Consider the following 47,911-nt stretch of genomic DNA (forward strand, 5'->3'; position numbering starts at 1 on the left):
TTATTAAGCAGGAAGCGCTTATAGGCAGTAGGTACTAGTGGTTCATCGCTGAAGCATTATAATAGAATATCATGATGTAATTGAAAATATTCAGTCGGTATACTACGCACTATCAATACTCTCTTTGAGCCTATTCAATTATCTCTGTTCTTGAAGTTATATACAGCTGAACTATGCTTTTTGCATCAGACCAATGCCAACCCTAGGTATTTCAAATGAGTCAGATATATTTTGCTCGCCGACCTGAAGGTGGGATCCATGGCAATACCTTATGACAAAATGCGCAACCTTGTGGGTTTGCTCAAACTTTCAGATCCATTAGCTTATGATCGACTCTCTCTTGAATTGCGTGGCCATAGTAATGCGCTCCCCGTTGGCGGCACTATGGGGGACAGTTCATCGGCTTTGGAATACAGTATGTACGAGGGATGTGTCATTGCTGCTAACGCCTTGCAACAGATGAAATCGATAGCCAGACCAGCCATTTCCAAAATAGCTGAGCAATTGAGGGCATCTAACCGCATCGCCCTGATTGGTGAGGTCGTAGCAGCCATCTGTGCAGCAGGGCTCATCACCGCTATTTGGGGGGCACCGCCTAAAGATTCAGTGGGCCATATTACTTCAATTATACTGGCGGCCCTAACCCTGACAGGGACCCTTTCTACGCTGTATGCACGGTATTTGCGTCGCGATATCAGCGGCGCTGACGGTGTGCTCTCTGGCTCCTATCGCAAGCTGGTCGATGGGGTATGGGAAGCCGGAATTTTGGGAACTAAATTAGAGCTGCTAATTACCAAGGGAGAGGACGCCGCAGGAACAAAAGAAGCTGCGGCGTTGATCGAGCGTGCTGAAAAACTTGCCGCTGACATTTATCGTACTGTGAATGATGCTGGTGTTCCAGTTGGAACGACTGCATAGGTTCCTACCCGCTCTGCTCGCAGGGCTGCTTCTGGCCACTTGTCTGAGCGATGTCGCAGGCGCTGCCGGGATTGGACGTCCAGCTAGGCCGCCACATCCCGTCGACTCTATACGCATAGAAACTGTATTCGACACTAATAACAGACAGCTAACTCCCAAAGAACGTGAAGAGGCGACCATTCACGCACTCCAGAATCGGCCAAACAATCCGCTATTCTATTCTGGCCCTTTAGCTGTTGCAGCATACAAAAGCGGTCATTTTTCCAAGGATTCAGCAAGGAAAATAGGTCAAAACAAGTACATCTATGCCGAATGGGAGAAGCAGGAACGGGAGAGTGACAAACCTCTAGGCGTTGAGGAATGGAAACAGATCATTAAGAACGGACTTGCACGTTCATCCGCAGCGAGCGAGCACAAGCACGCACTGGAAATTGAAACTCTCAGAGCCCAGGCCAAAGAGTTTGCCGAACGAACTGACAAATTACCACCGCAGGCAATCTCTGCCCTCCAACAGGCCAGTAAGGGGAGGACAGCAGCTCTGAATGAGGAAATGCCTGGCGTTGTGGTCAAGTTAGCTGATGACCCTATATATGACAGACTAATTATTGAACACATCTGGGCACGCCATGCTGTGGCTCTCAGTACAAAAGTCAGCAAATCACATCTGAATCTCATTAATTTATTTCCAGACCCGGTAGGGGACTCGATCTTCAGCAAAATACAGAATGCCTTAGGCTCCAAAAGCAGTAAAACTGTACGTACATCGAAGATTCTGGCGGATATACTCACCGGCAAACAGCCATTCGAGCGGGAGAGACTACTGAGAGAGCTGGCGCAAGTACAGGGTCAGACATTTTATGTCGTTTCACACATCCCTGAACAGCAATCTGGCCAGGGAAAGCTCGAATTCGATGACGGAAACAAGCCAGTCACCACCAGTATCGCCAGCCTACAGGCCATATTCCAGGCAGCGAAGGTTAATTTGTTTATCGTAGGTTGTTCGAGTTCTAAGCACGCGGCAATTGGTCTGAGCAAAGACATCAACAATGTAGATGCTCTGACTAAGTTCCAGGAAGCAATCATTTCTGAGCAACCGAAAAACTTGTTCGAATGGTACGCCGCGTTTGCTGCAGATGCACTGGTTGTAATCGACCCTCTTGCCTCTAAAGTATTCGGCCAGGATGCCGCCCAGCACCCGCTCAGTGAAATAACCTTAATAACCGGCAACAAGCCGATCTCCTATGGGTATGCGGGGACCTACGCTCTGCCTCCTGCAACCCCACAGATTGGTACTCCTCCCTCAGTAGCAATGGCAGTTGCTGCCAAAAAACTGATTCCACCATCAGCCTGTTCATTCAACCCTTCTCCTTCCCAGATTGAGGCGGCAAAACGGTTTGCTCCAGCAGGTATCTCGTTGTTGGTGTTGGCGATGGCAATGTCTATTTTTTTGACATTAAAAGAGGAAATAAAAAAGAAAGGCACCGAGTACCTTGGCGCCACAATGATGCCCATCATTATTGGAGCCCCTATTCTGATAAGCATATACGCTTGGCTGAATAAGTACGCTACTTTCGCTCCAGGACCCTGGCTTGGTATATGGTGTCTTGTTTATGGTGCTCTGTTCACCCGACATGGAATAACCCAAATTTTCAAAATCAGGCCTAGGAAACTAAATGCTTCGATCGTTCTTGCTGGGATTCTACTGACATGTTCGCTGCTCTTCAGTTTGTCATATTTCGGATTCTCAGCAAATTCATCTATCCACACATTCTGTACTGCTTTTTCGTCTATGTAATGAATAAACCAGACTGGTTGAGCTCAACCTAAAGTCATAGTTTTAAATCTGTTGAACTTTGAACCTAATAGGTGCTGCCTCAGTAACCCTGCATCAAAATAAATTCAGCTAATTACCATGGCACTTCAAATTGAATCACCCGCAGAGCGGTTCAATAAGTGTGTTGCATCCATCGGTTGAACTCTCAGTTCATAGCAGCAGAGCAGCTATTTTTCTTAACATAGCGATCATCTGATGAAATGTAATCGCTATGAAAAACGACTTCTAAAGATGGATGGTCTGATCCTGCTGAATACTTATCATTGGGCCATATGCTTTAGTAAATTTTTTCCACCTTTCTACAAGGGAACCATGATTAATTTTGTATGCAACGTTCAACCTTTTCCCATGATATCTAGTATATTCTTTATCTCTGATCTGGGGAGCAAAGTAAATAACGAACGATTCCGGGTCGATAGCAAATAGATCAAGATCGTACAGAGTGTGCATGTCACAACGCAATAGCAACCCATTGCTTACATGGTTGTGTGTATCGTTTTTGTACGCAGTGATGTGTGCGGCTTCGAGGATATCAACGATTTCACAATTACTAACTGCGCATTTAGCAGATTGAGCTATCAAACTGTCACGAAATGCTTTTTGCCCGCGTCGTTGCTTAATCTGACGCATAACTGCTTTTCTCTGATCTTCTGCATCGAGGATAGTATCGTCACTATCCGCTTCGGTAGGTGCCAATTGAATGATGTTGCTCAACAGATTGCTTGCCCATTCGAAGTTAATTTCTTGAATTGAACTCTGAACGTTGTAGCGTAGAGTGTTAGATATTAAATCTGTCATGGCCACCGAATTAATGGAATTGTAGTTTTTTTTATATTCAGCTTTAAATGATAATGCGGAAGTGTCTTCCGTTTTAGGGTGATCGAATTCATGTCCGTTGCTGCAGCGCCACTCTGGTTTTTTAAATTTCCGATGAATTAACTTTGCTGGTGTGCAATTATCATTTGGACACCGGTTACGAATCTTTGTATATGGAATTGAGGATAAATTATCTATAACTGATATCCCTAGGACATTTTTTCTATCCGTTATTATGACAATATCACCTTTTTTTACCTGCTTATGGTTTGGGACAAAATTGTCATATCTGTAAAAGCTAGTTGAGTCATCTTGATAACCATTATTCCCAAAGTACCGGAGATCATCCTGACCTACTGCTTTAAAAGACCATGCTTTCCGATTCATCCATTTGATTCCATAGTAAAAGTAGCAATTGAATCATATAGCAATAAAACGAAAAGTGAAATGGCTGGGCTTCGGTAGTCAGCTATAGCGACCATAAATATTCTTGATCATAGCAGACAGTCGTGTGCAAAGAGGAAAGCAATTGGCTTCATTCCCTATACTGCTTTGATCAGCTCCGGTCCTTGATTTTTCACATTACCAACTGCACAGGTTACTGCGTGCCAGATGAACATTTTTCCAGGTATTGAACCGTCGGCAACAATTTCTTCTGCTCCTTTCCCTCCAATATCCTGCCGCATCCACTCCCGAGCTGCTTCCGGTGATAAAACCAGCGGCCGGCGATCATGAATATCTATCAGTCCTTTATCCGCAGTAGTCGTCACAATCAGAAAACCTTCTGCCTCATCGCCGCGTTCGAAGGGTGCGCTTCCGATTGCCGCCATGAATATTGGCTGTCCATCAGCTCGGTGAATGAAGTAGGGTTGTTTCTTATCACCTTCCTTTTTCCATTCAAACCATCCGTCCGCAAAACAGATTGCCCGGCCATGTTGCCAAAGGGGTTTAAACATTCTGCTGGTGGCAGCCGTTTCAATGCGCGCGTTAATCAGTGGCGGTTTATCCCACCATCCTGGGGCGTATCCCCAGAACACAGGATCGAGATGCAATTGTTCGTCACGTTCGCTCAGCAACAGGACTTTGGTGCCTGGCGCAACGTTGAATCGTCCTATAGGTTCTGGATCGTATGGGATGTCGCGTTCGGCTTCTTCTGAGAGTAAGGCGAGATAGTCTTCACGCGTCATTGACTGTGAAAATCGACCGCACATAGAAACCTCCAGCCAGATGTCAGACTAAAAGTATAGGGGCAAATTCAGGGGCAAAATTTATTAAAAAGGACAAAAAAGGGGCATGAAAAGTGTAAAAGGGCGGTGGTTGGTGTAGCTATATAGGGTTGGTAACTAATTGAATTATTAAGAAAACATATAAAAATCAGAGATGTATTAATGACGGTGCATTACCTTCAGGTTGTATTGTTCTTTCTTTGTAACTTCTTGATTATCTTGCATTGTTTACTGTCTCAGGCACCAAAAGGGTGGGCGCATTATCATGCCCATCTGGCTAGTGATAAATGACGGGTTAGCTCCGGCTGGCAAAAGCCAACAGGTAAAAGTATGCCGCGTATGGTACGGATTACGGCGACGAATGTCAGCACGTTTTATAGCAACGTTCTCTCTTGCCTCAGGGCGATTTTGCGCCTTGTACGGCTTTTGCTCTTTCCTGCGTTTGGCTGTGTTCTTAGCGCGTCGAAAATGCTGATAACGGGTAATTTTAATATTTATTGATTAATCACACTTTTTTTCTGTAAGCAGACTATTTTTACGATTCAGGAAAGCCATAAAAAATCTCCCAAAACCGGAAAGCCATTATGCGAGCAACGCTGGTCTCCTTACTTTGTGGTTTAGTGTTTTTTATTGTCGGTGTGACGGCGCTGAACTGGCAACTCTGGCGCGCGGCATACACAGACAGAGTACAGGAAGCAAAACTGTCGGTATCCCTTGCAGACAGCATGGTGGATGAAGCCATAAAAGCGGTTAGCATTGTTCGCCCGCTGACCGCCGGTTCCTGCACTCCTGATGCGCAGCGGGTATTAAATCGCGAAGCGGCAATGGGGCCACATTTACGTTATGTGGTTCTGATCCGAAATCACGAAGTATGGTGTTCTTCTCTGCTGGGAAGTCAGACACGAAAAATTCAAGAAGATAAATCGACGGCGACCAGTCTTACACTTTATCCCGGTGATGAAATCACCGGAGGAACACCAGTGCTCTTTTATCTGGCGCCGGGTATTTCGGGTTATGTGGGGGCGAGTATTGGGTTCGTACATCTCAACACCGCGCTCAAGACCGCGTCCAACCGAATACAGCTTACCCTCGTGGTAGGTAATAAAATGTTAGATTACAACGATGTTGTCAGATCTTTCTCGTCAGTCCGGCAGGATAAGGCGCATCAGCAATCGTTGCGTTATCCTTTCAGAATTGAATATGACCCACCGCCTTTTTTTAGTCTGACACGGTTGATCTCTCAGGGCGGCTTTCTTACCGCTATCCTTGCGATCATGTCGCTGGTAACCGGATGGATACTCCACCGTTATCTGAGTAAATATACGACCCCTGAAGAGAATTTACGCCGGGCGATAGAAAAGGGAGAGATCATTCCCTTTTATCAGCCCGTGGTAAATGGGGCGAGTGGCAAAATTGACGGTTTCGAAATACTGGCACGCTGGAAACATCCTGAAGCGGGCTTTATCCCTCCAGATGTTTTTATTCCGGTTGCAGAAAAAACCGGTCTGATTATCGAACTGACGCATAAGCTGATGATGCGGGTCATCGATGATCTTACCCCGGTGCTGCCTCACTTACCGGAAGGTCTGCATATTGGTATCAACATCAGTGCGGCGCACGGGCAAAGCGAAGAACTGGAGTATGATTGCCTGCATCTGCTGGATGTCTTGTCCGCGAAAAAAATCACGCTGGTACTGGAAGTGACAGAACGGGAACCTTTAGCCTTAACACCGAAAAGCCTGTCGATGTTTGCCCGTTTGCGAAGTCATGGCGTGCTGGTGGCGCTGGATGATTTTGGTACCGGCTATTCCGGTATTTCTTATCTCAACGAATTTCCGGTTGATTTCATTAAAATTGATAAAAGCTTTGTGCGACGGATTAGCAATACCCCGGATTCAACCCTGCTGGTTGACTGCGTTATTGATATGGCGAAAAAGATGTCGTTGAAAATCATCGCAGAAGGCGTAGAGACGCAGCATCAGGCTGATTACCTGAACGCCAAAGGGATTCATTATTTACAGGGGTATTTTTTCTGGCGTCCGGTGCCTTTTTATCGGCTGGCACCTGCATTGTTATTTGGTTTTCATCGGATTTCGTTATAAAAAAACCACCTAAAAGCCCGCAACGGCGTTGCGGGCGGCACTGTTTAGCGAACAACCAGCACGGAACACTCCGCGTGACGTACCACGGCAGCGGCGTTGGAGCCCAGCAGATAGGTGGTGATATCTGGGCGATGCGAGGCAATAATCACCATCTCGGCCGGTAACTTTTTCGCCATTTCCAGAATCTTATCTTTTGGAGAGCCTTCCTCAACATGCAGATGGACTCTGTCTCTGGGGATAGTGAACTTCCTGGTAATTTCTTCCAGTTGAGATTTTGCTTCGGCTTTCAGATCGTCCATCGCGGGTAATTCAGCCGAATACGCCAGACCTAATGAGGCGTAATAGGGCAGTGACGGGATCACGGTCAAAAAATGGACCTGTGCGTCGTCAATTTTTGCCTCCGCTTCGACATGGGCAATCACACGTTGAGTTAATTCTGAATCGGAAATATCGATAGGGACAAGAATCATTCTGCTCATAAAACCTCCTGTTTAAGTATCCACCTAAATTCTATCTCGTGATAGCACTTTATGTATAATGACGGACGTCACATTTTGTGTCATTTCAGTTCCCGTTCCGCAAATTTTCCCTTAATTACGCCGTCATAAAATCGCCCTTTGGAGACAACGTTGAGAAAATTATTAAATATACGGGCGGGAACATCCTGATATTGCAAAACAGTATCAGGGTGATGAAAGCGAATTTCCAGCGTGCGGGATGACTCATCATAGCCGACGGATGCGATCCGCGATGATTTTACAGGATGGTGGAGCATGGCAGGTGTCCGTTATGACTGGTTCTTATGCAAGTCATCATCTATCAAACGGAGATTTTTACGCAACAGATATTGTTTTAGCAGAAATAGAATAATGTCGTGATGGACGGGGGGAAGGGAGAATAGCCCGCTGTTGCCAGCGGGCCGGTAGACTTAGAACTGGTAAATCAGACCCAGTGCTACGATGTCGTCAGTGGCGATGCCGTTGTCAGCATAGAAGCTGTCGTCTTCGTCCAGCAGGTTGATTTTGTAATCAACAAAGGTGGACATGTTTTTGTTGAAGTAGTAAGTCAGGCCGATTTCAGCATAGTTCACCAGATCCTGGTCGCCGTCGGTGCCCAGATCCTTGCCTTTAGACATCAGGTAAGAAATGTTCGGACGCAGACCGAAGTCGAACTGGTACTGAGCAGTCACTTCAAAGTTCTGTGTTTTGTCGGCGATGGTGTTGTAGCTGTCACCATACGGGGTCATGTTACGGGTTTCGGAGTACATTGCAGCGAAATAGATGTTGTTCGCATCGTATTTACCACCGACAGTCCATGCGTCAGCTTTGTCGCCGCCAGCAGTAGAGAATTCAACCTGCTCGTTAGTACGGTCAGAAGAGGTATACGCCGCACCCAGCGTTACGCCCATACCGAAGTCGTAAGAGGTGGAGATACCGAAACCGTCACCGTTGGAGTTTTTGATGTTACGTTTGTCGTTACCGTTACCAGTACCTTCCTGGATTTCCTGGCCATTTTCGTCAGTAACCTGGTTCTCGTTAGCACCCTGGAACTGCAACGCGAAGCTCAGGCCGTCAACCATACCGAACATGTTGTTGTTACGGTAAGTCGCAACGCCGTTGGCACGGCCGGTCATGAAGTTATCCGCTTTGGTGTAAGAGTCGCCACCGAATTCTGGCAGCATATCCACCCAGCCTTCTACGTCGTACATTACGCCGTAGTTACGACCGTAGTCGAATGAACCGTAGTCACCGAATTTCAGACCCGCGAAACCCAGACGGGTGAAGCTGTTGCCGTGGTCGCTTTCAGTGGTGTTGGTGTTAACCTGGTATTCCCACTGACCGAAGCCGATCAGTTCGTCATTGATCTGAGTTTCGCCTTTGAAACCCATACGCATATAAGACTGGTCGCCATCAGCGCCAGCGTCGTCAGACATGTAGTGCAGACCGACTACTTTACCGTAAAGATCTAATTTGTTGCCGTTGCTGTTATAAATTTCAGCGGCGTGGGTAGCACCTGCGGCTAACATAGCAGGAATAACGAGAGCCAATACTTTTCTTTTCATCGAAATAATCCTTTAGTTTTTTTTAATTACCTGTGACTACCCGTATGAGGGAGTGAAAGCATGCTAAATGAGAAGTTCCGTAAATCGATAAATATGAATTGTTACGCGTTAAGTAAAATCTTAAATAAATAATTCCGCTGAAATAGTGATAATTTTCATGAATGATTTGGCGTGAAATATATAAAATAAAAATTATACAAGCGAAATTTGTTGCGATATTCTGCGCGGGTTATATGCCTTTATTGTCACTTTTTGCTTTTTTCGTTGGCCATTGCGATGGGGTTTTATTTCCCAGCGAATAAATTGACAAGCCCGAACCATTGTTCGGGCTTTTTTTTATCTGAACGCTAATTTTTTACTTTCAGGTTCACTCCGCATCACTCTTTTCCGCTTTACCGGCTAATTGCGCAAGGAAGTCATAGCGTTTTTGCAGATCCGCCGTAGCGTCTTTCCACAATTGCTCGGCCACTTCTGGTTGTTGGCTATTCAGGCGACGGAACCGCTGCTCGTTGAGCAACGTCTCAGCCAGCGCGTCTGACGGTGGGCGAGAATCCAGCGCCAGCGGTCGTTTGCCTTCATCGGCCCGACGTGGGTCAAAGCGATACAGAGGCCAGAAGCCGGTTGCGGTTAACTGACGCATCTGATCGTGACTTAACGCCAGGTCGTAGCCATGCTCTTCGCAGGGGCTGTAGGCGATGATCAGCGACGGCCCCGGATACGATTCAGCTTCCTGAATCGCCTTCACTGTCTGGTTCAGTTGCGCCCCCAATGAGATCTGTGCGACATAAACATGACCGTACATCATCATACTGACGCCCAAATCTTTACGCGCCTTCCGTTTCCCGTGTTCGCCAAATTTCGTCACGGCACCCAGCGGCGTCGCTTTTGATGCTTGCCCACCGGTGTTGGAGTAACACTGGGTATCCAGTACCAGAATATTGACGTTTTCGGTCAGACTTAATACATGGTCAAGACCGCCAAAGCCAATATCATAGGCCCATCCGTCACCGCCAATCAGCCAGATTGATTTTTCGACCAGCGCATCGGCATCGGTTAACAGTTCACGCGCAGCGTCAACATCTTTAAGATGCAGGCGCAATGCGGCGACCTGTTCGCGGCGCACTTCAGGCGTGGCATCGGCATGCAGCGCAGCATTTAATTCTGCGGGGATCAGATCTGAGAACTGTTCCAGCAGGCGCATAACACGTACCCGGTGTTGATCCACCGTCAGACGGAAGCCCAGGCCAAACTCGGCGTTGTCTTCAAACAATGAGTTTGCCCACGCGGGCCCGCGACCATGAATGTCGGTGGTGTAAGGCGTTGAAGGCAGATTGCCGCCATAGATTGAAGAGCACCCGGTGGCGTTGGCGATCAACATTCTGTCGCCGTACAACTGCGTCAACAGCTTGATATACGGCGTCTCACCACAGCCGGAACAGGCGCCGGAATACTCGAACAGTGGTGTAATCAACTGCGAGGTACGGATATCGATACGCTCCAGTTTGCTGCGATCAATCTCCGGCAGGCTGAGGAAGAAGTCATAATTTATTTTCTCCTCCTCAACGTGCTCAAGACGCGACATCATGTTGATGGCTTTGATATCCGGATTTTGACGATCTTTTGCCGGGCAAACTTCGACACACAAATTACAGCCGGTACAGTCTTCGGGCGCAACCTGCAGAACGTATTTCTGACCGCGCATATCGCGTGATTTCACATCCAGCGAATGCAGGCTGGCCGGCGCGTTTTCCAGCGCCTCAGGCGAAACCACTTTGGCGCGGATGGCTGAGTGAGGGCAGGCGGCGACGCAGTGGTTACACTGGGTACACAGCTCTTCTTTCCAGATGGGGATCTCTTCAGCGATGTTGCGTTTTTCCCAACGGGTGGTGCCCATCGGCCAGGTGCCGTCCGGCGGCAGCGCGGAAACGGGCAGGGCATCGCCAAGACCGGCGAGCATTGCGGCGGTGACGGTTTTCACAAAATCAGGCGCGGCGTCGGAAACGACCGGAGGACGATTCGCACTGTGCGGATCCACCGCCTGCAGGGGAACTTCGGCGACCGACTCACGGGCCAGCGCCAGAGCCTGCCAGTTACGCTCTACTAAATCCTGGCCTTTACTGCTGTAGCTTTTCGCAATGGCGCCCTGCAACTCCGCCAGCGCAGTGTCGCCCGGTAAAATTTGCGTTAGATGGAAGAACGCCATCTGCATGACCGTGTTGATGCGGGCAGCCAGACCGCATTCACGGGCAATTTTGACGGCATTGATAACGTAAAAACGGGCCTTCTTCTGGTTAAGAACCGCCTGAACTTCCTGTGGCAACCGCGACCATACCTCATCAGCATGATAGGGGGTGTTAAGCAGGAAAATGCCGCCAGGTTTCAGACGCTCCGCCATTTGATATTTGTCGATAAACTGCAACTGGTGGCAACCGACGAAATCCGCCTGGGAGACCAGATAAGCAGAGCGAATTGGCTGCTCGCTCACCCGCAGGTGAGATACGGTCAGGCCACCTGCTTTTTTGGAGTCGTAGACAAAATAACCCTGTGCATACCACGGCGTGGAGTTACCGATAATCTTGATGTTATTTTTGGTTGCTGAAACGCTACCGTCACTGCCTAAACCATAAAACAGCGCTTCGAGTTTTGCGCTGCCGGGCAGCGTGTTTTCAGGCAAAGGCAGTGACAGATTGGTCACATCATCATAAATGCCTACCGTAAAACGCGGTTTTGGTTTGGCGCTGTTCAGCTCATTAAAGACGGCCAGTACACAGTCCGGGCCAAACTCTTTTGACGAGAGACCATAACGCCCCCCGATGACACGCGGTAAAGATTCGCGCTCACCGCTGTTGAAGGCTTCGGCCAGGGCTGTCATCACATCCAGATACAGCGGTTCCGCCTGCGCGCCAGGTTCTTTGGTGCGATCCAAAACGGCAACCGCACGAGCGGATTCCGGTAACGCTTGCAGTAAATGGCGGGCGGAGAAGGGGCGATACAGGCGGACTTTCAACACGCCGACTTTTTCGCCGCGTGTAAGCAGTTCATCAACGACCTCTTCACAGGTGCCGATTGCGGAGCCCATCAAAATGATGACGCGTTCGGCCTGCGGGTGACCGTAGTACTCAAACGGTTGGTACTGACGCCCGGTGGCGGCGGCGAAGTCGTTCATCGCCTGTTCAACGTGGTCGTAAACGGCGTTATACCACGGGTTGGTTGCCTCGCGAGACTGGAAATAGGTGTCCGGGTTCGCCGATGTACCGCGGATCACCGGGTGCTCCGGATTCAGTGCGCGGGCGCGGTGCGCATCAATTTCAGCCTGCGGCATCAGGCTCAGAATGGTGTCATCGGCCAGCGGGACAATTTTATTGATCTCATGTGAGGTACGAAAACCATCAAAGAAATGAATAAACGGCACGCGGCTTTTCAGGGTGGCGATGTGCGAAATCAGCGCAAAATCCTGCGCTTCCTGAACGCTACTGGCACACAGCATAGCGCAACCGGTTTGGCGAACGGCCATCACGTCGGAATGGTCGCCAAAAATAGACAACGCGTGTGTGGCGAGGGTCCGGGCAGCAACATGGAGGACAAACGGGGTAAGCTGGCCTGCCAGTTTGTACAGTGTCGGGATCATCAGCAGCAGACCCTGCGAGGACGTAAACGATGTAGACAACGCCCCGGTCTGTAACGCGCCGTGAACAGTGGCGATTGCGCCGCCTTCCGACTGCATCTCCACGACGCGCGGGGTGTCCCCCCACACGTTTTTAAGCCCGTCTCCGGCCCAGGCATCCGCCTGTTCAGCCATTGTCGAACTTGGCGTAATCGGGTAGATGGCGATAACTTCACTGGTACGGAACGCGACTGAAGCAACCGCACCATTACCGTCAATAGTAATCATATGACACCCTTACATTGCGCAAAATAAAGGGACGCGCGAAACCTCGGCGAGTCCTGTAGTTATCCTCTAATTATAGGACTTTCCTGTATTCCCTTGAAGTTATGAGGCTTTCGAGTGCACAAAATGACACAGTGGGCGCATTTGTGGCGTTTCGGTTTTGGTTTTTTAGTTAAGCATATCCACCTGATTTCGATTGATTTACACGAGTCATGTAGCATAAATCTCGTTAATTCTGAGGGCCCGTATGTGTGGCGATGAATGACGGATGTGTTCTTGCAGTTAATCCGATTGGTATACCTGTGTCATGACGGTCAGCGAGCGCGATAACGCGATTCCGCTTTATGGCCACTTTCTCCCTGCGGTACCCCTGAGATGTTTTAAAACAGACTATGCATTAATGATTTTATCAGAAAAAGTAGTGACAAAAATTATTGTCTGGCTTATTTACGGTTCGTTTTTATCGGCTCCTGTTTTCTATTATTAATCCACCATTACTGCTATGAGAATCACAGTGGTGATGTCTGTGCCAAACAGGAGTTTTTGTTCGTCCATTTCAATGGGTGTAATAAAGAGATAATTAGTGATAATAAATGTAAGGGGGACTGTCTTCATACTATGGCAGATTAATTCTTGTACATGGCTGGGTATTTGTTAGACTGGAGTTGTCTCACAATGTTTAAGAGAATCAACAGCTATCTGGGCAATAAAAACGTCAAAGTGTGTAATCAGTTATCAAATGGATTAAAAATGTGTATGAGAGAAGATAAACTTATTTTTTTTGTTGTTGCTGCAATCGAAGCAATCGCTATTTGGGAACTTTTCATGAGGTTATGGAATTGAGTCTTATTTGACGAATATTTCGTGTGGCGCGTGTGGGTTCATAGTGATTAGGTGACTAGCACTGTAGAGCAGTGAAGTAGAAATGTATTATTACCCTTATTCCAATCTGGAAATGAAGATTCTACGAGAGTAACGTGAAACGGTATTCTTTGGCAGAAGTTGTCTCGTAATGAAATGCTAATTACGGTATGGCAAAAATGTGATCGTGCAAGGGGAGTACCAAACCCAATTTTTCAGAATGAAAAGATTGAGTCTGGTGTGTTCACGCATAAGGTGTGTTACTTAACGTCCAGTGCCTGTTTAACCCAACCTTCAAATTGCGGCTGGTGGGCTTTAATCCAGCTATCAACGTGTTCCTGAATATCTGCTTCTGATGCGGAACCGTTATGCATCATGGTATTCTGTGCATTAATATCTGCGAGCGGTAGTTTCATCAGACTAAACAACGCTGCGGCCTGAGGGTTTTTCTGCGCCCAGGCTTTATTGGCGACAATATTCATGGTATTTACCGGAAAACCATAGTTGGCACCATTTGGTAACTTGGTGTCTACATCTTTCTGGGCGCCAGGCATGGAGGAAAATGGCACCTGTAACCACTGTACATCTTTGCCCGGTACCATCACATCGCTCACCCAATAGGGTGTCCAGGTATAATACAAAATAGGTTTACCCTGTTTGTGACGCGCAATCGTATCGGCAATCAAGGCAGCATAATTGCCCTGGTTGTGAATCACGGTATTGCTAAGGTTATAGGCCTTGATCTGATGATTTATAACGGCTTCACAACCCCATCCCGGGTTACAACCTGTAAGGTCTGCTTTGCCGTCACCATTGGTATCAAATAATTTGGCGATTTTAGGATCTTTCAGTTGTGCGATATTGGTGATCTGATATTTTTCGGCGGTTTTTTTATCGATTAAATATCCCTGGGCTGCATCTTCAACGTAATTACCCTTACGATAAAGTTTTTTGTCACCGCCTGCAGATTCATACATATCATCATGCAGAGGTTGCCAGTTAGTTGCCATAAAAGTGGCATCGCCAGAGGCCACAGATAAGTAAGCAACGTTGGGATCGACTTCGCTTGGTTTATTAACAGTATAACCAAGCTTTTCCAGGCCGCGAATCACCAGCAGCGTCTGAAAAGTTTCTTCTGCCAGGGTACCCTGTACAGGTTGAATGGTAATGCCTTTGCCTGGTAAGTCTGCCGCCAGAGTACTGGTGGTAACGAGTGTGGCAAGAGTTGCCGCTAAAATAGTTGTACGTTGCATTGTGATCCCTTTTATAATTTTCATATTGAAATACCTTACTCTGCGTATTTGAATGCTCGCTGAGATGTTTATCAAATACGTTATATAAGATATCTGCTTAAGTTTGCTCGCTATGCAATAAAATAACTTATGAATCTAGTACAGTTAAAGGTAAAATATTACTGAGATGTTAGCTGAATATACCCTAGCATACTCAGAATCTGAGACAACCCTCGATTTTCATTAAAACTAACTTCTTCGCTCCTCGAACAGACTGAATTTACGATGAACAAAGGGCTGAGAGCGAATAAAAAGGGGCGAGATTTTTTTGTAAAGACGATGAGTATTGTCCTGAATAGCGCCTGATCACGATAAATGTAAGCAGGTATTGTTTAGCGTTTCTGTAAATTAATTGTGTTAATTGGTGCTGAGAGTTTGATAATAATCTTCAGATGCAACCAGTTTGGGGGCGAAAATTTTGTAGATTATCACGGAGGAGGATGGTGATTATGGATGAATGTTTAGGGGAATTAATTGTTCATGTTTTTCGCCATCGCGCCAGTATTAAAAATAAAGAGGCTCTCTGCGGTGAACATAATAATTATTCGTTCATACACTGAGTCTGTTATAGAGCGGGGTTAATAACTGCAAAGCTAGCCATTATTCAGTTGATTTTACTGCACGGAGTTCGTAAGGAGGTGCTCCTGAATTGCACTACGTCCAGAGGGGCAGGGGATCGCAGAGCTCGATTTAGCAAACGCCGCCGAGCTGTCTTTTTGCATTCTTTGTGTTCATGCGATAAAAAAGTGAAGGGTGTGATCAACCAGACGTGAAAAAAATTGCCAGAAAATGCCACCAGGGCGCATAAATGCGCACATTACCTCTCGACGCCGCAGATTCCACTGCCTATCATTTATGGCGGTGTTGTCTTTGGTCAATTTTTAGAGGGGAGAGAAATGCGCGCAGCGTTTTTGGTGGGGTGTGCCGCCTTATTTTTGTCGGCTTGCAGTAGTGAACCTGTTCAGCAGGCTACGGCAGCGCATGTGACGCCCGGTTTAAGAGCGGCAATGTCCAGTTCTGGTGAGGCTAACTGCGCCATGATTGGTGGTTCGCTCTCTGTGGCTCGCCAGCTTGATGGTTCGGCCATCGGCATGTGCGCATTACCCAACGGCAAACGCTGCAGTGAACAGTCGCTCGCCGCCGGGAGTTGCGGCAGCTATTAATCGCCGCCGATTTACTGCACTAAATCTGACAGTTTATACGTTAACGTCTGTTCCGCCGTTGCCAGTGTCAACTGGTTGGCGGTTAAGTCGACTTGCGCCCCTTTCCTGAGCATGGTGCTGATAGTGTTATCCAGTTCGTTTAACTGCGGATCGGCACACATCATGCGTGTCATCGCCATCTCTTTCACCTTCAGTTCGCCGTCAGACAGTTTGCCTTCGCCGGAGAACTGATTACACATTTTCCCCGAAACTGTCATCTTCTCGCCAAAACTGAGTTCCGGGGGATTTTTACTGGCAGGGAACGGCTTGCCGTTAACGCTCTCAAGAACAAAACGGTGGTGCTGTAGCTGATCGCTGTTAACGGACACTTTGCTGTTACTCACACAACCAGCCATTAGCATGCTGAGTGCAACCAGCGTGACGATTTTTTGCATGACGGTTCTCTACATTCGATAATGGGGAATATTTACCATAATAATAATATGGTCAGATAAATCATTGGTGATTATCTGAAAATGCTCCCCTGATGACAGGGGAGCGAAAAGGTTAAAACAGGGCGTTCGGGCAGGTTTCACCTTTGGAAAGTTGATTCAGGTTCTGTAACGTCGTTTCAGAAATACTGATCAACGCTTCCGCCGTCAGGAAGGCCTGATGCCCGGTGAACAACACGTTATGGCAGGCTGAAAGGCGACGGAAAACGTCATCCTGGATCACATCATTTGATTTGTCTTCAAAGAACAGATCGCGTTCGTTTTCGTACACGTCCATTCCCAGTGAACCAATTTTCTGGTTTTTCAGCGCTTCGATTGCGGCCTGGGAATCGATCAGTGCGCCACGACTCGTGTTGATGACCATCACGCCATTTTTCATTTGATCAAAGGCGGCATGGTTGAGTAAATGGTAGTTCTCCGGTGTTAATGGGCAGTGCAGGGAGATCACATCCGACTCGGCAAACAGCGTGGGCAGGTCGACGTACTCGACACCCAGGTCCAGGGCTGCGGCGCTGGGATAGGGATCAAACGCCAGCAGACGCATACCAAACCCTTTCAGAATACGCAGCGTGGCAACGCCGATTTTTCCCGTACCGATCACCCCAGCCGTTTTACCGTGCATCGTAAACCCGGTCAGACCTTCCAGAGAAAAATTTGCATCACGGGTGCGCTGATAAGCGCGGTGAATACGACGGTTGAGTGTCATCATCATGCCTATGGCATGTTCAGCCACGGCTTCAGGAGAATAGGCCGGGACGCGCACAACCTGCAGCCCCAGTTCTTTTGCCGCATCCAGATCCACATTATTGAACCCGGCACAGCGCAAGGCGATGTACTTAACGCCATGCTTTTTCAACTCTTCCAGCACCGGACGGCTGCCGTCATCGTTAACAAAAATACACACCGCTTCACAGCCATGCGCCGTCTTTGCTGTTTTTTCAGTTAGCAAAAAGTCAAAAAATTCAAGTTCAAAATCAAATCCCTCGTTAACCTGCTGCAAGTACTTTTTGTCGTACTGCTTTGTGCTATAGACAGCGAGTTTCATAAGATTTTCTCCAGTGATAATGGATTCACATTAACATGATTAAAATTATCTTACAAAATATAAAAACTAATTGATAGACATGGACATAATGAATAATTCTAGAGCATCTATTGTCCCAGTATCTATCTTCTTAAAGTCAGATCGCTTTCTTTAACACAAACTATGCTTTGGGCTCCCTGAGGCAACGCCGTTGTTCAGCGCGAGGCGTAATTTTGCTTGTTAACTGAGGGCTGCGTGATTACCTCCATTCAGGTAATGGAGGTTCCGGCCAATTGATTATTGTTCTGTACTTTGCGACATCAGCTCTTTGGGGAAGACGACAGCCCGATTGCGTCCCTGGTTTTTGGCCATATACAGTGCGCGATCGGCCCAATCAGCAAGTTGCTCAGCAGCCATCTTGCAATCAACAGAAGAAATGATGCCCAGGCTAACAGTGATGGTTCGTGGAAAATCACCGTCGGTTGTCGCAGGGGTGGCTTGCTCTACCTGTTTACGTATCCTCTCGGCAATATTTTGCGCACGTTCTGTATGACAGTCAGGGAGCAGAATAGCAAATTCCTCACCACCAATTCGTGCAACAATATCGTGCTCTCGAACCAGGCTGACCATTAATTCTGCAAGTTTGATAATGACTCTGTCCCCTTGCAAATGCCCCCACGTATCATTCACTGACTTAAAGTGGTCAATATCGCAAAAAATAATGCTGAGTGGCTTCTGTGTAGTCACGTTTTTTATTTCACGGCTTAGCGAGTTATAAAAATACCCGCGATTAAAAAGACGGGTCATTGGATCGCGAACTGAATTTTCGTACGAAAGCTCATAGGCCTGACGCGACGCTTTAAAACGATGGAAGATATCGGACATGAGTACTGTCATTACTGCCATTGAGCTCAGGCATTCCACTCCCCGGGCAAGATACCAGCCAGCTGAATTCATGTAGGGATACTTAAAAATTATTGTAAAAATTAGTAGGTTACTTAAGGCTACGAGCGCCATGCTAAGCCAGAACTGGTTTTTGAGTTGTGTCAGGCTAAGAATAAAAAACACGATGCCTACCCAAATCGAAATAAATAAGATGATGAACAATCCATGCCAGGGATATAACCACTCAAAAGTGTCGAGATTGATCAGTTGTAAAGGCATTGACATCGCATTGATTGAATAAGAGACAGCCACTGCCAGGTGTAAAATACACCAAAGGAAAACGGAATAAACAATAACATTATGATATTTTTGTTGGCTTTTTTCTCTTTTATATAAGTAGATGGCAACGATAAATAAACCAGTGGTGAGTATTACTCGCAAAGTATACAGTATGGCGATTTTATTAAAAAAAACACTTCTTGGAACCGAGTCTGAATAATAAACATACAATGCAATAAATAAAAATATTCCTGAGCTATGAAATGCGCTTGCCAGGGGTAATAGATATTTGTTTTTACGATAGCTCAGATAGTTCATTATCATAAAACTACCTATCTGGATGTGCAGGGCGCCCGTAAAAGTAGCAATGATCGGGTAAAGTGAAAGCGCATAATGGTCGTTGTTTAAAGGCGTTAGCCACAGAAATATGAATGTACCAACAGAAAATAGTAAAAAAAGCGTTATATTTTTTTTATGTTTTTTTTGCAATGAAGTAATCATAATGATGCTCATTAATAAATATCATAAGATTATGTCAATTTCTCATAGTCCTTTTTTGACTAATTTTGCTTTATGTTTGCGGGGAATTAATTGGTCATTGATATTATAGGTGTGAATTATTTTTGTGGCTTTATTAATTATTTTCCATGATATATCAAGACAATATGGACACCAGACGCGCACAGGATAACGCGCCCATTTCTCGCCATCGTGACGTCTTAACCCATCTTGTACGGTTTATGGCGTTATTCTCCCGTCATACCGAAGCGGGTAAAGGCGAGGGATGTCGTATTCGTATTCACCGGTAACCGATCCCGGGTTACATGATGAACAGCCCAAAAAGCTGATCGAAGGAGACTTCTGCGATGATACCAGTCAGAGTACATCCAGCAGGTGCTTGCGTTGATGTTAATCGTCAAGCCGTGATGGTCTTCATCTCTATGTCCCTGATTCATTAGATATCTTTATGAAAAATCTGTATTCTATATAATATTACATATAATTCTGGAGCATCTATCCTTATTAGTGGCGCCTTCTTAAACAGCACGATTAAACATGCCACAATACGGGCCTTAACCGGCTATATTTTTCGCTAAATCAGGATATTAACTACCCATGAAGGGTAAATATAAAGCCGTTCTCGCACTACTTCTATTATTGACCCTGGTACCGCTGACGTTGATTATGACGCTGGGGTTATGGGTTCCCACACTGGCGGGTATCTGGCTGCCAGTGGGTACGCGTATCGCACTGGATAAGAGTCCGCGTCTTACGCGTGATGGATTGCACATCCCTGAACTGCGCTATCTGGTCGGTGACTGTCAATTAGCGAAAGTGACAGAGGCCGGGCTTTCTCACCCGAGTCGCTGGCGGCTAAATGTGGGCGCAATCGAGCTTGATTCCGCCTGTCTGGCAAAACTCCCTGAGGCCCAACAATCACCGGCCGCCCCTAAAACGCTGGCTGAATGGCAGTCGATGCTGCCGAATACCTGGATTAATATCGACAAAATTATCCTTTCGCCCTGGCAGGAGTGGCAGGGGAAGCTGTCTGTCTCTCTGACACCCACTCTCCAGCAACTCCGTTATCAGGGCGATAAAGTCACATTCCAGGGCCACCTGCGCGGGCAGACGCTCACCGTCAGTGAACTGGAAGTGTCCGCTTTCGAGCAACAGCCACCGGTGAAACTGGTCGGGGAGTTCACTCTGCCGTTGGTTCCCGATGGGCTGCCCGTGAGTGGTCATGCGGTGACGACGCTCAGTTTGCCGCAAGAGCCATCACTGGTGGATGCTGAAATTGACTGGCGTGATAACGCGGGTCAACTGGTCGTGATGGCGCGCGACAATCCGGATCCGCTGCTGGATCTCCCCTGGGAAGTGACACGTCAGCAGTTCACCATTAGCGACGGGCGCTGGGCGTGGCCGTATCAGGGTTTTCCCCTTAGCGGGCGGATGGGGCTCAAAATAGAGAACTGGCAGGCTGGCACCGAAAATGCGGTCGTGAGCGGGCGGTTGAACGTGCTTACCCAGGGCGATGCGGGGAAAGGGAACGCGGTGCTCGCATTCGGGCCGGGAAAACTCAGTATGGATAATAGTGAGATGCCATTGCAGGTCACCGGGGAAGCGAAACAGGGCGACCTGATTTTCTACGCAATCCTGCCGGCACAACTCACTGGCAGTCTGGCCGCGCCGCAACTGGATTTTGCGCCAGGCGCATTGCTGCGTTCCCGTGGTCGGGTTATCGATTCTCTGGATATTGATGAGATCCGCTGGCCGCTGGCGGGCGTGAAGGTGACGCCGCGTGGCGTCGATGGCCGCTTGCAGGCCATTTTGCGCGCTCACGAGAACAAAATGGGTGACTTTGTTCTGCACCTCGATGGTATGGCGAATGACTTTCTCCCTGATGCGGGGCGCTGGCAGTGGCGCTACTGGGGAACGGGCAGCTTTACCCCGATGCATGCCCACTGGGACGTCGCAGGTCGGGGCGAGTGGCATGACGAAACGATCACCCTCACCGATCTGTCTACCGGATTTGACCAACTGCAGTACGGCACCATGAAGGTGGAAAATCCGCGTCTGATACTCGAACAGCCGGTGGTGTGGGTGCGTGACGCGAAGAAACCCGCCCTCAGCGGCGCATTGTCCTTTGATGCGGGAAAGACAACCTTTACTGGCGGCAGCGTGTTACCACCTTCGACGCTGAAATTCAGCGTTGAAGGGCGCGATCCCACTTTTTTCCAGTATAAAGGCGACCTGCATGCGGGGGCGATCGGGCCGGTACGGGTGAACGGGCGCTGGGATGGTCTGCGTCTGCGCGGGCAAGCCTGGTGGCCAAAGCAGTCACTGACGGTTTTTCAACCGTTAATACCGCCTGAATGGAAGATGAAATTACGCGAAGGCGAGTTGTATGCGCAGATTGCGTATTCCGCCGCCGAAGAGCAGGGTTTTGAAGCAGGCGGTCACGGCGTGCTGAAAGGCGGTAGCGCGTGGATGCCTGACAATGAAATCAATGGCGTGGATTTTGTGCTGCCGTTTCGTTTTAGCGCCGGTGTCTGGCAACTGGGCACGCGGGGGCCGGTGTCGTTACGTATTGCAGAAGTCGTCAACCAGGTGACGGCGAAAAATATCACCGCCGACCTGCAGGGGAATTATCCCTGGAGCGAAGAGGACCCTCTGCTGTTGAGTGATGTCAGCGTCGATCTGCTGGGCGGGAAAGTCACCATGCAGCAGTTGCGGATGCCACAGCACGATCCCGCACTTCTGCGTGTACAGAACATCTCGTCAAGCGAGCTTATCAGCGCGGTCAATCCCAAACAGTTTGCCATGTCCGGCCCGGTTAGCGGCGCGTTACCGCTGTGGTTGAACAATGAAAAATGGATCATCAAAGATGGCTGGCTGACGAATCCAGGCCCGATGACGTTGCGTATTGACAAAGACACTGCCGACGCCGTGGTCAAAGACAATATGGCCGCGGGTGCGGCGATCAACTGGCTACGTTATATGGAAATTGCCCATTCCTGGACGAAAATCAATTTAGATAATCTGGGGGTATTAACCATGCAGGCGACGATTGCAGGCAGCAGTCGCGTTGATGGAAAAGTAGGGCGGGTAAACCTGAACTACACCCATGAAGAAAATGTGTTTACGCTCTGGCGCAGTTTGCGTTTTGGCGACAATTTACAGGCATGGCTAGAACAAAATACAGCGTTGCCAGAAACCCATTGCCCGGAAGGCAAGGAATGTGAGGAACCACAATGAAAACGATGACTGCCATGCTGGCGCTGTGTGCCTCTGCGTTAGTGACCGGCTGTACGCCCCGTATTGAAGTTGCTGCGCCCGAAGAGCCCATCACAATCAATATGAATGTCAAAATTGAACATGAAATTCATATCAAAGTGGATAAAGACGTCGAAAGCTTACTGAAGTCGCGCAGCGATCTATTCTGAGGTCATGATGAAAAAACAGCTCACACTGACGGTGCTTATTCTGAGTTTGCTGAGCGGCAATGTGATGGCGTTGACCCTGAATGAAGCCCGCACCCAGGGGCGTGTCGGGGAAACGTTGAATGGCTATCTGGTCGCGCTGAAAAACGATGCACAAACGCAGGCGCTGGTGAAAAAAATCAATGAGGCGCGCAACGCCAGCTATCAACAACTGGCCGAAACCAACCATATTCCGGTTGATCAAGTGGCGAAAATGGCAGGGCAAAAACTGGTCGAACGTGCGAAGCCTGGCGAGTATGTTCAGGGCATCAACGGGAAATGGATGCAAAAATAATTAGCGATAGCGCTTACGGTATTCGCCTGGCGAAATGCCGAAGCGCTGCTTAAAGGCGGTCGAAAAATGGCTATGATCGGCAAACCCCCAGGCATAGCCAATACCCGCCAGTTTTTCTTCTCCGTTGGCCGTTCGCAGCATCTGCGCGCAAAGATCAAGACGGCGATTTTTAATGTATTGCGCCACCACCAGACCTTTATCCGCGAACATGCGGTATAAACTGCGCACCGACATACCACTCTCGGCGGCGACCCATTCCGGGCGTAGCGTTTCTGACTGGATATGCGCGTCGATCAGCGACAATACATTGCGAAACTGCCGCTCTTTACGCGGCGGTAAGCTCTCCTGCTGTTGCAGAACAGGTCTTAGCAGACACACTATCGCCTCCAGCGCCGCCTCGCTTTCCGTCTCACTCATGCCCGTATTGCTCATGCTTTCCTGCAACAGTCGGTGACTCAGTTGCACGGTGGGAAGATCCCGCGAGAGCTTTTGCGCACAGCTGACTTCCTGAAAGCGAAAGTGTTGTTCGAGGATCTGCCGTGGCAGCAACAATGAAACCTGACGGGCTTTTGCCGGCCAGTAAAAAGAGCAGGGGCGCGAGGCGTCAATGAGCGTAATATCGCCGGTTTCAAGTTCGATCTGGCGATCGTCCTGTTCCATCACCGCCTTACCGTCGAGCTGAAACACGGTATAAAACCAGGCGTCATTGCTGTGCTTAATTTCCTGGCGGGTACGAAACAGGTTTACCCCTCCCACCGTGACTGTGCTCAACTTCAGATTATTAGCAAAACTTGATTCCAGTTCGCCAACAAATTCACCCGCCAGCGGGCGGGCGGCAAAGCTGCCGCAAACCTGATTGATCTGCGCCAGCCATTGTTCGTATTGGTCCTTCTCGCTCACACCAGCCATTTTTATCTCGCTGCCTTGTGCATTGTTTAAGTTCTGTTGCGTTAATGTTGCAAATAGCAAGGGCGTTGTGGCTGACTATAGGAAATAACGCTCGCCGGGCATAGCGTTTGTAGGGGTTATTCTTGGTATTTGCGGAGCCTGTCACAGCAAACAAAGCGATTGTCACAGAGCAAAAAGCCTGTTTCGTGAAGGCGGCATAGACTGTCTGGACAACCTGCAACACTATGGAGAAATGTATGTCTGATACACAGGTCACCGTCCTTGCAGCGGTACAACACTTTCTGGACAGGCAGCATGGGCTCTGGATTGATGGGCGCCAGACGCCGTCCGATGGCGATAAGCGCCTCAACCTCTACAACCCGGCCACCGGTGAGGTGATCGGCTCAACGGCGGATGCCAGTGTCGCCGATGTCGATCGCGCGGTGATGTCCGGCTGGCGTGCTTTTGTTTCACGCACATGGGCAGGCAAATTACCCGCTGAACGTGAACGAATTCTGCTGCGTTTCGCGGATCTGGTTGAACAGCACAGCGAGGAACTGGCGCAGCTCGAAACCCTGGAACAGGGGAAATCGATCGCGATTGCCCGGGCATTTGAAGTCGGTTGTACGCTGAACTGGATGCGCTATACCGCCGGATTAACGACCAAAATTGCCGGTAAAACGTTGGATCTTTCTATTCCGCTGCCGCAAGGCGCGCGTTATCAGGCATGGACGCGTAAAGAGCCGGTGGGGGTGGTCGCCGGAATTGTGCCGTGGAATTTCCCGCTGATGATCGGGATGTGGAAAGTGATGCCTGCGCTGGCGGCGGGATGCTCTATCGTGATCAAACCTTCTGAAACCACACCGCTCACGCTGCTGCGCGTTGCGGAACTGGCGACAGAAGCCGGGATCCCGGATGGCGTCTTCAACGTGGTAACTGGCAGCGGTGCCGTGTGCGGCGCAGCGCTCACCACCCATCCGCATATCGCGAAAGTGAGTTTTACAGGGTCAACGGCGACGGGGAAAAACATCGCGCGTTCGGCGGCTGACAGGCTGACGGGCGTGACGCTGGAGTTAGGCGGTAAAAACCCGGCGATTGTGCTGAACGATGCCGACCCACAGTGGGTAATCGAAGGCCTGATGACCGGAAGTTTCCTGAATCAGGGACAGGTATGTGCGGCCAGTTCGCGCATTTACATCGAAGCCCCGCTTTTTGACACGCTGGTAAGTGGCTTTGAGCAGGCCGTCAAATCATTGACCATCGGGCCGGGGATGTCACTACAGGCGCAGATTAACCCACTGGTTTCCAGAGCGCACTGCGACAAAGTACAGACTTTCCTCGATGATGCCCGTGCCAACCATGCGGAGCTTCTCTCCGGCGCGGCAATTCCGGATTCGAAAGGGTACTACGTGACGCCAACACTGGTGGTGAACCCGGATGCGAAGCTGCGTCTGACGCGAGAAGAAGTTTTCGGTCCGGTCGTTAACCTCGTGCGCGTGGCGGATGGTGAAGAAGCGCTTCAACTGGCGAACGATACGGAATACGGTCTGACGGCGAGTGTCTGGACGCAAAACATCAGCAAAGCGCTGGAATATACTGACCGTTTACAGGCCGGAACGGTGTGGGTTAACAGCCATACGCTGATTGATGCCAACCTGCCGTTCGGCGGAATGAAACAGTCCGGTACCGGGCGTGATTTCGGTCCGGACTGGCTGGACGGCTGGTGTGAAACCAAGTCGGTGTGCGTGCGCTATTAATCTCTGAACAGGTACCCGGTAGCGTGTTGCTTGCCGGGTACCTCATATTGCAGGCCGGATAACCCATCATCAGAATATTGAGCAAGCTGTACTCTCTTCTCCGCGCCCTTATCCCCGCCAAAATCAACTGCATAGCCGGTGGAATTGACTTCGATGATGAAGCTCCCGGAAAGAAACCTCCGCCCGTTTTGTTCGTTTTAAATCCCTGGACATTCAGGTAAAGCCAAAATCGGTTGCTGACCACCACTGCAAGAGCCGGTGTTTATGCAGAGATAAAAAAAACGGCGCAGCGCGCCGTTTTTCTCATTCCCAACGTTACTTCTCTTTCTTCGCGCCTAACGACGGCGTCTCGTCAAAGAAGTTCCACGGTTTCAACAGGGTATGTACCCACTCGGTTGGCATCATCGGCCACTCTTCCGCGCGGGCCACGTGGGTGGTGCCGGTTGTCATCCAGACCACGGTGTCGGTATTGTCGAGCGACTCGTTGTCTTTGGTGTACTCCCCAAGCCCCGTATCATGTGTTGAACGGTTCGGGTATTTGCCTTCCGGGAAGCGTTCTTCTGCGTGATAACGCGTGACCCACAGCTGTTTGTCCATAAAGCTCAGACGATGGTAGATCCACTCATCCGGGGCGAATTTCGCGCCTGTCGCCACCGGGTGCGTACCGCCCGCGTAAGGGATTATCTGATAGGACACCGGGTTGCCCATGCGGTTTTCTTTGTTGGTGTTGCTCAGTAAACGAATGGTGCCCGGGTCAAATTTCTGCGCGGCATCTTTCTCATTACTGATGTTGTACTGATTAATCTGCATGGTGCTGGTACGCGGCCCGCCAGAGGTGTTTGGTTTCACTTCCGGATCCATCGCCACCAGACTGTTATTCTCGCCATCGACGTCTAAATCCAGGCGGAAGTTATAAATATGCTGGTGGGTGGTGCCGACAATATTGTGATCGATCAGCGTACCGTAACGGGTATCGTCTTTCGCGCTCGGATCATGCATCGTTTTCGCTTGTACGCCTTTCACCGCTTCAATCCCGGTGGCGCCAGCATCAATGCCGATGGTGCCGTTCTGATGGAAAACCCAGTCAAAAATGTAGTCATAGTTGCCGACAGTACTGATCCAACGTACCACCAGTTCACGACGTTCGGTACTGACGTTAGGTTGTCCCATCTCCTGGTGTTTATATTCCGGGCCCGCGTAGCGTTCAAAAATAGCCACGGCGCGCGGGATCTCCGTCGGTTTACCGGTGTAGTCCGCGATGGTTTCATTCAGCAGTACGGCGTTACCTGGCGCATCTTTACCGCGTTCGATAGGTGAGGTCAGCGTCCCCATCCCGTAATCGCCGGAATCCAGGTAGGCTTTAAAATACCAGCCAATGTCCGGGTCGCCGTAAGGAACGATCATGCCGCCGAGCGATCCTTCGTACATCACCTTGCGCTTCTTACCGTTATCGTTAAATGTGACGGTTGAAATAATCGGACCGACGCGCGAGTTCAGGCGCAGGTGGAAATCCCAGTTTTGCCAGTGGATCATGTCGCCAGTAATGGTGTAGTTCTTGCCTTCCGGCTCGACGATCTGCAGCGGTTTTACCGTCGGGGCATGGCGATCGCGGCCGTCATACGCGCGCGGCGTCAACGGCACCGGAATCACCGGGCCATCTTCAATTTTGATGATTTTCTTCTGCTCAAGATCGACCACGGCGACGAGGTTTTCAATCGGATGTGCCCAGTAGTTACCGTCGCCGACATCCAGGTAGCTGATCACTTTCAGTAAGCGCGCATCCTGTTTTAAGCCATCTTTGCCGTCAAAGTAGCCGACGGTCAGCGGGGTGGTGATCACTTTTTTCGGGTCAGTGACGCCGTGTTTTGCCAGCGCCTGGGCATACTCTTCGCTGCCGTTAATGACATTTTGCACGGTGGCGAAATCGTCCAGCAAGACCATACCGTGGGCATCTTTGATGGGCGTCCAGGACTCAATCTTTTTGTCATCCAGCGAAACCACGCCTTCAATGATGTTTTTGCCATCCAGCATGATGACATCAGCCTTACGGGATTGTTTAACCGGGGTTCCGTTCAGGGCGAAATCCCAGACTTCCTCTTTATTCGGTTCACGCAGGGAAATTTCGGTAAAGCGGGTATTCGGTTTGAAATCAGGCGAGGCTTTGACGATCTCAACGGCCTGCTTTATCTCGTCGGCGGTCAGGGAGTTAAGCGGGTGGGGGCGTTTTTCCACCTGGAAAGTTTGGTCCAGATCGGACTGAAAAACTTCATTAATAAATCCGTCGGAGATCCAGGCTTTTTTGTTCTTCATCACCACGGGAACCTGTAACGTCAGGGATTTACCATTGACGATGGCCGTTTTCGCGCCCGGCTTAACTTTAACGAAAGCACCGTCTTTGCTGATGGTAAACATCTGCGCGTAGTCATCCCACTGCACATCTGCGCCAAAATCCTGCAGGGTTTTTGTCATGGGCAGCATCTGCGCTTCACTGCCATGTGCGAATGCCTGCGACTGCCAGGAGCACAGCAGGGCGACAGCCAACGCCAGCGCTGTTTTGCGGGGAGTCAGGTCCATATATAACCTCGTCTTGTTGTGTTGTTCTGCGTTTGTGACCGCTTTTGTGCGCGGTTTATCTATCGCTAACATAGCAATAGGACAGTGGAAACGGTTTGCTTGCATTTGCCAGGTTATTTGTCAGATTTGCCAGATACCTGCCAACCGGTGGCAGACGCGCGGCGATGACGTTCACTTGTTATCATTTTTTGCGGGTATTTTCAGAAATACTCACCGGGAGGGTGAAAAGCGTTAGTCCATTGTTAATACTTGATACACTATAGGGAAGTCTATCAATTATCAGGGAAAGGTAATGACGCTTTATCAGATAAAACCCGCGTTTCAGGCACTTCTGCGTCCATTGATGTTCTGGCTGAACCGACGCCGTGTGACCGCTAACCACGTTACCCTTGCCGCAATGGCGCTTTCCCTGGTAACCGGGGCGATATTGAGTTATTTCCCCGAACCGAAACTGTTTTTCTTGTTGCCGGTAGTGCTATTTATTCGCATGGCGCTCAATGCGCTGGACGGTATGCTGGCGCGAGAATGCCATCAACAATCCCGCCTTGGCGCTATTCTTAATGAAGTGGGTGATGTCGTGTCAGACATTGCACTTTACCTGCCGTTTTTGTTTCTGCCCGCCAGCTCTCTGGCGCTGGTGTTGGTGATGCTGTTCTGTGCGGCTATGACCGAATTCTGTGGCGTGTTGGTGCAAACCATCGACGGCGTACGTAACTACAGCGGTCCGTTGGGTAAAAGCGACAGGGCGCTGGTGTTTGGCGCGTGGGGGCTGGCGCTGGCCATCTGGCCTCAGCTTGTGCAGTGGAACAACCTTGTCTGGGCGGTGGCGATCGCGCTGCTGCTGTGGACGGTGGTGAACCGTTGCCGGAGCGCATTGCGTGAAGAGGGGGCGAAATGATGTTGCTGGAAAAATCACTGGCGGTCATTTTTGCTCTGTTAATACTGGCAACGGTGGTGAACATGCTGCTGGTGTGGCTGCGCCCCGGTAAAGACTGGCGCGAACTCACGCTACGTATCCGCACCTGGTGGGTCATTATCATCCTGTTCTCGCTGGCGATGTTAAGCCCACGCTGGCTGGCGCTGACCTTTTTCGCGATCGTCAGTTTTATGGCGTTAAAAGAGTTTTTGACGCTGGTGCCTTCGCGTCATTCCGATCGTATGCCGCTGTTGTGGATGTTTATCGCCATTCCCATTAACTACTGGCTCATCGGCATTGGCTGGTACGGCATGTTCGTGGTGTTTATTCCGGTGTATGTCTTTTTATTTTTACCTGCGCGGATGGTGATCGCCGGTGATACACAGGGATTTTTGCGTACCGCCTCCCAACTGCACTGGAGTCTGATGACGACCGTGTTCGCCTTCAGTCACGTCGCGTTTCTGCTGGTGCTACCCGGTGACGACAAACAAACCGGCGCGTTGCTGGTGCTCTTTCTGGTCGGGTTAACCGAGTTTAACGACATTGCCCAATACCTGTGGGGGAAATCGCTTGGGCGCATCAAGGTGACGCCGAAAGTCAGCCCCAATAAAACGCTGGCAGGACTGGTGGGCGGCGTGGCGACCACGGCGCTGTTGGCGCTATTGCTGGGGCCATTACTCACGCCGTTAAGCTGGCCAATGGCGCTGCTTGCCGGGCTGATTATCGGGGTGACCGGATTCTGTGGCGATGTGGTGATGTCGGCCATCAAGCGTGATATCGGCGTTAAGGACAGCGGTACGTTATTGCCCGGCCACGGCGGGATCCTCGACCGACTGGACTCGCTGATCTTCACTGCACCGGTCTTTTTCCATTTTATTCGTTATTTTTATTACTAACCTATGATGACAAAACTGCTTAGAACGCTGTTCTCATTGTGCATCGTCTGGCCGGTTATCTGGTTGTGGCTGGGGCTGCGGGTCAAACATCGGCAACGCTTGCCGCAAAACGGACCGGCGATCATCGTGGCAAATCACAACAGCCATATGGATGTGTTTGCCCTGTTGTCGCTGTTTCCGTTACGCCGCCAGGCGCAGATCCATCCGGTCGCCGCAGCCGACTATTTTCTGCGTAATAAATGGATGGCCTGGTTCGCGCTCAATATCATCAATATTATCCCCATCTCTCGCCAGGGAGGGGACGCCAATCCGCTGGCGCAGTGTGAACAGGCGCTCCGTGATAACAAAATACTGATTATCTTCCCGGAAGGGACTCGCGGCGAACCTGGTAAACTGTCGCCGCTGAAATCCGGGGTGTGGCGTTTGAGCCAACAGTTGCCGGAAGTCCCGATCATTCCCGTCTGGCTGCGCGGGACAGAACAGGTGATGGCGCGGGGAAATCGTATTCCGCTCCCGCTCTTTATTGACGTCTGTGTGGGAGACGCGCTGGTGTGTCATCCCGAGAAAAACGTGTTTATGGATGAACTGAAGCAACAACTGTTGGCGCTTCAGCAACAAACAACAGGAAACCACGCTCATGAACCAACATCGCACACCGGATGAACGGCATTTTCTGACCAGCGACAATTGCGAGCTGTTTTATCGCCACTGGCCAGCGCAGACGGCGTTCCCCCCCGCCAAAGTGATTGTCCTGTTTCATCGAGGGCACGAACATTCCGGGCGTCTGCAACATATCGTTGATGAACTGGCGATGCCGGACACCGCATTTTATGCCTGGGATGCGCGGGGGCATGGGCGTTCACCTGGGGCGCGAGGATACAGTCCGTCGCTGGCCCGTTCGGTGAAGGATGTTGATGAGTTTGTCCGTTTTGCCGCTGCCGACAGCCAGACAGCGCTGGAAGAGGTCGTGGTGGTTGCGCAAAGCGTTGGTGCGGTGATGGCGGCGACCTGGGCCCATGATTATGCTCCACGAATTCGCGGGATGGTGCTGGCATCTCCGGCGTTTAAGGTGAAGTTGTACGTCCCGTTTGCCCGCCCAGGGCTTGCGCTGATGCACCGTCTGCGCGGGCTTTTCTTTGTCAATTCCTATGTCAAAGGCAAGTATCTGACGCACGATCACGAGCGGGTGGCGAGTTTCAATCAGGACCCGCTGATCACCCGCCCGATTGCCGTCAATATCCTGCTCGATCTCTACAAAACGGCAGAGCGCATTGTCAGCGACGCGGGGGCGATTACCTTGCCTGTCCAGCTACTGGTCTCTGGCGAAGATTTCGTTGTGCATCGAAAGCCACAGATCGATTTTTACCAGCGTCTGCGCAATCCGCACAAAGAATTGCATGTTCTACCCGGTTTCTATCACGACACGCTGGGCGAAAAAGAGCGTCATCTGGCTTTTGACAAAATGCGGGATTTTATCGATACGCTCTACGCAAGACCGCCTCAATTCTTTGACTACCGCCATGAAGACCGCTGGAGTCCAGGCGCTGACACCTGGCGGATATTAAGCGGCGGGCCAGAACCATTCTCTGTCGACGATATCGCGTACCGCAGTTTGCGTTACGGCATGAAAATGCTGGGTACACAGTCCGCAGGCGTTCGTCTGGGATTTGAAACCGGTTTTGATTCCGGCAGTACGCTGGACTACGTCTATCGCAATCAGCCGCAGGGCAGCAGCGCGCTGGGGCGTCTGATTGATAAAAACTATCTCAACAGCGTGGGCTGGAAAGGCATTCGCCAGCGAAAAGCCCATCTTCAGACGCTGATCCAACAAGCGGTCGCGCAACTGAACGCGCAAGGAACGCCCGTGCGGGTGGTTGATATCGCCGCTGGTCATGGCCGCTATGTGCTCGATGCGCTGCAAGGCGAAACGGCGGTGAGCGAAATATTACTGCGTGACTACAGCGAGCTGAACGTGCTGAAAGGTCAGGAGATGATCGCGCAGCGCGGGATGGCGGGAAGGGCGCGGTTTGAACGGGGCGATGCCTTTAACCGCACGGAACTGGCCACGCTTGAGCCGCGTCCGACGCTGGGCATTGTCTCCGGTCTGTATGAACTGTTTCCAGACAACACGCTGGTGCGAAACTCGCTTGCCGGACTGGCGGACGCGATAGAACCGGGCGGCATTCTCATCTACACCGGGCAGCCCTGGCATCCACAGCTCAAAACCATCGCCTGGTCGCTCACCAGCCACAAAGACGGTAAAGCGTGGGTGATGCGTGTGCGCACCCAGGGTGAAATGGATGCGCTGGTACACGAAGCGGGGTTCGATAAATGCGACCAGCTGATCGATGAATGGGGCATTTTCACTGTCTCAATGGCGGTGCGTCGCGCATCATGACGGTTCAACGCCCCCTTTTCGTTCAGGGTATCGGCTGGCTGCTGTTGCTCGCGCCGTTTTTCTTTCTGACCTACGGGCAGGTCAATCAATTCACCGCCGGACGAGACGGTATCGGCAGCATCGTCTTTGACTGGGAGCGGCATATTCCGTTTGTGCCGCTCACTATCATTCCTTACTGGAGTCTGGATCTGCTGTACGGTTTGTCGCTGTTTATTTGCACGTCGCTGAATGAACAACGCCGTCTGGTCGGGCGACTGGCGCTGGCATCCGTGGTCGCCTGTGCCGGTTTCCTGCTGTTTCCACTGCGTTTTACCTTTGTCAGACCAGAAATTAGCGGTCTGGCAGGTTGGTTGTTCGGCCAGCTTGAACAGTTTGATTTGCCCTACAACCAGTCGCCTTCATTGCATATTATTTTATGCTGGCTGCTGTGGCGGCATTTCAACCGCCATCTGAGCGGAGGCTGGCGGACGCTAAGCACTGGCTGGTTTTTGCTGATCGCGGTTTCTGTGCTGACGACCTGGCAGCATCACGCCATTGATGTCGTCACCGGGCTGGCGGTCGGCATGTTGATTGACTGGCTGATCCCCGCAAAGGGCACATGGCGCTGGCAATGGGCAGGCGGAAAACATCTCACCCTGGCAGGACGCTATTTCGCGGGCGCGCTGGTGTGTCTGGCGGGAACCTTCATGACGTACTGGCTGTGGTGGCCCGCCATTGCCTTGCTGATTGTTTCGCTCGCGTACGGTGTTTTGGGCGTCGACGCGCTGCAAAAAGATGAAAAAGGGCGGTTAACCTGCGCGGCCTGGTGGCTGCTGTTGCCCTGGCGCGCAGGCATGTGGCTTTCCATGCTCCTCTACACCCGCCATTTGCCGACGGTAAGCCCGCTTGCGGATGGGGTGTTTTTGGGCGTGTACCCTCGAATGCCGCCAACGCCACGGGCGGTACTGGATTTGACCAGCGAATTTGCGCGGTCACGCGCGGTGGATGGACATGTTTACCAGTGCGTCCCCCTGTTGGATCTGGTAAATCCGGACCAGAAGACGCTGCGTCTGGCGGTGGATGCGCTGGAAGCGCTACGCGCCACGCACGGGAGCGTGCTTGTTCACTGCGCGCTTGGACTTTCGCGCAGCGCCCTGGTGGCTGCGGCATGGTTGCTGTGGCGCGACCCGACACTGAACGTCGCGCACGCGGTTGCCCGTGTCCGCGAAGCCCGTTCGCAGGTGGTTTTCACCCCTGAACATCTGGAGCTACTGGAACAATGGAAAACAAGCGTGACAGTGTAACTAATGACGATGATTTAGCGTCGCACCTGCTGCAACACACCCTGGCGAGCTGGCGTTTTTTGCTGTTTTTTATCCTTGCGCCGCTTTTGTGGGTGGTGTTTGCCGGACAGGTCGGGATAGTGCGCGCGGTCATCGCATTGCTGTGCGGATTAGCCTGTTTTGGCTGCTGGCGAGTCTGGCTGGATGCGCATTATTTAGCGGTGATCGATCAAGAGAATAATGAACAGGCGGGCGTTGCGCTCTTTTTCATCTGGCGGCGCGAAAGGCTGCAACGGTTAACGCTAAATGAACGACGTCAGGGGGCGCTGAAACAATTTCGTAAAGCGTTGGGATTGATTGCGCTGCTGTGGGCAGCCTGGCTGATTGCGCTGCTGTTTTACTAAGAAGATCCGGGCAGCCCGCAACAGGCCGCCCGGTTTATGATTATCAGGACGCAAAATCCCCGTGCTGACGTGCAACCAGCGTCAGAATCGAGTAAAGCGCGACCGGTGTCTGGTGCTGATTAAAGACTTCCACCGCCCATTCGACGACGCCCGTCGGTTTCTCCTCCGCTGAACGCTGTTTTTTCAACGTCTTGCGTTTACAGGTCAGACGAACCTGAATCGTATCGCCGGGTTTCACTGGCTCGATAAAGCGCAGATTCTCCAGCCCGTAATTGGCGATGACCGGCCCGACGCCAGCATCGACAAACAGCCCCGCAGCGGCAGAAAGCACAAAGTAACCATGTACGACGCGTTCGCCAAAAATGGATTCCGCTGCGCCGATTTTGTCCATGTGCGCGTAGAAGTGATCGCCACTCAGACAGGCAAAATTAACGATATCCGCCTCGGTCATCGTGCGACGCGGCGTCAGCAAACTGTCGCCTGCCTGCAACTCTTCAAAGTATTTGCGGAAGGGGTGAATTCTGTCTTCCAGCACCTGCGCCCCACGAACCCACTGTTTGCCAATCGCGGCAAGCATGGTTGGACTGCCCTGAATGGCAGTGCGTTGCAGGTAATGTTTCACCGCCCGCAGGCCGCCCAGTTCTTCACCACCACCTGCACGTCCAGGACCGCCGTGAACCAGTTGCGGTAGCGGCGAACCGTGTCCGGTGGATTCTTTGGCGGATTCTGCATTGAGGATCTGAATACGGCCGTGAGCGCGGGCGGCTCCGGCGATAAACTGACGCGCCAGCGCAGGATCTGCCGTCACCAGCGTTCCTGCCAGACTGCCGCCACCCGCACGCGCCAGCGCCATCGCGTGGTCTGCGTGCTGATACGGCATCAGGGTTGCGACTGGACCGAAGGCTTCTGTGGCATGCACTGCCGGGGTTTCGTCCGGCTGAGGGCAGAACAGCAGCGTTGGCGGGAAATACGCCCCTGGCGCGGTTAAATCCGCCTGACCGCCAAGACGCACTTCACAACCTGCCTCAACCAGCAGGTTCACCTTTTCCTGGACATCGGCACGCTGTTCGGCGTTGACCAGCGCCCCCATTTTGACCCCTTCCTGCGCCGGATCGCCCACTACGACTTTTCCAAGACGAGCGATTAACGCCTCACTGACTGCCTCCACCTGTGCATTTGGCACGATGATACGGCGAATAGCGGTACATTTTTGCCCGGCTTTGGCGGTCATTTCACGCACCACTTCACGGATAAACAACGCAAATTCCGGGCTTTCTGGCGTGACATCTTCACCGAGGACGCAGCAGTTTAGTGAGTCAGCTTCCATGGTGAAGGGGATCGAGTTTGCCACGATGTTGGGGTGAACACGCAACGACTGGCCCGTAGCGGCAGAGCCGGTAAAGGTGACCACATCCTGGCTGTCGAGCTGGTCAAGCAGATCGCCTGCGCCGCCGCAAATCAGGCTGATAGCGCCGTCAGGAACCAGACCGCTATCAACGATCGATTTCACCATCGCCTGTGTCACCTGGGCGGTGGCGGTCGCTGGTTTAACGATAGCGGGCATCCCGGCGAGCCACGTCGGCGCCAGTTTTTCGAGCATGCCCCAGCACGGGAAGTTGAAGGCGTTAATGTGAACCGCCACGCCAGATTTTGAGGTCAGCACATGACGGGCAGCAAAACCGCCTTCTTTAGAAAGAGGGATCAGTTCATCTTCTGGCCACAGCGTATCGTCCGGGAGCTCACGGCTGCCCATGCTGGCATAAGCAAACAGCGTACCGATACCGCCCTCAATATCGACCCAACTGTCCGCCCGGGTGGCGCCGGTTTGCGCGGAGAGCGCATAGAAAGTCTCTTTTTCGCCGAGCAAATGTTTGGCAACGGCTTTCAGCATCGCTGCGCGTTCAATAAAGGTCATGGCCTGAAGCGCATTTCCCCCTTTATCGATGGCATACCGGCGAGCGGCAGCCATATCGAGGCCCTCGCTGGTGACTTCCCACAACGCTTCGCCGTGGATGGCGTGATGAATCGTACGGGCGCGGCCCCGGCCAGATTGCCAGGTACCGGACAAGAAGCTGGCTAGTTGCTGCATCTCTTCTCTCCAAATGTTACGTGATTTCGCTATGAATAGTTGATTTATGAATCATAAAAATCAAGCCTTGTTTTAATATTTTATTAACAATGTGATCGCGTAGAGTTCTGCGGAAATCATTATAAAGCTGAATAAAAAGAAAAAAGACAAATCACTTGCGAATCGCGTCACAAATTACACAAACAAATCTTGGGGTTTTAATTAACTATTGTGTAACGTTTGTAAAACAACGTGATTCGCTTTTTGTTTTAAATCACGAAAACTGGAATCGTAAAGGTGATGACGTGACCGAAGAACAACGCTTTGAGCAACGCATAGCGCAAGAGACGGCAATCGAGCCACAGGACTGGATGCCCGAGGCCTATCGCAAGACGCTGATCCGCCAGATAGGCCAGCATGCGCATTCCGAAATTGTCGGCATGTTGCCGGAAGGCAACTGGATCCCCCGCGCACCGACGCTGCGTCGTAAAGCCATTTTACTGGCGAAGGTGCAGGACGAAGCCGGGCACGGTCTGTATCTCTATAGCGCGGCGGAAACCCTGGGCTGCGCCCGGGAAGACATCTATCAGAAGATGCTCGATGGCCGCATGAAATACTCCTCCATCTTTAATTATCCCACCCTGAGCTGGGCAGACATCGGCGTGATCGGCTGGCTGGTTGACGGCGCCGCGATTGTCAATCAGGTGGCGCTGTGTCGCACCTCCTACGGGCCGTATGCCCGGGCGATGGTGAAAATCTGTAAAGAGGAAAGCTTTCACCAGCGTCAGGGATTCGAAGCCTGCATGGCGCTGGCGCAGGGGAGCGAGGATCAGCGTCAGATGCTTCAGGACGCCATTAACCGTTTCTGGTGGCCGGCGTTGATGATGTTTGGACCGAACGACGACAACTCGCCGAACAGCGCCCAAAGCCTGGCGTGGAAGATCAAACGTTTTGGCAACGACGAATTGCGTCAGCGTTTTGTCGACAACACCGTGCCGCAGGTCGAAATGCTGGGCATGACCGTACCGGATGCGGATCTGCGCTTTGACGCAGAAAGCGGTCATTACCGCTTTGGCGAGATCGACTGGCAGGAGTTTAACGAGGTGATCAACGGCCGCGGCGTCTGTAACCAGGAACGTCTGGATGCTAAACGCAAAGCCTGGGAAGAGGGGGCGTGGGTGCGCGAAGCCGCACTGGCGCATGCGCAAAAACAACACGCCCGCAAGGTCGCTTAAGGGGAAACACAATGAGCAAAGTTTACTGGCCGTTATATGAAGTTTTTGTTCGCGGTAAGCAGGGATTATCGCACCGTCACGTCGGCAGCCTGCACGCTGCGGATGATCGGATGGCGCTGGAGAATGCGCGTGATGCCTACACCCGCCGCAGCGAAGGGTGTTCGATTTGGGTGGTGAAGGCGAGCGAAATCGTCGCCTCCCAGCCGGAAGAACGCGGCGAGTTCTTCGACCCGTCGGAGAGCAAGGTGTATCGCCATCCGACGTTTTACACCATCCCCGATGGCATCGAGCACATGTGAGGCAGGGAATGAAAACGTTAACCGCTTATACCCTGCGTCTGGGTGACAACTGTCTGGTGCTGTCGCAACGCCTTGGCGCGTGGTGCGGACATGCCCCGGAGCTGGAAATCGACCTTGCGCTCGCCAACATTGGCCTCGATTTGCTCGGTCAGGCGCGCAATTTCTTAAGTTATGCCGCCGAACTGGAAGGCGCGGGCGACGAAGACACGCTGGCGTTTGGCCGCGATGAACGCCAGTTTCGCAACTTACTGCTGGTTGAACAGCCAAACGGCAACTTCGCCGACACCATCGCCCGCCAGTATTTCATTGATGCCTGGCACGTGGCGCTGTTTACCCGACTCACTGAAAGCCGCGATCAACAGCTTGCCGCCATTGCCGCCAAAGCCATTAAAGAAGCGCGTTATCACCTGCGCTTTAGCCGTGGCTGGCTGGAACGTCTGGGCAACGGCACTGAGGTGTCAGCGCAAAAAATGCAGCAGGCGGTCAACAATCTGTGGCGCTTTACCGCTGAGTTGTTCGATGCCGATGAGATTGACATCGCCCTGAGCGACGCCGGTATTGCCGTTCATCCCGCACTGCTACGTGAGGAATGGGAAGCGGAAGTGTTCGCCGGATTTAGCGCAGCCACGCTTAATGTCCCGCAAGAGGCGGCTTACCGCACGGGAGGCAAAAAAGGGCTGCATACCGAACATCTGGGACCGATGCTGGCGGAAATGCAGTACCTCCAGCGCGTGTATCCTGGTCAGCAGTGGTAACGGAGGAGTCGTCATGCAACGTCTGGCAGAGGTAGCCCCGGCACAAATTCGCGAAATCTGGAATCTGCTTAGCGCGATCCCGGACCCGGAAATTCCCGTGCTGACCATTACCGATCTCGGCATGGTGCGTAGCGTCGCTGCGCAGGGGGAAGGTTGGGTCATCGGCTTTACGCCCACCTATTCCGGCTGCCCGGCGACGGAGCATCTGATCGGTGCTATCCGCGAGGCGATGACGACGCACGGTTTTACCCCCGTCCACATTGTACTGCGCCTTGATCCTGCCTGGACTACCGACTGGATGACGCCGGATGCCCGCGAACGCTTGCGCCAGTACGGCATCAGCCCGCCGGTCGGACACAGTTGCCATGCGCATCTTCCGGCCGAGGTGAGCTGTCCGCGCTGCGGCAGCGTACACACATCGCTTATTAGTGAATTTGGTTCAACGGCCTGCAAAGCGCTCTGGCGCTGTGACACCTGCCGTGAACCCTTCGATTATTTCAAATGTATTTGAGGTTGCCATGACAACGTTTCATTCCTTAACGGTGGCAAAAGTAGAACCCGAAACCCGCGATGCGGTGACCATCACCTTTGCGGTGCCGCCCGCGTTGCAGGACGCCTATCGCTTTCGTCCCGGCCAACACCTGACACTCAAAGCGCAGCTGGCAGGAACGGAGTTACGTCGCTGCTACTCCATTTGCCGCAGCCTGAATCCGGGCGAAATCAGCGTGGCGGTAAAGGCTATCGAGGGCGGACGCTTCTCCCGCTATGCCCGCGACGAGATCAAACAAGGTATGGCGCTTGAGGTGATGGTGCCGCAGGGACATTTCGGTTATCAGCCGCAAGCCCAACGTCACGGGCGCTATCTGGCGATTGCTGCAGGTTCCGGTATTACACCGATGCTGGCGATTTTATCTGTCACTCTGCAAACCGAAACCGAAAGCGAATTCACGCTGATTTACGGGAACCGCAGCAGCCAGAGCATGATGTTTCGCCAGGCGCTGGCCGACCTGAAAGATAAATACCCGCAGCGTCTGCAACTGCTCTGCGTTTTCAGTCAGGAGACGATGGACAGTGACCTGCTGCACGGGCGCATTGACGGTGACAAATTGACTGCACTGGCCACTCACCTGGTCGATTACAGCCAGTTCGACGAGGCCTTTATCTGCGGCCCGGCGGCGATGATGGACGAGGCGGAAGTTACGCTTAAAGCGCTCGGCATGCCGGAAAAGGCCATCCACCTGGAACGCTTCAACACCCCGGGTTCGGCGGTAAAACGCACGACCAGCGTCCAGACTGAAGGGCAAAAAGTGACCGTTCGTCAGGATGGCCGCGACCGCGAAATCACGCTGTCGGCCGATGACGAAAGCATTCTCGATGCCGCGCTGCGTCAGGGCGCTGACTTACCGTACGCCTGTAAAGGCGGGGTATGCGCCACCTGTAAATGCAAAGTGGTACGTGGAAAAGTGGACATGGTCACCAACTACAGCCTTGAGCCGGACGAACTGGCGGCAGGTTATGTCCTGAGCTGCCAGGCGCTGCCGCTGACCAGCGATGTGGTTGTCGACTTTGATGCGAAGGGGATGGCATGAACGAACTCATTGTCACCCGTCACGACCGTGTGTTGCAGCTAACGCTGAACCGTCCGGCAGCGCGTAATGCTTTGAACAATGCTTTGCTGGCGCAACTGGCGAGCGAACTGGAAGCCGCCGCGACCGACAGCGATATCGCCGTTTGCGTCATCACTGGCAACGAACGCTTTTTCGCCGCCGGTGCCGATCTCAATGAAATGGCAGAAAAAGATCTGCCCGCCACGCTCAACGACGCGCGCGTCCAACTGTGGGCCCGGATCAACGCCTTTAATAAACCGTTGATCGCTGCAGTTAACGGTTACGCGCTGGGAGCAGGCTGTGAGCTGGCGCTGTTGTGCGATGTGGTGATTGCCGGGGATAACGCCCGTTTTGGTCTGCCGGAAATCACGCTGGGCATTATGCCGGGCGCCGGTGGAACGCAGCGTCTGATTCGCAGTGTAGGGAAATCGCTCGCCAACAAAATGGTGCTGACCGGCGAGAGCATTACCGCGCAGCAGGCGTTGCAGTCGGGGCTGGTCAGCGATGTCTACCCGGCGGCGCTGACGCTGGAGTATGCCTTGCAACAGGCGGCGCTGATGGCGCGCCATTCGCCGCTGGCGCTGCAGGCGGCAAAGCAGGCGCTACGCCAGTCGCAGGAAGTCCCCCTCCAGGCCGGACTAGCGCAAGAACGCCAGCTCTTTACGCTGCTTTCGGCAACGGAAGATCGCCGGGAAGGGATCGACGCATTTTTGCAAAAACGCTCACCTGTTTTTAAAGGACGCTAATCATGGATTTCATTCTGAGTCATGTTGAACAGGGCGTGATGACCATTACGCTCAACCGCCCGGAGCGTCTGAACAGTTTCAATGACGTGATGCACCAGCAATTGTCTGAGTGCCTGAAACAGGCCGAGCGCGATGACACTATCCGCTGTCTGCTGGTGACCGGGGCCGGTCGCGGTTTTTGCGCCGGGCAGGATCTTAACGACCGTAACGTCGACCCTAACGGACCCGCTCCTGATCTGGGTATGTCTGTGGAACGTTTCTATAACCCGCTGGTGCGCCGTCTGGCGAAACTGCCTAAACCGGTCATCTGCGCGGTGAACGGCGTCGCGGCGGGCGCCGGGGCAACGCTGGCGCTGGGTTGCGATATCGTTATCGCTGCCCGCTCGGCAAATTTTGTGATGGCGTTCAGTAAATTAGGTTTAGTGCCCGATTGTGGCGGTACCTGGCTGTTACCGCGTGTGGCGGGGCGAGCGCGGGCGATGGGACTGGCGCTGCTGGGCGACAAGCTGAGCGCAGAACAGGCGCACAACTGGGGCATGATCTGGCAGGTGGTGGACGATGAAAAACTGTCCGACACCGCGCAGCAACTGGCGCTTCATCTGGCGGCGCAGCCTACCTTTGGTCTGGGATTGATCAAACAGGCAATCAACCACGCGGAAACCAGCACGCTGGATGCACAGCTCGATCTGGAGCGCGATTATCAGCGTCTGGCGGGGCGGAGCGCGGATTACCGGGAAGGCGTCAGCGCATTTCTCGCTAAGCGTACACCGCAATTCACGGGGAAATAAGATGATGACACGTGTACAGACCGTTGCGGTGATTGGTAGTGGCACGATGGGGGCGGGCATTGCCGAAGTTGCCGCCAGCCACGGTCATCAGGTGCTGCTGTATGACATTTCGGCGGCCGCCGTTTCTCGCGGTATTGACGGTATTCGCCGTCGCCTGGAATCTCGTGTGGCGCGTGGCAAATTAGCGGCGACAGCCTGTGAGACGACGCTGGCACGGCTGGTTCCGGTGACCGATATCGACGCGCTGGCGGCGGCCGATCTGGTGATTGAAGCGGCGTCGGAACGTCTTGAAATCAAACAGGCGCTGTTTTCCCAACTGGCGGAAATTTGCCAGCCGCACACGCTGCTGACGAGTAACACCTCGTCGATCTCCATTACGGCGATCGCCGCAAGCGTAAGCCATCCTGAGCGTGTCGCCGGACTGCACTTTTTCAACCCTGCACCGGTGATGAAGCTGGTTGAGGTGGTGAGCGGATTAGCGACCTCAGACGCGGTGGTGGAGCAACTGTGTAATCTGGCGATGAGCTGGGGTAAACAGCCGGTACGCTGCCAGTCTACGCCTGGATTTATCGTCAATCGGGTGGCGCGTCCGTTCTATTCGGAAGCCTGGCGCGCGCTGGAAGAACAGGTTGCGGCACCGGAGGTCATTGATGCCGCGTTGCGTGGCGGCGGTGGTTTCCCGATGGGACCGCTGGAATTGACCGACCTGATTGGTCAGGACGTCAACTTTGCGGTGACTTGCTCGGTGTTTAACGCGTTCTGGCAGGAGCGCCGTTTTCTGCCTTCGCTGGTGCAACAAGAGCTGGTGATGGCGGGGCGTCTGGGTAAAAAAAGCGGTCACGGCGTCTATGACTGGCGTACCGAACGTGCGCCCGCCGAAGTTGTCGGTGCGGTGAGTGCAAGCTACGGCCCGGTGAAGATTGAAAAGAGAAGTGACGGTGTCACCGAGCTTGACGATGTGCTGCTGATTGAAACGCAGGGTGAAACCGCGCAGGCGCTGGCTTTGCGTACCGGGCGTGCAGTGGTGGTGGTGGATCGTATGGAAGGCGATGTGGCGGTTGTCGCCGCCGCCGACAGCAATCCACGCTCAGCGACGCAAAAAGCCATTTATTACCTGCAGCAGCAGGGGAAAAACGTACTGCACATCGCGGATTATCCGGGACTACTGGTCTGGCGTACCGTCGCGATGATCGTCAACGAAGCCCTTGATGCGCTGCAAAAAGGGGTCGCCAGCGAACAGGACATCGATACCGCCATGCGACTTGGCGTCAATTATCCGTGCGGCCCTCTCGCATGGGGAGAGCGTCTCGGCTGGCAACGTCTGCTGATTCTGCTGGAAAACCTGCAACGCCATTACGGTGAAGAACGTTACCGTCCTTGCTCACTGCTGCGCCAGCGTGCGCTTCTGGAGTCTGGTTATGAGTCATAACGCCTGGCAAAACGCTCACGCCATGTACGAGAACGACGCCTGCGCAAAAGCGCTGGGGATCAACATTATTGAGATGGGTGACGGCTTTGCCGTGTTGACGATGACCGTCACGCCGCAAATGTTGAATGGGCATCAGAGCTGCCACGGCGGGCAACTGTTTTCTCTGGCGGATACCGCATTTGCCTACGCCTGCAACAGTCAGGGACTGGCGGCGGTGGCCTCGGCCTGCACCATTGATTTTTTACGCCCGGGTTTTGCGGGCGATGTTCTGACGGCGACCGCTCAGGTTCGTCATCAGGGCCAAAAAACCGGTGTTTATGACATCGAAATTGTTAACCAGCAGCATAAAACGGTCGCGCTGTTTCGCGGTAAATCTCACCGCACCGGCGGCACCATTACAGGAGAAGCCTGATGCGCGATGCATTTATTTGTGACGGAATCCGTACTCCCATTGGTCGCTACGGCGGCGCGCTTTCGGGTGTACGTGCTGATGATTTAGGGGCGATCCCGCTGCGAGAACTGCTGGTGCGTAACCCGACGCTTGACGCGCAATGTATTGATGACGTGATTTTCGGCTGCGCCAACCAGGCGGGCGAAGATAACCGCAACGTGGCGCGTATGTCGTCACTGCTGGCCGGTCTGCCGCAAACCGTTTCCGGTACTACGATCAACCGTTTGTGCGGGTCTGGCCTGGATGCGCTGGGCTTTGCCGCGCGCGCCATCAAGTCGGGCGACAGCGATCTGCTGATCGCAGGCGGTGTGGAGTCGATGTCTCGCGCACCTTTTGTGATGGGGAAGGCGACCAGCGCCTTTTCGCGTCAGGCGGAGATGTTTGATACCACCATTGGCTGGCGATTTGTGAACCCGCTCATGGAGCAGCAATTTGGTACTGACAGTATGCCGGAAACGGCGGAGAATGTAGCTGAGTTGTTAAGGATAACGCGTGAGGATCAAGATGCCTTTGCGTTACGCAGTCAGCAACGGACGGCGAGAGCGCAAGAGATGGGTATCCTGGCGCAGGAAATCGTTCCGGTGGTACTGAAGAATAAAAAAGGTGCTGTAACAGAAATACAACATGACGAACATCCGCGTCCGGAAACGACCCTCGCGCAGCTCAACGCGCTAAAAGCACCGTTTCGTCGTGATGGCGTCGTCACCGCAGGCAATGCGTCTGGTGTTAACGACGGTGCCGCAGCGTTGATTGTCGCCAGCGAGCAGATGGCCGTTGCGCAGGGACTGACCCCGCGGGCACGTATTGTCGCGATGGCGACTGCCGGGGTGGAGCCGCGCCTGATGGGACTGGGTCCGGTACCTGCTACCCGCAAAGTGCTGGAGCGTGCAGGTCTGAGTATTCATGACATGGACGTTATCGAATTGAATGAAGCGTTCGCCGCCCAGGCGTTGGGTGTGCTGCGTGAGCTGGGGCTGGCGGATGATGCCCCGCATGTTAACCCCAATGGTGGTGCGATTGCGTTAGGCCATCCGTTGGGAATGAGTGGTGCCCGGCTGGCGTTAGCCGCGACTCATGAGCTGCATCGCCGCAACGGTCGCTACGCGTTGTGCACGATGTGTATCGGTGTGGGTCAGGGCATTGCCATGATTCTGGAACGTGTTTGAGCATAACAACCTGCGAGTACCCTACAATGACAACGAAAACAACAACACAACTGGATCCGATTGAAACCGCGTCGCTGGATGAATTACAGGCGCTGCAAACCCAGCGTCTGAAGTGGACGCTGAAACATGCTTACGACAACGTTCCGATGTACCGCCGCAAATTTGATGCCGCTGGCGTGCATCCTGACGATTTCAAAGAACTGGCCGACCTGCGCAAATTCCCGTGCACGACCAAACAGGATCTGCGTGATAACTACCCGTTCGAGACCTTTGCAGTACCGATGGAGCAGGTGGTGCGTATCCACGCCTCTTCGGGAACCACCGGTAAACCGACGGTGGTTGGCTATACCCAAAATGATATCGATACCTGGGCGAATATTGTCGCTCGCTCACTGCGCGCAGCGGGCGGCACGGCGAAAGATAAAATTCATGTCGCCTACGGTTACGGGTTGTTTACTGGCGGGCTTGGCGCGCACTACGGCGCAGAGCGTTTAGGAGCCACGGTGATCCCGATGTCCGGCGGACAAACCGAAAAACAGGCGCAGCTGATCCGTGATTTCCAGCCCGATATGATTATGGTGACGCCGTCCTATTGCCTGAACTTAATTGAAGAACTGGAGCGTCAGATGGGTGGCGACGCCAGTCAGTGCTCTCTGCGTGTCGGCGTGTTTGGCGCAGAACCGTGGACGCAGGCGATGCGTAAAGAAATTGAACGTCGTCTGGGGATCACCGCGCTGGATATTTATGGTCTGTCTGAAGTGATGGGTCCTGGCGTGGCGATGGAGTGTATCGAAACAGCGGACGGTCCAACCATCTGGGAAGACCATTTCTACCCGGAAATCGTGAACCCGAATGATGGCACGCCGTTGGCTGATGGCGAGCAGGGCGAATTACTGTTCACCACGCTGACCAAAGAGGCGTTGCCGGTGATCCGTTACCGTACCCGCGATCTGACGCGTTTGCTGCCGGGCACCGCCCGCACGATGCGCCGTATGGATCGCATCAGTGGTCGCAGCGACGACATGCTGATTATTCGCGGTGTGAACGTTTTCCCATCGCAACTTGAAGAAGAGATCGTCAAGTTCGAGCATCTGTCGCCGCATTACCAGCTTGAGGTGAACCGTCGCGGGCATCTCGATTCACTCTCCGTGAAGGTAGAGCTGAAAGAGAGCAGCCTGACGCTGACCCATGAACAGCGCTGCCAGGTGTGCCATCAGTTGCGCCACCGCATCAAGTCGATGGTCGGTATCTCGACCGACGTCATGATTGTGAACTGCGGCAGTATTCCGCGTTCAGAGGGGAAAGCCTGCCGCGTGTTCGATTTACGCAACATCGTCGTTAACGGCTAATGCAGATCTGAACCTCTCCTAAACAGGAGAGGTTCAGAAAAAAAGGAGTGTGCTATGCTTCATCAAGGGAAAAAATGACAACAGAATGAATCACATGAGTAAACTCGATACCTTCATCCAGCAGGCGGTTAGCACCGGTCACATCAGTGGAACCTCACTTATCTCTTCGCTTTATGGCGACTCGCTCTCTCATCGCGGCGGTGAAATCTGGCTCGGGAGTCTGGCTGCGTTGCTGGAAGGGCTGGGCTTTGGCGAGCGTTTTGTGCGTACCGCGCTGTTTCGGCTCAATAAAGAGGGCTGGCTGAATGTCTCGCGTCTGGGACGCCGCAGTTTCTACAGCCTGAGCGACAAAGGTCTGCGTTTAACCCGACGGGCGGAAACCAAAATTTATCGCGCTGAACAGCCCGCGTGGGATGGCAAATGGCTGCTGCTGTTGTCCGAAGGGTTAGACAAAAATACCCTTGCGGATGTGAAAAAACAGCTGATCTGGCAGGGGTTTGGCACCCTGGCGCCGAGTCTTATGGCATCACCGTCGCAACAGCTCGCGGATGTGCAGTCGTTGTTGCACGAGGCCGGTGTCGCGGAGAACGTGATCTGCTTTGAGGCGCATTCCCCGCTGGCGCTGTCGCGTGCGGCGCTGCGCGCCAGGGTTGAAGAGTGCTGGCAACTGACCGAGCAAAACGTGATGTACGAGTCGTTTATCAACGCATTTCGCCCCTTGTTGCCGCTGTTGAAAGAGGTGGAGCCAGACGAATTAACGCCGCAGCGCGCTTTTCATATTCAACTGCTGTTAATCCATTTTTATCGACGCGTGGTGCTAAAAGATCCGCTATTGCCCGAAGAGTTATTACCGGCGCATTGGGCAGGACAAACGGCGCGTCAGCTGTGTATCAACATTTATCAACGTGTCGCCCCTGGCGCGCTGGCGTTTGTCAGTGAAAAAGGGGAAACCTCGGTAGGAGAATTGCTGTCGCCGGGCAGTCTCTGGTTCCAGCGTTTTGGCGGTCTGAGCGTAGATCAGGAGGCAGTATGCCAGTTTATCAAATAGATGGATTGACCCCGGTGGTACCTGAGGAAAGTTATGTCCATCCGACGGCCGTGTTGATTGGCGATGTGATCCTCGGTAAAGGGGTCTACGTGGGGCCGAACGCCAGTCTGCGGGGGGATTTTGGGCGTATCGTCGTTAAAGATGGGGCGAACATTCAGGATAACTGCGTGATGCATGGTTTTCCTGAGCAGGACACCGTGGTGGAAGAGAACGGCCACATTGGGCACAGCGCGATCCTGCACGGCTGCACGATTCGCCGCAACGCGCTGGTGGGCATGAACGCGGTGGTGATGGACGGGGCGGTGATCGGTGAAAACAGCATCGTCGGCGCGGCCGCATTTGTGAAAGCGAAAGCCGAAATGCCGGCTGACTACCTGATTATCGGTAGCCCGGCGAAGGCTATCCGTGCGTTGAGCGCTCAGGAGATGGCGTGGAAGCTACAGGGTACGCGTGAGTATCAGGTGCTGGTGGAGCGTTGCAAGCTGACGATGCATCAGGTGGAGCCGCTGCGGGAAGAAGAACCAGGCCGTAAACGTTTGCAATTTGATGAGAATCTGCGGCCGAAGTCGGCCATGTAGCGTTAGCCCTCTCGGGATTTACTCAGAACTGACAACAAGCTGGTTTTGCGAAGGGTTCCGTTCACTTCATGTTCTTCGCTTCTCTGGCATTTCATGTCCCGTGAACGGGTTAAGGGAGCTATCGCCGCTCCCTTAACAATCCCGGCTCCCGGCAGGAAAATTGCCGCTTCGCGGTTACCC

General features: G+C 52.3%; 41 protein-coding genes and 1 pseudogene. 28 read left to right on the plus strand and 14 right to left on the minus strand.

Annotated elements, in window-relative coordinates; translation table 11 throughout:
- Positions 1-258: 258 nt before the first annotated feature.
- Both NNO04_RS14955 and NNO04_RS14960 read left to right on the plus strand, forming a co-directional pair.
- Positions 259-918, plus strand: a complete 660-nt coding sequence (locus NNO04_RS14955) for a hypothetical protein (protein WP_271445347.1) — start codon at positions 259-261, stop codon at positions 916-918.
- Positions 902-2,713, plus strand: coding sequence for a hypothetical protein (locus NNO04_RS14960; RefSeq protein WP_271445348.1), 1,812 nt, complete (start codon positions 902-904; stop codon positions 2,711-2,713). Before NNO04_RS14955 ends, NNO04_RS14960 begins: the two co-directional genes overlap by 17 nt.
- Positions 2,714-2,977: 264 nt before the next feature.
- On the opposite strand, the gene NNO04_RS14965 is transcribed toward NNO04_RS14960, so the two are convergent.
- The 3 genes and pseudogenes from NNO04_RS14965 to NNO04_RS14975 form a co-directional block, all read right to left on the minus strand.
- Positions 2,978-3,955 (minus strand): HNH endonuclease, encoded by a 978-nt coding sequence (locus tag NNO04_RS14965; RefSeq protein ID WP_271445349.1) that lies wholly within the window; start codon positions 3,953-3,955, stop codon positions 2,978-2,980.
- 155 nt (positions 3,956-4,110) lie between these two features.
- Positions 4,111-4,779: an SOS response-associated peptidase gene (locus NNO04_RS14970; RefSeq protein ID WP_271445350.1), complete on the minus strand. Its 669-nt coding sequence runs from the start codon at positions 4,777-4,779 to the stop codon at positions 4,111-4,113.
- A 282-nt stretch (positions 4,780-5,061) separates the two neighbouring features.
- A pseudogene (locus NNO04_RS14975) lies at positions 5,062-5,226 on the minus strand (site-specific integrase); the annotation flags it as partial.
- A 152-nt stretch (positions 5,227-5,378) separates the two neighbouring features.
- Between NNO04_RS14975 and NNO04_RS14980 the strand changes: the two are divergent.
- Positions 5,379-6,896, plus strand: a complete 1,518-nt coding sequence (locus NNO04_RS14980; RefSeq protein ID WP_271445351.1) for an EAL domain-containing protein — start codon at positions 5,379-5,381, stop codon at positions 6,894-6,896.
- Positions 6,897-6,940: 44 nt separating this feature from the next.
- On the opposite strand, the gene uspF is transcribed toward NNO04_RS14980, so the two are convergent.
- From uspF to proX, 5 genes are all read right to left on the minus strand, one after another.
- Entirely contained in the window at positions 6,941-7,375 is a 435-nt protein-coding gene (uspF, locus tag NNO04_RS14985; RefSeq protein ID WP_271445352.1) for a universal stress protein UspF, read from the minus strand.
- A gap of 80 nt (positions 7,376-7,455) precedes the next feature.
- Entirely contained in the window at positions 7,456-7,671 is a 216-nt protein-coding gene (locus NNO04_RS14990) for a KTSC domain-containing protein (RefSeq protein ID WP_271445353.1), read from the minus strand.
- A 153-nt stretch (positions 7,672-7,824) separates the two neighbouring features.
- Positions 7,825-8,958, minus strand: coding sequence for a porin OmpC (gene ompC, locus NNO04_RS14995; RefSeq protein ID WP_271445354.1), 1,134 nt, complete (start codon positions 8,956-8,958; stop codon positions 7,825-7,827).
- A gap of 367 nt (positions 8,959-9,325) precedes the next feature.
- Positions 9,326-12,850 (minus strand): pyruvate:ferredoxin (flavodoxin) oxidoreductase, encoded by a 3,525-nt coding sequence (gene nifJ / locus NNO04_RS15000; protein WP_271445355.1) that lies wholly within the window; start codon positions 12,848-12,850, stop codon positions 9,326-9,328.
- A gap of 1,118 nt (positions 12,851-13,968) precedes the next feature.
- Positions 13,969-14,961 carry a glycine betaine/L-proline ABC transporter substrate-binding protein ProX gene (gene proX / locus NNO04_RS15005; RefSeq protein ID WP_271445356.1) on the minus strand — a complete coding sequence of 331 codons (993 nt, stop codon included), beginning with the start codon at positions 14,959-14,961 and terminating at the stop codon, positions 13,969-13,971.
- 935 nt (positions 14,962-15,896) lie between these two features.
- Between proX and NNO04_RS15010 the strand changes: the two genes are divergently transcribed.
- Positions 15,897-16,163 (plus strand): putative hemolysin, encoded by a 267-nt coding sequence (locus NNO04_RS15010; protein WP_271445357.1) that lies wholly within the window; start codon positions 15,897-15,899, stop codon positions 16,161-16,163.
- An 11-nt stretch (positions 16,164-16,174) separates the two neighbouring features.
- Here NNO04_RS15010 and hslJ read toward each other — a convergent pair whose 3' ends face one another.
- From hslJ to NNO04_RS15025, 3 genes are all read right to left on the minus strand, one after another.
- Positions 16,175-16,597, minus strand: a complete 423-nt coding sequence (gene hslJ, locus NNO04_RS15015; protein WP_271445358.1) for a heat shock protein HslJ — start codon at positions 16,595-16,597, stop codon at positions 16,175-16,177.
- A gap of 112 nt (positions 16,598-16,709) precedes the next feature.
- Positions 16,710-17,699, minus strand: a complete 990-nt coding sequence (gene ldhA, locus NNO04_RS15020; RefSeq protein ID WP_271445359.1) for a D-lactate dehydrogenase — start codon at positions 17,697-17,699, stop codon at positions 16,710-16,712.
- 276 nt (positions 17,700-17,975) lie between these two features.
- Positions 17,976-19,343: a sensor domain-containing diguanylate cyclase gene (locus tag NNO04_RS15025; protein WP_271445360.1), complete on the minus strand. Its 1,368-nt coding sequence runs from the start codon at positions 19,341-19,343 to the stop codon at positions 17,976-17,978.
- A 164-nt stretch (positions 19,344-19,507) separates the two neighbouring features.
- Here NNO04_RS15025 and NNO04_RS15030 point away from each other — a divergent pair, with 164 nt between their 5' ends.
- The 4 genes from NNO04_RS15030 to NNO04_RS15045 all read left to right on the plus strand — a co-directional run bounded on the left by NNO04_RS15030 (position 19,508) and on the right by NNO04_RS15045 (position 23,117).
- Positions 19,508-19,651: a hypothetical protein gene (locus NNO04_RS15030; protein WP_271445361.1), complete on the plus strand. Its 144-nt coding sequence runs from the start codon at positions 19,508-19,510 to the stop codon at positions 19,649-19,651.
- 307 nt (positions 19,652-19,958) lie between these two features.
- Complete coding sequence (locus NNO04_RS15035) at positions 19,959-22,598, plus strand: YdbH family protein (RefSeq protein ID WP_271445362.1); 2,640 nt, start codon at positions 19,959-19,961, stop codon at positions 22,596-22,598.
- Positions 22,595-22,786, plus strand: coding sequence for a YnbE family lipoprotein (locus NNO04_RS15040; RefSeq protein ID WP_162382189.1), 192 nt, complete (start codon positions 22,595-22,597; stop codon positions 22,784-22,786). Before NNO04_RS15035 ends, NNO04_RS15040 begins: the two co-directional genes overlap by 4 nt.
- A 7-nt stretch (positions 22,787-22,793) precedes the next feature.
- The gene (locus NNO04_RS15045; protein WP_271445384.1) at positions 22,794-23,117 is read left to right on the plus strand and encodes a YdbL family protein; all 324 of its coding nucleotides are present in this window, start codon (positions 22,794-22,796) and stop codon (positions 23,115-23,117) included.
- On the opposite strand, the gene feaR is transcribed toward NNO04_RS15045, so the two are convergent.
- A complete protein-coding gene (gene feaR, locus NNO04_RS15050) occupies positions 23,118-24,026 on the minus strand; it encodes a transcriptional regulator FeaR (protein ID WP_271445363.1) in 909 nt (302 codons plus the stop codon).
- 236 nt (positions 24,027-24,262) lie between these two features.
- Here feaR and NNO04_RS15055 point away from each other — a divergent pair, with 236 nt between their 5' ends.
- Positions 24,263-25,762, plus strand: a complete 1,500-nt coding sequence (locus NNO04_RS15055; RefSeq protein WP_271445364.1) for an aldehyde dehydrogenase family protein — start codon at positions 24,263-24,265, stop codon at positions 25,760-25,762.
- A 315-nt stretch (positions 25,763-26,077) separates the two neighbouring features.
- Here the strand turns inward: NNO04_RS15055 and tynA are convergent, their stop codons facing one another.
- Positions 26,078-28,336: a primary-amine oxidase gene (gene tynA, locus NNO04_RS15060; RefSeq protein ID WP_271445365.1), complete on the minus strand. Its 2,259-nt coding sequence runs from the start codon at positions 28,334-28,336 to the stop codon at positions 26,078-26,080.
- 292 nt (positions 28,337-28,628) lie between these two features.
- Here tynA and NNO04_RS15065 point away from each other — a divergent pair, with 292 nt between their 5' ends.
- The 6 genes from NNO04_RS15065 to NNO04_RS15090 are packed head-to-tail and all read left to right on the plus strand — an operon-like array spanning position 28,629 to position 34,212.
- The gene (locus tag NNO04_RS15065) at positions 28,629-29,234 is read left to right on the plus strand and encodes a CDP-alcohol phosphatidyltransferase family protein (RefSeq protein WP_271445366.1); all 606 of its coding nucleotides are present in this window, start codon (positions 28,629-28,631) and stop codon (positions 29,232-29,234) included.
- Complete coding sequence (locus tag NNO04_RS15070) at positions 29,231-30,148, plus strand: phosphatidate cytidylyltransferase (protein WP_271445367.1); 918 nt, start codon at positions 29,231-29,233, stop codon at positions 30,146-30,148. Before NNO04_RS15065 ends, NNO04_RS15070 begins: the two co-directional genes overlap by 4 nt.
- Positions 30,149-30,154: 6 nt before the next feature.
- Positions 30,155-30,811, plus strand: a complete 657-nt coding sequence (locus tag NNO04_RS15075) for a lysophospholipid acyltransferase family protein (protein WP_442870741.1) — start codon at positions 30,155-30,157, stop codon at positions 30,809-30,811.
- A complete protein-coding gene (locus NNO04_RS15080) occupies positions 30,786-32,546 on the plus strand; it encodes a bifunctional alpha/beta hydrolase/class I SAM-dependent methyltransferase (protein ID WP_271445369.1) in 1,761 nt (586 codons plus the stop codon). The genes NNO04_RS15075 and NNO04_RS15080 overlap by 26 nt, the downstream gene beginning before the upstream one ends.
- Entirely contained in the window at positions 32,543-33,829 is a 1,287-nt protein-coding gene (locus NNO04_RS15085) for a phosphatase PAP2/dual specificity phosphatase family protein (protein ID WP_271445370.1), read from the plus strand. Before NNO04_RS15080 ends, NNO04_RS15085 begins: the two co-directional genes overlap by 4 nt.
- Entirely contained in the window at positions 33,805-34,212 is a 408-nt protein-coding gene (locus NNO04_RS15090) for a hypothetical protein (protein WP_271445371.1), read from the plus strand. Before NNO04_RS15085 ends, NNO04_RS15090 begins: the two co-directional genes overlap by 25 nt.
- 43 nt (positions 34,213-34,255) lie before the next feature.
- On the opposite strand, the gene paaZ is transcribed toward NNO04_RS15090, so the two are convergent.
- On the minus strand, positions 34,256-36,301 hold the full coding sequence (paaZ, locus tag NNO04_RS15095) for a phenylacetic acid degradation bifunctional protein PaaZ (protein ID WP_271445372.1): 2,046 nt from the start codon (positions 36,299-36,301) through the stop codon (positions 34,256-34,258).
- Positions 36,302-36,585: 284 nt separating this feature from the next.
- Between paaZ and paaA the strand changes: the two genes are divergently transcribed.
- The 13 genes from paaA to paaY all read left to right on the plus strand — a co-directional run bounded on the left by paaA (position 36,586) and on the right by paaY (position 47,731).
- Entirely contained in the window at positions 36,586-37,515 is a 930-nt protein-coding gene (gene paaA / locus NNO04_RS15100; RefSeq protein ID WP_271445373.1) for a 1,2-phenylacetyl-CoA epoxidase subunit PaaA, read from the plus strand.
- Between the two features lie 11 nt (positions 37,516-37,526).
- Positions 37,527-37,814 carry a 1,2-phenylacetyl-CoA epoxidase subunit PaaB gene (paaB, locus tag NNO04_RS15105; RefSeq protein ID WP_162382198.1) on the plus strand — a complete coding sequence of 96 codons (288 nt, stop codon included), beginning with the start codon at positions 37,527-37,529 and terminating at the stop codon, positions 37,812-37,814.
- 8 nt (positions 37,815-37,822) lie between these two features.
- Positions 37,823-38,569: a 1,2-phenylacetyl-CoA epoxidase subunit PaaC gene (paaC, locus tag NNO04_RS15110; RefSeq protein WP_271445374.1), complete on the plus strand. Its 747-nt coding sequence runs from the start codon at positions 37,823-37,825 to the stop codon at positions 38,567-38,569.
- A gap of 13 nt (positions 38,570-38,582) precedes the next feature.
- The gene (gene paaD / locus NNO04_RS15115) at positions 38,583-39,080 is read left to right on the plus strand and encodes a 1,2-phenylacetyl-CoA epoxidase subunit PaaD (protein WP_271445375.1); all 498 of its coding nucleotides are present in this window, start codon (positions 38,583-38,585) and stop codon (positions 39,078-39,080) included.
- Between the two features lie 7 nt (positions 39,081-39,087).
- Complete coding sequence (paaE, locus tag NNO04_RS15120; RefSeq protein ID WP_271445376.1) at positions 39,088-40,158, plus strand: 1,2-phenylacetyl-CoA epoxidase subunit PaaE; 1,071 nt, start codon at positions 39,088-39,090, stop codon at positions 40,156-40,158.
- Positions 40,155-40,922, plus strand: coding sequence for a 2,3-dehydroadipyl-CoA hydratase PaaF (gene paaF, locus NNO04_RS15125; protein WP_271445377.1), 768 nt, complete (start codon positions 40,155-40,157; stop codon positions 40,920-40,922). Before paaE ends, paaF begins: the two co-directional genes overlap by 4 nt.
- Positions 40,922-41,710 (plus strand): 2-(1,2-epoxy-1,2-dihydrophenyl)acetyl-CoA isomerase PaaG, encoded by a 789-nt coding sequence (paaG, locus tag NNO04_RS15130; protein WP_271445385.1) that lies wholly within the window; start codon positions 40,922-40,924, stop codon positions 41,708-41,710. Before paaF ends, paaG begins: the two co-directional genes overlap by 1 nt.
- A 1-nt stretch (position 41,711) precedes the next feature.
- Positions 41,712-43,139, plus strand: coding sequence for a 3-hydroxyacyl-CoA dehydrogenase PaaH (gene paaH, locus NNO04_RS15135; protein ID WP_271445378.1), 1,428 nt, complete (start codon positions 41,712-41,714; stop codon positions 43,137-43,139).
- Entirely contained in the window at positions 43,129-43,551 is a 423-nt protein-coding gene (gene paaI, locus NNO04_RS15140) for a hydroxyphenylacetyl-CoA thioesterase PaaI (protein WP_271445379.1), read from the plus strand. The genes paaH and paaI overlap by 11 nt, the downstream gene beginning before the upstream one ends.
- Positions 43,551-44,756 carry a 3-oxoadipyl-CoA thiolase gene (gene pcaF / locus NNO04_RS15145; RefSeq protein WP_271445380.1) on the plus strand — a complete coding sequence of 402 codons (1,206 nt, stop codon included), beginning with the start codon at positions 43,551-43,553 and terminating at the stop codon, positions 44,754-44,756. The genes paaI and pcaF overlap by 1 nt, the downstream gene beginning before the upstream one ends.
- A 26-nt stretch (positions 44,757-44,782) precedes the next feature.
- A complete protein-coding gene (gene paaK, locus NNO04_RS15150) occupies positions 44,783-46,105 on the plus strand; it encodes a phenylacetate--CoA ligase PaaK (protein WP_271445381.1) in 1,323 nt (440 codons plus the stop codon).
- Between the two features lie 94 nt (positions 46,106-46,199).
- On the plus strand, positions 46,200-47,153 hold the full coding sequence (gene paaX / locus NNO04_RS15155; RefSeq protein WP_271445382.1) for a phenylacetic acid degradation operon negative regulatory protein PaaX: 954 nt from the start codon (positions 46,200-46,202) through the stop codon (positions 47,151-47,153).
- Entirely contained in the window at positions 47,135-47,731 is a 597-nt protein-coding gene (paaY, locus tag NNO04_RS15160; RefSeq protein ID WP_271445383.1) for a phenylacetic acid degradation protein PaaY, read from the plus strand. Before paaX ends, paaY begins: the two co-directional genes overlap by 19 nt.
- Positions 47,732-47,911 lie beyond the last annotated feature (180 nt).

Source organism: Citrobacter sp. Awk 4, from assembly GCF_028069725.1.
GTDB lineage: Bacteria > Pseudomonadota > Gammaproteobacteria > Enterobacterales > Enterobacteriaceae > Citrobacter_D.

Bases quoted from the DNA above. Each gene is read 5' to 3' on its own strand.
- pcaF (WP_271445380.1), top strand. From the start codon at position 43,551: ATGCGCGATGCATTTATTTGTGACGGAATCCGTACTCCCATTGGTCGC.
- feaR (WP_271445363.1), bottom strand. From the start codon at position 24,026: ATGGCTGGTGTGAGCGAGAAGGACCAATACGAACAATGGCTGGCGCAG.
- NNO04_RS15080 (WP_271445369.1), top strand. From the start codon at position 30,786: ATGAACCAACATCGCACACCGGATGAACGGCATTTTCTGACCAGCGAC.
- paaC (WP_271445374.1), top strand. From the start codon at position 37,823: ATGAAAACGTTAACCGCTTATACCCTGCGTCTGGGTGACAACTGTCTG.
- NNO04_RS15025 (WP_271445360.1), bottom strand. From the start codon at position 19,343: ATGATTACTTCATTGCAAAAAAAACATAAAAAAAATATAACGCTTTTT.
- NNO04_RS14955 (WP_271445347.1), top strand. From the start codon at position 259: ATGGCAATACCTTATGACAAAATGCGCAACCTTGTGGGTTTGCTCAAA.
- paaB (WP_162382198.1), top strand. From the start codon at position 37,527: ATGAGCAAAGTTTACTGGCCGTTATATGAAGTTTTTGTTCGCGGTAAG.
- ldhA (WP_271445359.1), bottom strand. From the start codon at position 17,699: ATGAAACTCGCTGTCTATAGCACAAAGCAGTACGACAAAAAGTACTTG.
- NNO04_RS14965 (WP_271445349.1), bottom strand. From the start codon at position 3,955: ATGAATCGGAAAGCATGGTCTTTTAAAGCAGTAGGTCAGGATGATCTC.
- NNO04_RS15010 (WP_271445357.1), top strand. From the start codon at position 15,897: ATGCGCGCAGCGTTTTTGGTGGGGTGTGCCGCCTTATTTTTGTCGGCT.
- nifJ (WP_271445355.1), bottom strand. From the start codon at position 12,850: ATGATTACTATTGACGGTAATGGTGCGGTTGCTTCAGTCGCGTTCCGT.
- NNO04_RS14980 (WP_271445351.1), top strand. From the start codon at position 5,379: ATGCGAGCAACGCTGGTCTCCTTACTTTGTGGTTTAGTGTTTTTTATT.
- paaH (WP_271445378.1), top strand. From the start codon at position 41,712: ATGATGACACGTGTACAGACCGTTGCGGTGATTGGTAGTGGCACGATG.
- hslJ (WP_271445358.1), bottom strand. From the start codon at position 16,597: ATGCAAAAAATCGTCACGCTGGTTGCACTCAGCATGCTAATGGCTGGT.
- NNO04_RS14990 (WP_271445353.1), bottom strand. From the start codon at position 7,671: ATGCTCCACCATCCTGTAAAATCATCGCGGATCGCATCCGTCGGCTAT.
- NNO04_RS15065 (WP_271445366.1), top strand. From the start codon at position 28,629: ATGACGCTTTATCAGATAAAACCCGCGTTTCAGGCACTTCTGCGTCCA.
- NNO04_RS15085 (WP_271445370.1), top strand. From the start codon at position 32,543: ATGACGGTTCAACGCCCCCTTTTCGTTCAGGGTATCGGCTGGCTGCTG.
- proX (WP_271445356.1), bottom strand. From the start codon at position 14,961: ATGCAACGTACAACTATTTTAGCGGCAACTCTTGCCACACTCGTTACC.
- NNO04_RS15030 (WP_271445361.1), top strand. From the start codon at position 19,508: ATGGACACCAGACGCGCACAGGATAACGCGCCCATTTCTCGCCATCGT.
- paaZ (WP_271445372.1), bottom strand. From the start codon at position 36,301: ATGCAGCAACTAGCCAGCTTCTTGTCCGGTACCTGGCAATCTGGCCGG.
- NNO04_RS14970 (WP_271445350.1), bottom strand. From the start codon at position 4,779: ATGTGCGGTCGATTTTCACAGTCAATGACGCGTGAAGACTATCTCGCC.
- paaX (WP_271445382.1), top strand. From the start codon at position 46,200: ATGAGTAAACTCGATACCTTCATCCAGCAGGCGGTTAGCACCGGTCAC.
- NNO04_RS15070 (WP_271445367.1), top strand. From the start codon at position 29,231: ATGATGTTGCTGGAAAAATCACTGGCGGTCATTTTTGCTCTGTTAATA.
- paaD (WP_271445375.1), top strand. From the start codon at position 38,583: ATGCAACGTCTGGCAGAGGTAGCCCCGGCACAAATTCGCGAAATCTGG.
- paaI (WP_271445379.1), top strand. From the start codon at position 43,129: ATGAGTCATAACGCCTGGCAAAACGCTCACGCCATGTACGAGAACGAC.
- paaE (WP_271445376.1), top strand. From the start codon at position 39,088: ATGACAACGTTTCATTCCTTAACGGTGGCAAAAGTAGAACCCGAAACC.
- NNO04_RS15090 (WP_271445371.1), top strand. From the start codon at position 33,805: ATGGAAAACAAGCGTGACAGTGTAACTAATGACGATGATTTAGCGTCG.
- NNO04_RS15075 (WP_442870741.1), top strand. From the start codon at position 30,155: ATGACAAAACTGCTTAGAACGCTGTTCTCATTGTGCATCGTCTGGCCG.
- NNO04_RS15040 (WP_162382189.1), top strand. From the start codon at position 22,595: ATGAAAACGATGACTGCCATGCTGGCGCTGTGTGCCTCTGCGTTAGTG.
- paaY (WP_271445383.1), top strand. From the start codon at position 47,135: ATGCCAGTTTATCAAATAGATGGATTGACCCCGGTGGTACCTGAGGAA.
- NNO04_RS15055 (WP_271445364.1), top strand. From the start codon at position 24,263: ATGTCTGATACACAGGTCACCGTCCTTGCAGCGGTACAACACTTTCTG.
- tynA (WP_271445365.1), bottom strand. From the start codon at position 28,336: ATGGACCTGACTCCCCGCAAAACAGCGCTGGCGTTGGCTGTCGCCCTG.
- uspF (WP_271445352.1), bottom strand. From the start codon at position 7,375: ATGAGCAGAATGATTCTTGTCCCTATCGATATTTCCGATTCAGAATTA.
- NNO04_RS15035 (WP_271445362.1), top strand. From the start codon at position 19,959: ATGAAGGGTAAATATAAAGCCGTTCTCGCACTACTTCTATTATTGACC.
- paaK (WP_271445381.1), top strand. From the start codon at position 44,783: ATGACAACGAAAACAACAACACAACTGGATCCGATTGAAACCGCGTCG.
- ompC (WP_271445354.1), bottom strand. From the start codon at position 8,958: ATGAAAAGAAAAGTATTGGCTCTCGTTATTCCTGCTATGTTAGCCGCA.
- NNO04_RS15045 (WP_271445384.1), top strand. From the start codon at position 22,794: ATGAAAAAACAGCTCACACTGACGGTGCTTATTCTGAGTTTGCTGAGC.
- paaF (WP_271445377.1), top strand. From the start codon at position 40,155: ATGAACGAACTCATTGTCACCCGTCACGACCGTGTGTTGCAGCTAACG.